The following is a 57,671-nucleotide window of genomic DNA, read 5'->3' on the forward strand; positions in this document are numbered from 1 at the left end:
ATTCAGACGGTGATGGTGCGTGCATATCACGAGGACGGTTCAATCGTCACCGACGCCGATCGTCCCACCAGTCAGGTGCTGGAGACCGGCAAATCCAGGCTCGGCATCACGATCGGTCTGGAACTGACGGACGGCGATGTCGTCTGGATTACTGAGAATGTCGTGCCGATCATCAAACCGGGCGACAGCGAACCCAGCTCCGTGCTGATCTCGTTCACCGACATCGGGCCGGTGCGCGAGGCGCAACGGCAGCTCAAGTTTCTGGCCACCCGTGATCCGCTCACAGGCCTTTACAACCGCGCCTACCTGGCCGAGCGGATGCGCGATCTGTTCACGCCGGGTGATGTGGCAGGCATGGGCGAGCTGGCGCGGGTCGCCGTGCTGTTCGTCGATCTTGACGGTTTCAAGAAGGTCAACGACACCGCCGGTCACGAGGCCGGTGATGCGCTTCTGTGCAGCGTGGCGGAGCGGCTGTCGGCGTGTGTCGCGCGCGACGATACGCTCGCGCGCGTGGGCGGCGACGAATTCGTAATCGTGGTCAGCGCTTACGAAAACACGGGTCGGCTGATCGCGCTTGCCCAGCGTATTCTCGATACGATCGCGGTACCGTTCGCGGTGGCGGACAACGAGTACTACATGGGGGCATCGATCGGCATCAGTCTCTTTCCCGAGGACGGCCAGGACGTGCCCACGTTGATGCGCAACGCCGACTCGGCGATGTATCACGCGAAACAATGCGGCCGCAACAATTTTCAGTTCTTCACCGCCGAGCTGAATCGGCATTTGCAGCGCCGCTTCATGATCGAGCAGGCGTTGCGGCGCGCGCTCGCCACGGATGAACTGAGCCTCGTGTATCAACCGATCGTCGACAGCCAGTGCGGCCGTACGATCGGCGCCGAGGCGCTGCTGCGCTGGTACAACAGCGAGCTGGGCAACGTCTCGCCGGTGGAGTTCATCCCGGTGGCCGAAGATGCCGGCCTGATCGTCGAGATCGGCTCATGGGTGCTGGCGCGGGCCTGCGAGCAGGTCGCGCAATGGCGGCGCACGCTGGCGCCGGATCTGATCGTCGCGGTGAATCTGTCACCGCGCCAGTTCAAAGGCGGACTGGTGGAGCGCATCGAGCGCTGTCTCGAGGAGTCCGGGCTCGAGCCGGCGGCGCTGGAGCTGGAGATTACCGAGCGGCTGTTGATGAGCGACAGCGAGGCCGTCCTGCCGATGCTCACCGCGTTGAGCGCGATGGGCGTGCGGATTTCCGTCGACGATTTTGGCACCGGTTATTCGTCGCTGTCGTATCTGAAGCGGTTTCCGCTGCATAACCTGAAGATCGACCGTTCCTTCGTCGCGGGCTTGCCGGATCATCGCGATTCGATCGCGATCACGCAGGCGGTCGTGGCAATGGCCCATTCGCTCGGCATGAATGTCACGGCGGAAGGTGTGGAAACCGCCGAGCAGGCGGCGTTTTTGCGCGGGATCGCTTGCGACAAGCAGCAGGGCTATTTTTATAGCAGGCCTGTGGGGGCGAGCGCTTATGCGCGTAGCCTGCATGACGCGCAGGTGGGGCTGGCCAGCGCTTCATAGCTGCCCTGACGTCTCGGGACACGGCTGTAGGCGCCGCAAACCCACTTCGCCCGAGGGGCTAATTCAGCTATCGGACCTCATTGCTCACTGCCTTGGGGATACAGATTCGATTGTTCAGATTCCCAAACAAGTGCCTTCGCGTTCCCGGTATTTATCCGCGGCCCCGGTCTCCCTAAAATCCTCCCATCGAATGTACATTCCGCGTCGTGCCAGAACGGCCCAGCGCGATGGGAGCCGTTATGCCAGCCTTAATTCAGAACCAGCTTTATCGACCCGCGGTGATCCTGCCGATGGTCGCGCTCATGCAGGTAATGGTCTCGCAGGATTTCAACCTCGGCCAGGTCGGCTGGGTGGTGGCCGCGCGCGGCGCGCAGGCCGCATTGCAACGCTCGCGCGAGTTGATCTGCGCCGTGCATTGCCACGCCTGAACACTGAACGCTAGCGGGCGCAATTTCCAGCAATCGGCCGGTCTGCCCATTGGCGGCGCGAAAACAGATCGGCAGCCAGCGCGCGAACGCCACCGCGCGTGCCAGAAACAACGAGAAGCAACCAGAAGGAGCGATAGCGGCAACGCGAAGCGCTGAGGGTAAGATGCTACGACCAGCACCCCAGCCTCGGGAGATCTGCCATGCCACAGCACTTCGACGCAGTCGTGATCGGTACGGGACAAGGCGGGGCGCCGCTCGCTGTCCGTCTCGGTCAAAGCGGCCGCAAAACCGCGGTGATCGAACGCGGGGCTTTCGGCGGGACTTGCGTGAATGTCGGCTGCACACCCACCAAATCGTATGTAGCTAGCGCCCGCGCGGCCCACGTGGCGCGCCACGCCGCGGACCTGGGCGTGCAGGTGAGTGGGGCGGTCAGCGTCGATCTGGCAGCGGTCAAGGCGCGTAAGGACAAGATCATTGGCCAATCGCGCGATGGCGTCGAGAAATGGCTGCGCGGCGCGGATAACGTCACCGTCTTCACCGGCCACGCGCGCTTCACCGGCGCGCATACGCTTGCCATCAGCGGCCCGGACGGCTCGGTGCGCGACGAACTCAGCGCCGACGAAATCTTCATCAATACCGGTACGCGCGCCGTCGTGCCGCCGCTCAAAGGGCTTGAGCGCGTTCGCTACTACACCAACTCCAACCTGCTTGAACTGACGGAATTGCCGGACCATCTGACGATTGTCGGCGGCAGCTATATCGCGCTCGAATTTGCGCAGATTTTTCGCCGCTTCGGCAGCCGGGTGACGGTGCTGGTGCGCGGCGAGCGCGTGCTGACGCGCGAAGATGCCGACTTCGCCAACTCCGTGCAGAAGGTGCTGGCGCGTGAAGGGATCGAGTTTGTCTTCGGCGTGCAGCCTGCGCAGGTCGAACCGCATCCACATCACGAGAACGAGGTGTGCATCGGCTTTGAGCAGAACGTTCCCGCGCTCGAAGCGTCGCACCTGTTATTCGCCACCGGCCGTGAACCGAATACCGACGACCTCGGCCTCGACGTGGCCGGCATCGCGACGGACAGGCACGGCATGATTCCCGTCGACGGCCAGTTGCGCACCAACGTGCCGGGCATCTGGGCGATTGGTGACATCAACGGACGCGGCGCCTTTACCCACACTTCCTACGATGATTTTCAGATCGTCGCCGCCAATCTGCTCGACGGCGGCGCGCGCAGCGTCGATACGCGAATCATGACGTATGCGGTGTTCGTTGATCCGCCGCTCGCGCGCGTCGGGCTTTCGGAGACCGACGTGCGCAAAGCCGGCCGCGAGGCGCTGATCGCCACCATGCCGATGACGCGGGTGGGCCGCGCGCGCGAACGCGGCGAGACGGATGGTTTCATGAAGGTGCTGGTCGACCCGCAAAGCAAGCAGATTCTTGGCGCGGCGATCCATGGCATTGAAGGCGACGAAGCGCTGCACACGTTCATCGACATCATGACGGCCGGCGCGCCGTATCCGACCTTGCAGTACGCCATGCACATTCATCCGACCATCAGCGAACTCGTGCCGACCTTGCTCGATGGCCTCAAGCCGATGAAATGAGCGGCGCACCGGTGGTATTCCGGGAGCAAGCGCGCTCGGCGAAAACGTGCAGCGAACTCAGGTAGCGAGCATAGCCGGAGCACAAGCAATGAAACGCACGATCAGCAGCGGCAACCTCTTCGATCCCGGCGCGCCAGCCGGCGCTGACGAACAGGTCGACGCGCTTGTGGAAGAGGCCGGGGTGAGCATCGAACGGATCGTCTCGCGGGGGCACGCAAGCCCGCCGGACTTCTGGTACGACAGTCCGCGCGCCGAGTGGGTCGTGCTGCTGAGCGGCGCGGCGGCGCTGGAATTCGAAGGCGAGCCTGAACTGCATCCGATGAAACCCGGCGACCACGTGCTGATCGACGCACATTGCCGGCATCGAGTGGCATGGACCAGCGACACGGAGCCGAGCGTGTGGCTGGCGGTGTACTACCCTGGCGTTTGCCAGTGACCGATAGCTGAGATCACGTCGCCATAACGGGATTAAACTCGAACTGGCACGTATCCTGGAGCGAGATCATGAATGATGCTGACCCCAAAAGCACTTTTCGCGGTCTTCCGTTGACCCCGGAACAGGACGCGGAAGTCAGACACTACATAAAAAAGCAGAAGCAGCAGGGCGCGGCGTGGGACACGCCGGAACTGGCGTCCATGCTTCGCGACATGCTGGAACCGCCGGGCGACGACGACGCAGAATTCGATCCCGACTTCGACGAAACGAAAGCCGCGGCGGAACGTGCAGCGGCCTCGATCGACGAGGCGATGGATCCGATCGAGGCGAGCGAAGAGCGCAACGCCGCGATGGAAATCGAGGCCATGAAGGGCTTGAGACGCTGAGCCTGGATTGCAGGACGCATTGCATTGCAGAACCACTGACGAGCGGCGTTGATCGACCCGACGGGAGAAGGTCGCGAGTCCACCACGGATCAGGAAAACAACATGAGCATCAGCATCGTTCAGCTTGGGTCTCCGAGAGCGGCTGACGAGGGGCTGCGTATCGGCACCGTTCGGCGGCCGCCGCGCGGCGTACCCCGGGCCGAATTCGCCACCCGTGACTATTACGACGTGTGGCTGCCCAATCTCTCGCCTGACGCGGAGCTGGTCAAGGAAGCAAAGGCAGTGACGAGCGACCGCGACTGGGCCGCGTTCGCGAAGAAATTCCGCGCGGAGATGAATGGCGGCGATGCCAGCAAGGTGTTGGACCTGCTTGCCGCCTTGTCGAAAACGACCAACTTTTCCGTCGGCTGCTATTGCGAGGACGAAAACCGCTGCCATCGCAGCATTCTTCGTCAGTTGTTGGACGAGCGGGGCGCGCTGATCAGGTGAGGCGCGCATGCGCCGCCGGCCGCATTCGACAAGTCCGGTTGTCATCACCGATAATCGGCGGCGTAGCGACTACACAATCAGGAAACCGACCGATGGGCAAGGGACGCGTCGAAGCCTTCAGCGATGGCGTGATCGCCATCATCATCACGATCATGGTGCTCGAATTGAAGGTGCCGGACGGCTTCGATCTCGCCGCGCTGCGCCCCGTGATCCCCGTGTTCTGCGCCTACGTGCTGAGTTTTATCTACGTCGGCATCTACTGGAACAATCACCACCACCTGTTCCATACCGTGCAGAAGGTCAACGGCGCGGTGCTCTGGGCCAATCTTCATCTATTGTTCTGGCTGTCGTTGCTGCCGGCCGTCACGCATTGGGTCGGTGAAAACCATCTCGCCGCCTGGCCGACCGCGATGTACGGCGCCGTGCTGTTCATGTCGGCGATTGCGTATTTCATTCTGACTCGCGTGCTGATCCGCGAGCACGGTACGGAGTCGACGCTCGCGAAGGCGGTCGGCAACGATTTCAAGGGCAAGGTGTCGGTCGTCATCTATCTGGTGGGCATGGCGCTGGCATTTGTTCAGCCGTGGCTCTCGGCCGCGCTCTACACGCTGGCCGCGGCGTGGTGGCTCATTCCCGATCGCCGAATCGAACATCTGATGGAAGCGTAAGCATGTTGCTTGCGCTCAAACTCACGCTGGTGCCCGCGTTTCTCGCCGCGCTGACTGTGGCGGGGCGGGTGTGGGGACCGTCGGTGGCGGGATGGCTCGCGGGGCTGCCGGTGGTGTCCGGCCCGATCGTGTTGCTGCTCGCGCTGGAGCGTGGGCCGGCATTCGCAGCGCTGGCGTCGGCGGCATCGATTGCGGCGATCGCCGCCTCCGAGGCGTTCAATTTTGCGTATGCGTGGACGTGTCGGCGTTCAGCATGGCCGCTTGCGCTTGTGGCCGGCATGCTCGGATGGGTTGGCGTGGCGATGTTACTCACGCATTTGCCGGGTGGACTGATGTGGGCGGTGGCCGCGAGTTGCGTGGCTGTCGCCATTTCGCAAAGCGGCTTGCCGCGCGTCACCGGCCATGTGCCGGCGACGCGTCTCGGGCTCGGCGATCTTGCGCTGCGCATGCTCGCCGGCGCGGTGCTGACGTTGGCGGTGACGACGCTGTCCGCGTCGATGGGCGCGACGTGGAGCGGGCTGCTGTCGGTGTTTCCGTTGCTCGGCATCGTGCTCGCGGTGTCTGCCCAGCGCGCGCATGGCTCGGACTTCGTTGCGTTGTTGATGCGCGGCATGGTGATCGGCCGCGGCTCGTTCGCGGCGTTCTTCGCCGTGACCGCGACGATGTTGCCGCACTACGGTGTGTGGGTCAGTTTTGCGTGCGCGGCGGTGGTGTCGATGGTGGTGCAAGGGGCGACCAGGCGATTGCTTCGCGCAAAACGGCCGGCGCAGGTTGTGACGCGTGAGCTTGCTGAACAGCAGTCAGCGGATTGAGGCCGTTTGGCCGATACTGAGATCATGACTTCGCGCACCCAAAGCTTTCCGGCCACCCGAATCGGTTTGATCTCCGACACGCATAACCTCGTGCGTCCTGAAGCCCTGCAGTACCTCGCAGGGTGCGACGCGATCATCCACGCGGGCGATATCTGCAATCAGGCGGTGCTCGATGCGCTCGCGCAGATCGCGCCGGTCACCGCCGTGCGCGGCAATAACGATATCGACGACCCGGTTGCCTCGCTGCCGACGCACGTCAAGCTGACCGTCCAACAGGTGACGATCCTCGTCGTGCATGACATTGCCGATGTGGGCGACGATCCGCGCAGCGAAGGCATCGACGTGGTCGTGACGGGGCACTCTCATAAGCCAGCGATCAGCGAGCGTGACGGTGTGCTGTTCGTCAATCCAGGCAGCGCAGGGCCGAGACGTTTCAAGTTGCCGATTTCCGCCGGTATGCTGATCGTTGAAGGTACGCACGTCAGCGCAACGTTCGATTCTCTGGTGACATAAAAAAGCGGGCCGACAAATATTTGCCGGCCCGCTTTCGAACATGTTCACGCTTATAGCTGTGGAACGCAGCCGCTAGTTATAGCGCTCGCGGACGATACGCGTACAACTTCGGCGGCTAGTTACTGAGCAACCTAGGCACAAGCCAGGATCACGCACGCGCCGTAGCAGCAGACGCGTAACCTTCATCCATCTCCGCCGCCTCACGCTCGCCGCGCAGCACCGCATGCGCTTCGGCACGCGTCGCGACACACGGACCGGAGCCGAGCAAGGGCTTGCGGGCCGTTTCACGCAGCGCGAACACCGACACGATACCGATCAGCGACGCGCCCATCAGGTAGTACGCGGGCATCATCAGATTGCCGGTGCTGTCGACGAGCCATGCCGTCACGAGCGGCGTCGTCCCGCCGAACAGCGACACCGAAATGTTGAAGCCGATCGCGAGCGCGCCGTAGCGGATCTTGGTCGGGAACAGCGCCGGCAGCGCCGACGGCATCACACCGGTAAAGCACGACAGCAGCACGCCGAGAATCATCAGGCCGCCGAACACCGGCAGCACCGTGCCCATGCGAATCAGCAGCAGCGCGGGAATCGAGAGCACGAACAGACCCACGCAGCCGAACAGCATCACCGGCTTGCGGCCGATCGTGTCGGACAGGTGGCCGGCTGCGAGCGTCATCGGCATCATCAGCACCATCACGAGCAGCACGAGGAAGAGACCGTGCGTTTCGTTGAAGTGCAGCGTGGCCGACAGGTAGCTCGGCAGATACGAGAGCGCCATGTAATCGGTGACGTTGAAGATCAGCACGAGGCCGACGCACAGCAGAAGCGGCTTCCATTGCTGCATCAGCAGCTCGCGGAACGATTGCTTCGGGAGCGCCTTGTCTTCGGCTTCGCGTTGTTCGGCCTGCTTCTTGAACGCGGGCGTTTCTTCGAGCTTCATCCGGATGTAGAGACCCACCAGACCCAGCGGGCCCGCGATCAGGAACGGCACACGCCAGCCCCACGAGAGCAGCGCCTCGTTCGAGAGCGTCGCCGTTAGAACCGCGACCGTACCCGCGCCGAGCACATAGCCGATCAGCGTGCCGAATTCGAGGAAGCTGCCCATGAAGCCGCGGCGCTTGTCCGTCGAGAATTCGGCGATGAAGGTCGCGGCGCCGCCGTATTCACCCCCCGTCGAGAAGCCTTGCACGAGGCGCGCAACCAGCAACAACGCGGGAGCCAAAATGCCGATCGTCGCGTAGCTCGGAATCAGGCCGATCGCGAAGGTGCCGAGCGCCATCATGATCATGGTCATGGCCAGCACCCGCTGACGGCCGATGCGGTCGCCCAGCGGCCCGAACACCATGCCACCGACCGGCCGCACGAGGAACGCCGCGGCGAACGTGCCGAAAGTGGCGATCAACTGGGCGGACGGGCTCGACGACGGGAAGAACACTTTGCCGAGCGTGACAGCGATATAGCTGTACACCCCGAAATCGAACCATTCCATTGCGTTGCCGAGCGCCATGGCGCCGACGGCCCGCTTGAGGAGAGATTTGTCGACGACGGTGATGTCGTCGAGTGAGAGGCGTTGTTCTTCTTTGTGATGTCGCCAGAAGCCGTTGCTGGAAGCGGTCAAGGTGAAAACTCCAATGACTGCGACGAAACTCATGAAAACGCGCATGAACGTTCCGCCACGGGTGCTGGGGAAGTGCAGTTTCGCGAGCAGAGCGATGGCGTCTCTCTCGCCCGAAGGCGATAGAAGGGGGCGTGAAAAAAGAAAACAGAACGCCCGTGCCTCGCGAATCATTCGCGAAAAAACACTCGTCTAGATTGTGCTGACTGTTGCATCTGCGTGGCCGTGGAAGGGGGGCAGATGCATGAGGACGCTGGGGTGGCTGAAAGCTGGCCCATGCGCCGCTGAAAGGCTCGAAACGAAAAAGGCCGGTGCTGGATCGCCGCTCATAGTGCGAGCTCAAGCGGGGAAACGACCGACAAGCCTTCTTGTATAAAAACTATTCAATCCGGCCCTTGGTACGCACTGCATGCCAAGTGTGAACTGAATGTGAATGAAGGTAAATTGCTGTTGGAACGGTGCACATGATAGCACGATGACGGACGATCGTGCAAACCTGGGATTCGGCCGACAGCCCGGGGAGGGCGCTCAATCCCTTGCGTGGCGGGGGATTCGGCGGATTGTGGCGGTATGGAAAAGAGGCTTAAAAGTGGCCGGAAATGGTCCGGTTAGTGAATTTTTCCAAGGCTTGAAAGTGGCGAAATGCGCGACGAAATTCGCGGCCAGACAGGCGAAAAAAATCCGCGCTCGCGGCGCGGATTTTTTGTCAGGCTGGTCGCCAATTCTGGCTTGTAGCTCAGAAAAGCGCTTACTCGGCTGCCGGCGGCACGTAGCCCTGCGCCGTATCCGCGCCTTCGCCAAAGAAGAACTTTTCGGTCTGCTTCATCAGATACTGGCGTGCGCGCGGATCGGCCATGTTCAGGCGGTTTTCGTTGATCAGCATGGTTTGCTGCTTCAACCAGGCCTGCCAGGCTTCCTTCGAAATGCTTTCGTAGATCCGCTTGCCAAGTTCGCCCGGCAGCGGCGGGAAATCGAGGCCTTCGGCTTCCTTGCCGAGCTTCGCGCATTGAACCGTACGAGTCATGCTGTGCTTCTCCTATATCGATGTGGGGCGGGCAGTCGCTTTATATGGGGACGCTCAGAGCTGTTTCATCAGCACGAGCGACTTGCGCTGCCAGTTATAGAGTCGGCGGCGGTCTTCCGGCAGGTCGTCGACCGTGACCTTGACGAAGCCGCGCTTGAGGAACCAGTGTTCGGTACGCGTAGTGAGCACGAAAATCCGCGTGAGGCCGCGTGCCCGGGCGCGTTGTTCGATGCGTTTGAGCAGGCGCTCGCCGTCGCCGGTGCCTTGCGCTTCAGGCGCGACCGTGAGGCAGGCCATTTCGCCGATGCGCTCCTGCGGGTACGGATACAGCGCCGCACAGCCGAACAGCACGCCATCGTGCTCAATCACCGAGAAATGGTCGATGTCGCGTTCGATCTGGTGGCGGCCGCGCCGCACCAGCGTGCCGTCGGATTCGAGCGGCTCGATCAGCGAGAGAATGCCGCCGACGTCGTCCGGCGTGGCTTCGCGCAGGCTTTCGAGGTTCTCGTACGAGATCATCGTGCCCACGCCATCGTGCAGGAACAGTTCGAGCAGCAGGCTGCCGTCGAGCGCGTAGGGGATGATGTGTGCCCGCGCCACGCCGCCGCGGCAGGCGCGGATCGAATGTTTCAGATAGAAGCCCGCGTCGCCGGTGACCTCGCCGCTTTCATGCAGCTTGTAGGCGTCGTCGAGCGACAGTTCGCGAACCAGCACCGGTCCGTCTTCGCCGGTCTCCATCAGGCCCGGGGTCTCGGTCAGGAACACGATCTTGTCGGCGCGCAGGGCGATCGCCGCCGCCGAGGCGACGTCTTCCATCGACAGATTGAATGCCTCGCCGGTGGGCGAGAAGCCGAGCGGCGAGAGCAGCACCAGCTTGCGGCTCGCGAGCGAATGGCGGATCGAATCCGCGTCGATCTTGCGCACTACGCCCGTGTGGGCGAAATCGACGCCGTCCAGAATGCCGACCGGGCGCGCCGTCACGAAGTTGCCCGACACCACGCTGATGTGCGCGTGCGCCATCGGCGTGTTCGGCAAGCCCTGGCTGATCGCCGCCTCGATATCCAGCCGCACTTCGCCGGCCGCTTCTTTCGCGGACTCCAACGCGCGTGCATCGGTAATGCGCATGCCGTGCGAAAACTCGGATTCCACGCCGTGCAGGCTCATCTGCTCTTCGACCTGCGGTCGCGAGCCATGCACCAGCACGATCTGGATGCCCATGGCCTGCAGCAGCGCGATGTCGGACACGAGAGCATTCAGGAGCCCCTGATGCACCACCTCGCCGCCGAAACCGACGACGAACGTCTTGTTACGGAACGCATGGATGTAAGGGGCGACTGAGCGCATCCAGTCGACGAATTGCGCGTGCTGTGCGAGGTCTTCCGTTGCTCCGGCGGGGGCCGGAACGCTCGCGGGCGCGGGGACGAGGTCGGTTTGGGAATTCATGCCGGGGATTATAATGCGCCCCCATGTCGAATGTACCCAAAAGTCCCGCTACGGCGAACGAGAATGTGGCGCCGGCCGCCGATCAGGTGAAGCCGGGCGACGCGCGCCGCCGCGATGCGCAGGACGCTAACCGCAACACGCCACCCGCCGCGCGTGAGTCCCTGCGCTCCGCGGATGACGCGCGCGTGTCCGCCCAGAAAAATAATCCGCCGCGTGAGGCGCGCCGCGAGGCGGGCGCGCAGGCGTCGAAAGCTGCGCATGAAGGGCGGAAGCACACCCCACAGGGCGACGCTGCGCGCAGCCACCCGACTTCCGGCGACGTGGAGAAGCCCGCGCGCCGCGACGATGGACGCGCGCAGAACGCGCCTCGCGGCCAACGCGAGCAGCAGGGCGCTGAACGGCGCGCGCAGTCCGAAAACACGCGAGCTCCAAATCAGCCGAAGCGTGGCGACGGACGTGCCAGTCAGCAAAGCGGTGCGCCCGCGCAAAAATCGCCGCAAGCAGGCAATGCGCAAAACGGGCAGCCGCGTCGCGAGCCCCGTCCTCCGCGCGTTCAGCGCGTCGTCGAGCCGAATCCGATTCCGCCGATTACGTTTCCCGAAGCGCTGCCAGTGTCCGGCCGCCGCGAGGAAATCGCCCGGGCCATCGCACAGAATCAGGTCGTGATCGTCTGCGGTGAGACCGGTTCGGGTAAGACAACACAGCTACCGAAAATCTGCCTCGAACTCGGGCGCGGCCTCGGCGCTGGTGGCTCCGGTCTGATCGGCCACACGCAGCCGCGCCGGATTGCGGCGTCGGCAACGGGCCGCCGCATCGCCGAAGAACTCGGCACGCCGTTTGGCGAAGTGGTCGGCTACAAAGTGCGGTTTACCGACAATCTGTCGCCGGGCGCGTCGGTCAAGTTGATGACCGACGGTATTCTGCTCGCCGAAACGCAGACCGATCCGCTGCTCAACGCCTACGACACGCTGATCATCGACGAAGCGCACGAGCGCAGCCTGAACATCGATTTTCTGCTCGGCTATCTGAAGGAAATCCTCGTCAAGCGGCCCGATCTGAAGCTGATCGTGACGTCGGCGACGATCGACGCGGACCGCTTCGCGCGCCATTTCGGTAGTGACGACGAGCCCGCGCCGGTGATCGAAGTGAGCGGGCGTCTGTATCCGGTCGAGGTGCGCTATCGGCCGGTCGCAGAGGACAGCCCGGCGGTGAAGGCGGCGGAGGGTTCTTCTTCGTCGTCGCGTGAATCGCGTGACAGGCCGAAGACGCAGCGCGAAACGGATCGCGATCTGATGGAAGCGATCGTCGATGCGGTCGACGAACTGTGCCGCGAGGGTCCCGGCGACGTGCTGGTGTTCCTGCCCGGCGAGCGCGAGATTCGCGATGCCGCCGAAGCGCTGCGCAAGCATCATCCACCGCACACGGAAATTCTGCCGCTGTTCGCGCGTTTGTCCGCCGCCGAGCAGGAACGCGTGTTCCGCACGTCGAACGCGCGTCGCATCGTTCTGGCCACTAACGTCGCCGAAACTTCGCTGACAGTGCCCGGCATTCGCTATGTGGTCGATACGGGACTCGCGCGTGTGAAGCGCTACTCGTATCGCAACAAGGTCGAGCAACTGCAGGTCGAGTCGATCTCGCAGGCCGCCGCGAATCAGCGGGCAGGGCGTTGCGGCCGCGTCGCGGATGGCATCTGTATTCGTCTGTACGAGGAAAGCGACTATCAGGGCCGCGTGCGTTTCACCGACCCGGAGATTTTGCGTTCGTCGCTGGCGTCGGTGATTTTGCGGATGAAGTCGCTGCATCTGACGGCGATCGAAACCTTCCCGTTCATCGAACCGCCGCCGGGCCGCGCGATCGCCGACGGCTATCAACTGCTCAACGAATTGGGCGCCGTCGACGACGACAACCAGCTCACGCCGCTCGGCCGCGAACTCGCGCGCTTGCCGCTCGACCCGCGCGTCGGCCGGATGATTCTCGCCGCGCGCGATCAGCAGGCATTGAAGGAAGTGCTGATCATCGCCAGCGCCTTGTCTGTGCAGGACCCGCGTGACCGGCCGATCGAGGCGCAGGAGCAAGCTGATCAGGCGCATCGCAGGTTTGCCGACGAGCGTTCCGAGTTCCTGCAATGGCTGAAGATCTGGAACTGGTTCGAAGAAGCGATCGCGCACAAGAAGTCGAACCGGCAATTGCAGGACGAGTGCCGCAAGAACTTCCTGTCGCAACTGCGCCTGCGTGAATGGCGCGACGTGCACTCGCAATTGCTGACCGTGGTGCGCGAGCACGGCTGGCGGCTGAACGAGGCCGAAGCGACTTTCGAGCAGATTCACCTCGCGTTGCTGACCGGCCTGCTCGGCAACATCGGTCTGAAAGCCGACGACGAGCCGTATTTCCTCGGCGCGCGCAGCATCAAGTTCTATCTCTGGCCGGGCTCGGCGCTGGTGAAGAAGGCCGGTAAGTGGGTGATGGCCGCGGAACTGGTCGAGACGAGCCGTCTGTACGCACGCTGCATCGCGAAGATCGAGCCGGAATGGATCGAAAAGATCGGCGAGCATTTGCTGAAGAAATCGTTGTCCGAGCCGCATTGGGAAAAGCGGGCGGCGCAGGTGTCGGCGTTCGAGCGCGCGGTGCTGTACGGTCTGCCGATCTACCACCGGCGGCGCGTGAGCTTCGGCAAACAGGACCCGGCGCGGGCGCGTGAGCTATTCATTCGCGGCGCGTTGGTGGAAGGCGAATTCGATACGAAGCTCGCGTTCTTCGCGCACAACCGCAAGCTGCTCGCCGATATCGAGCAGCTCGAACACAAGTCGCGTCGCCAGGACGTGCTGGTCGACGACGAGCTGATTTTCGGCTTCTACGATCAGGCGCTGCCGAAAGGCATCTATACGGGCGCGTCGTTCGAGCGCTGGTATCGCGACGAGGTGAAGAAGAGCGGTCAGCCGGAAGATAAGCTGCGTCTGCTGTACCTGTCGCGCGACGATCTGATGCGGCACGAAGCTGCCGGCGTCACGACCGATCTGTTCCCGAAGCGGATGACGATGGCGGGCGTCGAGATGGCGCTTACCTATCACTTCGAGCCGGGTTCGCCGCGCGATGGCGTGACGCTCGCCGTGCCGCTGTATGCGCTCAATCAGGTCGATGCGCGGCGCTGCGAATGGCTTGTGCCCGGCATGCTGAAAGAGAAGACGCAACTTCTGCTGAAATCGTTACCGCAGAAGCTGCGGCGCCATTGCGTGCCGCTGCCTGAGTTCGCGGCGGGTTTCGTCGAACGGCATAGTGGTCCGCGCTTCGGCGCGGGCGGTTTGCTTGAGACGCTGATCGCCGATGTTCGCGAGCAGACTCAGGTCGCGATGAAGCAATCGGACTTCAAGCTCGAGACGCTGACGCCGCATCTGTTCATGAACTTCAAGGTCGTCGACGAGCACGGGCGGCAGCTTGCGATGGGCCGGAATATGTCGCAACTGCGTGCTGAACTTGGTGGCCAGGCGCAGCAGCATTTTCAGAAGATTGCGTCGGGTGCGGCTGGGGTGGCGTTGGCGGATGCCGGAGGCGGTGGCGGCGTGGCTGTTGGCGCGCAAGCGGGCGGAGCAGCCGGTGCGGTAAGTGGTGGGGCTTCGCGAGGCAAAGGCACTGCTGCGTCAAGTCCGCAAACTGCGTCGCAAGACGGCGCAGCGGGCACCGCGTTGTACGAAAAGCTGACGACGTGGAATTTTGGCAAGCTCCCCGAGTTGCTGGAAATTCGCCGTGGCGGGCAGACCTTGTTCGGTTATCCGGCGTTGGTGGATCGCGGCACGCACTGTGACGTCGAAGTGTTCGATTCACCCGACGAAGCCGCGCGCATTCATCGTGCAGGGCTGCGGCGTTTGTTCGCGTTGCAACTGAAAGAGCCGATCAAGTATCTGGAGAAAAATCTCCCGGGTTTGCGCGAAATGGCGATGCAGTTCATGCCGCGTGGCACGCAGGAGGAACTGCGCGATCAACTGATCGACACCGCGCTTGATCGCGCGTGTCTGCAAGACCCGCTGCCAGCCGATGACGTCAGTTTCCATACACGCCGCGACGAAGGCCGCAGCCGGTTGACTTTGTTGGCTCAGGAAATCGCCCGGCTCGTCGGCCAGATACTGACCGAGTACGCGACCGTGACGAAGAAACTGGTGCAGGCGAAGTCGTTCACGGCCGCGCATGCGGATATGCAGAACCAGCTGGATGGGCTGATCGGCAAGCGTTTTGTGGTCGATACGCCGTACGCGCAGTTGGCGCACTTTCCGCGCTATCTGAAAGGCATTGCGTTGCGCATCGACAAGCTGAAGGCGGACTCCGCGCGCGACGCACGGCAGTTCGCCGAATTCCATCCGCTGTTGCAGAACTACCAGCGTGCGCTTGCACAACGCGGCGGTGTGCTGGATCCGCGCCTGTCGGAATTCCGCTGGCTGCTCGAAGAATTGCGGATTTCGCTGTTCGCGCAGGAGTTGCGGACGCCGATGCCGGTGTCGGTGAAGCGTCTCTATAAGGTGTGGGAGTCGATGCAGCGTTGAGCGATGGCTGGGGCGGGACCGATGCGGCGCCTGGCGGCACAGGAAGTGGGGCGGCGCAACTGTCCGCTTCGTTCGTCCAGCGTTAGCCGATGCGCTTCTACACGCGGTGTCGAGCAAAAAAACGCGCGACGCCACTCCTTTTGAGAATGTTGTCACGCGCAAAAGGCGCGAGTTCTTGCGGGCCCGCGCCTGCTCGCTAAGTACGGCAATGCTATCGGCGTCGGCGTGACTGATTCAGATCGAGCCAATCACGTTTTCCGCCGAGTTGTTACCAGTGCATGCCCGCGCCGACCGACGCACCGAACTGGCCACGCGAGTCGGTCGTCCCTTGCACCTTGTAGACCCACTTGCCGGTTTCCGACAGCTGCGAAACGCCGATGGCCATCGCCGACTGGCCGCCATACGTGCCACCCGCAATCGCCACCATCCCGCGACCCGGCAAGACCGCCTGCGGCAAACCTGCTGCGGCCAGCGCCGATGCCGTGCCACCGTACGAATCGCGACGGGCCGAGCGGATCTGGTCGTCGGTGTAGCTGTTTGCCTGGCCGACCGCGCCGCTTACGCTTTGCTGTAGTTGATTGACGTTGACCGCGTCCGTGCCTTGTACGCCGGCTGCGACGTTGGTGATCTGACGTTCCTGGCCCGCTGCGCCAACCGATACTGTGTTCGCCCGATCCGCGACTGAGCCCTGACCCAATGCCACTGAGTTGTCCGCGCTGGCGTTTGCTGCTGCGCCGAGTGCGGTGGCGTTGTTGCCGCTTGCGACCGAGTTCGCGCCGATGGCCACGGTATTGGCGCCTGCTGCTTGTGCGTTCGCGCCCGAAGCGACCGAGTGCGCGCCGCTTGCCAGCGCGCCTTCTGTCCCGCGGTCGCCTTCCGCGCTGTAGAACGGATTGGCCGTGTTGACCGTGATGTCGCTGACCGCGCCGTTGATGGCCGCGTTCAACTGGCCGAGGTTGACGGCGTCGTTTGTGTCCACGCCGTCGGCGACGTTATGGATCACTGTGCCACCGCTTGTTGCATCGCCGAGCGTGACGCTGTTCTTGTTGACGCTGCCGTCGGCGTTCCTGTCGTACATCACGGCGCCGTCGAGCCTGGCGTCGGTCTGGGACGTAACTTCCTTCAACTGGGCAACGTTGACGGCGTCGGTGTCGGCGGTACCGGCTGCGACGTTGGTGATTTGACGTTCTGCGCCGCTTGCACCGACGGAGACGGTGTTGGCACGATCGGCGATCGAGCCGTTGCCGAGGGCGACCGAGTTGGCAGAGCTGGCAATGGCCTGATAGCCGAGCGCCGTTGAATTGTCGCCGGCAGCCGTCGCGAGGGTGCCGACAGCCGTGCTGTTGCCTCCCTGTGCCCACGAGGAGGTGCCGGCTGCAAAAGAGGCGTCGCCGGAAGCGTTGGCGTAGGCGCCGATAGCGACCGAGTGGTCGCCGTTTGCGGTGGCGTCGTCCGAGCCGTCATTGGCACCGCCTGCCTTGAAATAGCGCGATGCGTCGGCGGCAGCGGCATTCAGCTGGCTCAGGTTGACGGCGTCTGTAGCTTCGGTGCCGGCTGCAACGTTGGTGATTTGACGTTCTGCGCCGCTTGCGCCGACCGAGACGGTGTTCGCACGATCGGCGATCGAGCCTTGGCCCAGTGCGACCGAGTTAGCCGCGACGGCGCTAGCGTTATAGCCGAGCGCCGTCGAGCCGTCGCCTGCTGCCGTGGTAAGCGTGCCGACAGCCGTGCTGTTGTCTCCCTGTGCCCAGGAGGACGTGCCGGCTGCAAAAGAGGCGTCGCCGGAAGCATTGGCGTAGGCGCCGATCGCGACTGAGTGGTCACCGCTTGCGGTGGCATCGTCCGAGCCGTCATTGGCGCCACCTGCCTTGAAATAGCGCGAGGCGTCAGCGGCAGCGGCATTCAGCTGGCTCAGGTTGACGGCGTCTGTAGCTTCGGTGCCGGCTGCAACGTTGGTGATTTGACGTTCTGCGCCGCTTGCACCAACGGAGACGGTGTTGGCACGATCGGCGACCGAACCGTTGCCCAACGCGACCGAGTTGGCGGAGCTGGCATTTGCCTGATAGCCGAGCGCCGTCGAATTGTCGCCCGCAGCCGTCGCGAGGGTGCCAACGGCGGTGCTGTTGTCTGCCTGTGCCCGCGAAGACGTGCCGAGCGCCAATGACTCAGCGCCGGAAGCGTTGGCGTAGGCGCCGATCGCAACCGAGTGGTCGCCGCTTGCGGTGGCGTCATCCGAGCGGTCATTGAGGCCGTCTGCCTTGAAATAGCGGGATGCGTCGGCGGCAACGGCATTCAACTGGCTCAGGTTGACGGCATCCGTTGCTTCGGTGCCGGCTGCGACGTTGGTGATTTGACGTTCCGCGCCGCTTGCGCCGACAGAGACGGTGTTAGCACGATCGGCGATCGAACCTTGGCCGAGCGCAACGCTGCCGTCGGCGAAGGCGCTAGCGTCAAGGCCAATGGCGACCGCGCCGCTTCTATTCGCGAGCGCGTTGGCGCCGAGCGCCGTTGCGCCCACGCCCGTCGCGCTAGCATAGTTGCCTATGCCGGTGCTGAAATCGGCGTCGGCCAGAGCTGTCATCCCGGCCGCGAATGCACCTTCGCCCCGGCTTTCCGCCTTGAACCCAATCGCGGTCGCGGCCGTGTTCGTTGCCGTTGCCCAGTTACCGATCGCGATGGACCCCGAACCCGATGCACTCGATCCAACGCCCGCCGCCACCGAGCCCGGTCCCGAGGCTGTCGCATCGGGATCCACGCCCGGAACGACCGAGCCGGCAGCGAAGTAAACCGTAGCCGCCTGCGCCACCGGCACACCGCCCAGCAAAGTTGCCGCAGCCAGCACAGCCTGCGCCATGACCAGCTTCCGCGATGCCGCGCGTTTCGTTTTCGAGCGAGCCGTCTCCGACGCGGCGACCCACGAGCCCGTCGTCTCACACCAAACCGATTTGTAGATTTTATTCATTTTTCAGAAAACTCCGCCGGAATTAGATCGTGGACGGCACACGAAAGCATTCTGAGTCGGAAAAGGCATCATCGCCCCAAGTGTGTCGCGCATAGGCAGAACACGTCGGCTACGGTTATTTATTCCGGCCGCTTTTTGTGTTCTGTTGATTTCCTCGCGCGTCCGAATTACCTGCATCACGCTTTCATGTCCACGGGGTTAAGTGCATGGGCGATGAACGGCGAGATTGTCAGTTCTGGTGGGGCGAAGCTGAAATAAGCCAATTCTTAAATCGTTGAAAATAAATGGCGGGATGTAATTGGGTTTGGAAAAGTGTTTTTTAATTGTATAAAGTAAAGAATAATCTTGTTTTGTCTTATGAAAAACGGAATGGCATAAGAATTTAATGAGCTGTTATTATGTGGGTTAAAATGGATTGATATGAATCGCCACGGATTTTTCTACGTAAAACCGTCGTCGGGTTGTCAGTGACTCGGAATTCACTGACAGATTTGCCGCCGGATGCGCCGCGTCCCTTCGTCTTTCCACGCGTCGCACCCGCATCCACGTCAACCGCTGGTCACAGCAAACGTTCTACAATGACGGTTGTTCTCCGAAGTGAGTTTTCATGCGTAAATTTTTTCTTCCCGGCGTGACTGCCACGTTCGCCGCAGGCGCAGCGCTGGTCGCCGCCGCAGGCTTTTTTTCTTCGGCGGCTCTCGCCAACAACGTGATCGTGCTCAATTCCGGCGAAGCCACGCTGAGCCTGATCGACGAGACCACCCGCCAGGTCATCGGCACGGTGCCGACGGGCAAGGAACCGCACCACCTGATGGCCACGCCGGACAACTCGTCGCTGATCGTCGCCAACTCGGTGTCGAACAACCTGATGTTCGTCGACCCGAAGTCGGGCCAGGTCCAGCGCTGGGTCGAGAACATCGAGGATCCGTACCAGATCGGCTTTTCGCCCGACCGCAAATGGCTCGTCACCACCGGGCTGCGTCTGGACCGCCTTGACATCTATCATTACGACAGCCAGAAGAACCAGATGACGCTGGCCTCGCGTCTGCCGCTCGCGGTGATGCCGAGCCACATGGCCTTCACCAATGACAGCAAGACGGTGTTCGTCACGCTGCAGGTTTCGGGCGAGCTAGCCGCTATCGATCTGGCTACGCAAACCGTCAAGTGGAAGATGAAGGTCGGCAAGGTGCCGGCCGGCCTGTGGATGACCCCGGGCGAGAAATATCTGCTGATCGGCATGACCGGGGCGGATTACGTCGCGGTGGTCGACTGGCGCAACCAGAAAATCGTCAAGACGATCCAGACCGGCAAGGGCGCGCACAACTTCCGCTCGCTGGTCGACGGCAAGCATGTGGCGGTATCGAACCGCGTCGCGAGCACGATCAGCATCATCGACGAAGACACGCTCACCAACGTCGGCGATATCACCGGTTTGATGCCGGGGCCGGACGACATGGAACTTTCCGCGGACAAACGCTATCTGTGGGTGACCTTCCGCTTTGCGAAACATGTCGGCATCATCGACCTGAACACGCGTAAGCTGATCCAGACGATAGCCGTCGGCCGTTCGCCGCACGGTATCTATTTCTTCAATCGCGCGCCGATTACGGCGCCGAACGGCGCGTGACGCTGTAACAGGCAGACCGCGAGGAATGAAGTAACAGGCCAGCACCATGTTCCATCTGATTTTTTCTTCTCTCGACAGCTTCGTCTCAGCCGTGCAGACGCTGCTGTACGTCGACGTGGTGCAGCCGCTGCTGTTCCACTTCAATCTGATGGACTATGACGAAGACACTTACGACAGCCTGTATTGGGTGATCGTCGGCGTCTTCGAGGTGCTGGCGATGTACGCGATCCTGCGCCCGCTCGAAATGCTCCGCCCGGTGGAGCGGTGGGAAAACCGCAAGGCCGTGCGTGTCGACGTGATTTACACGTGGATCGCCAAGCTCGGCATCCTGAACCTGTTCTTCTTTTTCGCGCTGCAGCCATTGTTCGACAACGTGCAGGCCTGGCTGCGGCTGCACAACATCGCGAATATCGAATTCGACAATCTGTGGCCGGGCGTCACCACGCAGCCGCTCGTCACATTCGTGATGTACCTGCTCGTGCTCGATTTCGCGGGCTACTGGTATCACCGCTGGGAACATCGGATCGGTGTGTGGTGGGAATTGCACGCCGTACATCACAGCCAGCAGCAAATGTCGCTGTGGTCCGATGACCGTAACCATTTGCTCGACAGTTTGTTGCAGGCTTCGTTTTTTGCAGCGATCGCGTTGGTGATCGGCGTGCCACCGTCGCAATTCGTCGTGCTGGTGGCAATCACGAACCTCGCGCAGAGCGTGCAGCACGCGAACATTAGTCTGTACTTCGGCTGGCTCGGCGAGCGCCTGTTGGTCAGCCCGACCTTCCATCGCCGGCATCATGCAATCGGCTATGGCCACGAAGGGCTGAAGTACGGTTGCAACTTCGGCGTGCTGTTCCCCTGGTGGGACATGCTGTTCCGCAGCGTGTCGTGGAGCCGCGAAATGGAGCCCACCGGCATCCGTGACCAACTCGAAGGCCGACGCTACGGCGACGGTTTCTGGGCGCAGCACTGGCTTGCCTTCGTGCGCATCGCCGGGAGGCTTGCGCCGAAGCGTCGCACCGAAGGCAGCGACGCCGCCCCGGTTTGAGCATTCTTCCTCTTGCGCCGTCGGTTTTCCCGGCGGCGCGTCACGTGGTTTATCCTGTTCACGTTTGTGCGCGCAGCCTTGGCCTCGTGGCCGGTGCGTTGCGGCATTCTCCTTATTCCATCGTTTCGTTCACCGGCACTGGCTCGCATGAATGATCTGTTGCGCTCGTTCGGACGTGCGCTCGCAAGCGCGCTCCACCCGCGCATGCTCTGGTTGACCTTCCTGCCGTTTCTGGCGGCAACGGTCGGGTGGGGCGTGATCCTGTGGTTTTCCTGGCAGACGCTGATCGGCGCCACCCGCACGTGGCTCGAAAGCTGGTCGTTCACCGTCACGCTCTATCATCTGTTCGACTGGCTCGGCTTTTCGGCGCTGCACACGGCAATCGCGCCGTTTATCGTGATTGCGATGGCGATTCCGCTGATCGTCGTCACGGTGTTGCTATTGATTGCCACGCTGTCGATGCCGGCCGTGATCCGCTTTCTGTCGGCGCGGCAATTCCCCGGCCTTGAAATGCGTCGCGGCGGAACGTGGTACGGTAGCTTGGGCCAGGCATTGTGGACCACGCTGGTTTGTCTGGTGCTGCTGATCGTCACGTTGCCGCTCTGGCTGGTGCCGCCGTTTTTTGCGCTGATTCCGCCGCTCCTGTGGGGCTGGCTGACGTATCGCGTGATGAGCTACGACGCGCTCGCGCTGCATGCCACGCGTGACGAGCGGCGCGCGCTGGTGAGACGCTTCCGTTTGCCGCTGCTGTTGATCGGCATCGCGAGCGGACTGCTGGGTTCACTGCCGACGCTGCTGTGGGCATCGTCGGTATGGCTGATCGTGCTGTTCCCGGTGATCACCGCGGTGACGATCTGGATCTACGCGTTCATCCTCGTGTTTTCGGCGCTGTGGTTCGGCTACTACTGTCTGCGCGCGCTGCAACGCATGCGTGCGGAAGAGCACGGCCCGCGGCACGCGGCGCCGGTTCCCTACTGATGAATTACTGACAAAGCGAAAGAGGCGGCAATGGCATTTGGCGTCATCATCATCGGCGACGAAATCCTGTCGGGCAGACGTATCGACAAGCATCTGCCGAAGGTCATCGAATTGCTGGGCGCGCGCGGGCTGTCGCTCGGCTGGGCGGAATATATCGGCGACGAGCCGGAGCGCATCACGGCGACGTTGCGACGCACGTTCGCCTCCGGCGACATCGTGTTTTCCACGGGCGGCATCGGCGCCACCCCGGACGACCACACCCGCCAGTGCGCGGCAGCCGCGCTCGGCGTGCCGCTCGAACTGCATCCGGAGGCCGCGAAGCTGATTCAGGAGCGTATCCGCGATATGTATCCGGCGAACGCCGCAGCGCCGCTCGATCTGAATTCGGCCGAGAACCGGCATCGTCTGAATATGGGCACGTATCCGCAGGGCGCGTCGATCATTCCCAACGGCTACAACAAGATTCCTGGCTTCTCGATCAAGCAGCATTACTTCGTGCCGGGCTTTCCGGTGATGGCGTGGCCGATGATCGAGTGGGTGCTGGATACGCAATACGCGCATCTGCATCATGCGATGCCGCACGCGGAAAAGTCATTGCTGGTGTTCGAGCTGCCGGAGTCACGCCTCACGCCGTTGATGGAAAAAATCGAACACGATTTTCCGGGTGTGCGGGTGTTCAGCCTGCCGAGCGTGGGCGATGCGGAGCGTGGCGGCGTGTATGCGCGGCATCACATCGATCTCGGTGTGAAGGGCGAACCGGAAGCGGTGGCAGCGGCGTTTGTGAAGCTGCGTGAAGGTGTGCACCTGCTGGGCGGCGATATCGTCGAGCCGGAAGCGGCTGGGGCTAAACCACGCGCTTGAGCGCTGGTCGTGCAGCGGTTAATCGCCACGCACACCATCCTTCCTTCGGGCGCGCTTGCGTCCGTACCTGACATAACACTCAACGCATCATCGGCCTGTCACATGCAGCGCCGACGATGCGTCTAATTGTCCCGCCCCATCTCCCGAAGGCCCCTGCGGATCAATAATCAGGCGCCGATCCACGGCAACCCGCGAAAGCACCAGCCCGACACTGTCTTCCGATGCCCCTGGCCGTCCTTGTCGCCTTCGAAGCCTTCCAGCAGGTCGTACGCCTTGGTAAAGCCGGCTTGGGTAGCGGCAATCGCGGCGAGCTTCGAGCGCGCGGCGCTGCGGCACAAGAACAGCACCGGCGTGTCGGGCGAAGCGAGATGACTCAGTTGCTGAAGGAATTCCTGGTTCGGCACGGCGCCTGGGTAGCGCGTCCATTCCACGTGGGCGTATTGTCCGTCGCCGATAACCGGCCGGCCAACCCAATCGAGTTCGGCACGGGTGCGCACGTCGACGAGACGCGTGCGCGAGTCGAGTTGCAGCAGTTCGAACGCCTCGGCGGGCGATACCGCGCCCGCGTAGGGCAACTGGTTCTCGGTGCGGCGCTTGTCCGCCTGGGCGTACAACTGTTCGAGCGTGCTCATGAGCGCAAATCTCCGTCGGACCAAATGAACATTCTAGCGCGCCGCGTGCGACGCGCATGCGGTTCAGCGCGGGCGTCCAGTCCGCACGAAGCAAGGAGATGTGCGCTCTGTAATGGTGCATATTCCGAAAAATGCACCAGAATAGAGATGTCACCCGTTGTCGATTTTGTGAATGCACTAACTCGGTGCGATGCGCAACGTGAAGATTTCGGGGCCGCATGCGGTTCGGTGCGCCCATTCCCCGCAAACGCGCGCGCAGTGTGGTTCTGCGCCGGGTTGGCGCACACATGGCACAGAAGCTGCTTTATTGGTGCCGATCGATTTGTTCCAGCAGGCTTTTATGTTCATCCTCAACGATAGAGGGGTGGACGCGCCGGGATGGGTCAGCTAGATTGGGCGGCGGCTGAATCCGCCGAATTCGTTAATCAGGAGATAGGTTATGAGTAAATCCGTGGCCGACGTCGTTCAACTCGTCAAAGACGAGGACGTCAAGTTTGTCGACTTCCGTTTCACCGACACGCGCGGCAAAGAGCAACACGTTTCGGTGCCGGTGTCGGCATTCGATGAAGACAAGTTCGAAAGCGGCCATGCGTTTGACGGTTCGTCGATTGCCGGCTGGAAGGGCATCGAAGCATCGGACATGCTGCTGGTCCCGGACGCGAACACTGCCTTCATCGACCCGTTCTATGAAGAGTCGACCCTCGTCCTGACCTGCGACGTCGTCGAACCGGCTGACGGCAAGGGCTATGAACGCGACCCGCGTTCGCTCGCAAAGCGCGCTGAAGCGTACCTGAAGAGCACGGGCCTCGGCGACACGGCCTTCTTCGGTCCGGAACCTGAATTCTTCATTTTCGACTCGGTCAAGTGGGGCACGGACCAGTCGGGCACGTTCGTCAAGATCGGTTCGGAAGAAGCACCGTGGTCGTCGGCGATGGACTTCGAAGGCGGCAACACCGGCCACCGTCCGGGCACGAAGGGCGGCTACTTCCCGGTCGCACCGGTCGACACGTTCCAGGACATCCGTTCGGAAATGTGTCTGTTGCTCGAACAGATCGGCATTCCGGTCGAAGTGCATCACCACGAAGTCGCGGGCCAGGGCCAGAACGAAATCGGCACGAAGTTTTCGACGCTGGTGCAACGCGCCGACTGGCTGCAGCAAATGAAGTACATCATCCAGAACGTCGCGCACACGTACGGCAAGACGGCAACGTTCATGCCGAAGCCGGTGGTCGGCGATAACGGTTCGGGCATGCACGTTCACCAGTCGATCTGGAAAGACGGCACGAACCTGTTCGCAGGCAACGGTTACGCAGGTCTGTCGGAATTCGCGCTGTTCTACATCGGCGGCATCATCAAGCATGCTCGCGCGCTGAACGCAATCACGAACCCGTCGACGAACTCGTACAAGCGCCTCGTGCCGCACTTCGAAGCACCGGTGAAGCTGGCTTACTCGGCGCGCAACCGTTCGGCATCGATCCGCATTCCGCACGTGTCGAACCCGAAGGGCCGCCGTATCGAAACGCGTTTCCCGGATCCGATGGCGAATCCGTACCTGTGCTTCTCCGCGCTGATGATGGCGGGTCTGGACGGCGTGCAGAACAAGATTCACCCGGGCGAAGCTGCCGACAAGAACCTGTACGACCTGCCGCCGGAAGAGGATGCAAAGATCCCGACCGTATGTGCCGGCCTCGACCAGGCGCTGGACGCACTCGACGCGGACCGCGAATTCCTGACGCGCGGTGGCGTGTTCACGGACTCGATGCTCGACGCGTACATCGAACTGAAGACGGGCGAGCTGCAACGCTATCGTCAGTCGGTGCACCCGATCGAATTCGAAATGTACTACTCGCTGTAAGCGGCAATGGCGCTTCGCCCTTCAAACGGCGAAGCGCTTTGCCCGACGCTCGCGATCGGTCACGAAGGGACGGCGGCGCCGTCCCTTTTTTGTTAGGCGCGAATGAGTCCATTCGCGGCGTTCGTGACGTACAGGGGCAAAGAAGTAGCGCATCAGGCAGGACAATAAGCGGTACACCTGATTGATCACCATCTCCTATCGGCCAGACTGCAAGATGGTTCTGAAGAATCTGATGAAGGCAAGGAAAGGGCACGAGCAGACGCTGTCGGACGACGCTCAGCTCGTGGGTTCCGGTTTGCTGCCGGGCTTCGAGGCATTGCCGACAGTCGCGTTGGTGCTCGAGAAGCGCACGTTGCGCGTGGTGTTTGCGAACCCGTCGGCGGAGTCGATGCTGGAGCTCTCGCGCAAGCAATTGACGCAGATGGCGTGGCCGGACATCTTCTCGAACGCGGACGAACTGCTCGCCACGATTTCGGCGATCGCCGCCCACCGTTTTCACGCGACGCATCTGGACGCCGTACTCGAGCGTCCGGGCCACGAGCCGCTGCATGTGCATGCGGTCGTCGGTCACCTGGAAAGCGCGCAAGACTATGTGCTGCTCGAACTGTTCGAGAACGAGCGGCATATCCGCACCGACCGCGAGGAGCGCATCAACGACCTCACGGCGGTCAACAAACAACTGATCCGCAACCTCGCGCACGAGATCAAGAATCCGCTCGGCGGGATTCGCGGCGCGGCGCAACTGCTCGAATTCGAACTCGGCGAGCGTCAGCGCGACGAGTTGCGCGAGTACACGCAAGTCATCATCAAGGAATCGGACCGGCTGCAAACGCTGGTCGATCGCCTGCTGGAGCCACACCGTCATCCGCATATCGTCGGTGACGTGAATATTCATGAAGTGTGCGAGCGCGTGCGTCAGGTGATTCTCGCGGAGTTTCCGCGCGGTCTCACGATCGAGCGCGACTACGACGTGAGCGTGCCGGACCTGCGCGGCGACAAGGAGCAACTGATCCAGGCGTTGCTGAACATCGTGCGCAACGCTGCCGAAGCATTGCGCGAACGCATCTCGCAAGGCGATGCGCGCATCGAATTGCGCACTCGCATTGCGCGCAAGATCACCGTGTCGAAACGTTTATGTAAGCTGGCACTGGACTTGCATATCACTGACAACGGGCCAGGCATTCCCGAAGAAATCCGTGACCGCATTTTCTATCCGCTCGTGTCGGGGCGCGAGGACGGCAGCGGTCTCGGCCTGACGCTCGCGCAGACTTTCGTGCAACAGCACGACGGGCTGATCGAAGTGGAAAGCCGGCCGGGCCACACCGAGTTTCAGATTCTGCTGCCGCTCGACTGCTAACACCACAAGCCTCTCAAGACTTCTGAACGACCTATATGAAGCCGATCTGGATAGTAGACGACGATCAATCGATTCGCTGGGTGCTCGAAAAAGCGCTCGCCCGCGAAAACTTCGCGACTCGCAGCTTCGCGAACGTGCGCGAGGCATCGGCCGCGCTCGATCACGACAGCCCTCAGGTGCTGGTGTCCGACATCAGGATGCCTGGCGGCTCCGGCCTCGAATTGCTGCAGACCGTCCGTGACAAGGTGCCGGGCCTGCCCGTCATCATCATGACGGCGTTCTCGGACTTGGACAGCGCGGTCGCCGCATTCCAGGGCGGTGCGTTCGAATACCTCGCCAAACCGTTCGACGTCGACAAGGCGGTCGAGTTGATCCGTCGCGCGGTCGACGAAAGCATGCGCGGCGAACAGACGTGGGACGACCGCGTCGCCGATGCACCGGAAATGCTCGGCCAGGCGCCGGCGATGCAGGACATGTTTCGTGCGATCGGCCGGCTGTCGCATTCCGCGGCCACCGTGCTCATTACCGGCGAATCAGGCACCGGGAAGGAACTCGTTGCGCGCGCGTTGCACCGACATAGCCCACGCGCGAATGGTCCCTTCATCGCGTTGAATACGGCGGCGATTCCGAAGGATCTGTTGGAATCCGAACTGTTCGGTCACGAGCGCGGAGCGTTTACCGGCGCGCAGGCTATGCGCCAGGGGCGCTTCGAGCAGGCTGAGAACGGTACGCTGTTTCTCGATGAAATCGGCGACATGCCGTTCGATCTCCAGACGCGCCTGTTGCGTGTGCTGTCGGACGGGCAGTTCTATCGCGTCGGCGGCCACAATCCGTTGCGCGCCAATGTGCGCGTGATCGCGGCGACCCACCAGAACCTCGAATCGCGCGTGCGTCAGGGCCTGTTCCGCGAGGACTTGTATCACCGGCTCAATGTGATCCGTTTGCGTTTGCCGGCCTTGCGCGAGCGTAGCGAAGACATTCCGCTGCTTACGCGCCACTTCCTGCAAAAGAGTGCGCGCGATCTGGGCGTGGAGCCTAAGCGCGTGTCGGAAGAGGCGCTCGCTTATCTGGCATCGCTGCCGTTTCCGGGCAACGTGCGTCAACTGGAGAATCTCGCCAACTGGCTCACGGTGATGGCGCCGGCGCAGACCATCGAGATCAAAGACCTGCCGCCCGATCTGGGCCCCGCGCAAGTCGGCGTGGCCGATCTCACGGGCGGTGGCACCGGCGTGATCGGCACCGGTGAAGTAGGGCTCGCCGGCGGCGCGCCGATCAACGGCATCAGCGCAGCCGCGCATCCGGCCAGTGCTGCCGGCATGCCCGTCGCGACCGCCGTCGCCGCCTGGGAAGGCGGCTTGCGCACCGAAGTCGCGCGGATGTTGCGCGAGAATGCGGCCGACGTGATGGACGAACTCGCGCGCCGTTTCGAAGCGGCGGTGATTCGCGAGGCGCTGGATTTCACGCGTGGCCGCAAGGTTGAAGCGGCGGAGCGGCTCGGCATTGGCCGCAACACGATTACGCGCAAGATTCAGGAACTCAATCTCGAGCCCTGAGGTTTGCGCGGTCAGCCGGGGCGGCTTGGCAGCCGCTCCGGCGCGCAGCGTCAAAGGCTCTCCGGCTCCCACAAGGCATAATCAACGCTGTTTTCATTCGACAGCTGACGATGCCCGCTTCTGCCGCTTTTTTCTCCTGGCCGCTTTCTCCCGATCCCTTTCTGTCGCTCGAAGCGCTCGACGACCCTGACGCACTCGCATGGGTCGAAGCGCAGAACGCCCGCACGCGTGCCGCGTGGTGCAGCAGCGCGGAATTCGAGTCGCTCAAACAGCGGCTTGCCGACGCTTATCTGCCGCGCGAGCGCCCGGTCATCCCCGATCGCTGGAAGGACTGGGCCTACGATCTGTGGCAGGACGAACGCAATCCCAAAGGCATCTGGCGGCGCACGACGTGGGCGGCCTGGCGCAGTGGCGCACCTGTCTGGCAGAACCTGCTCGACTTCGATGCGCTCGGTGCGGCCGAAGGCATGCCATGGGTCTGTGCCGAACTCGACATTCTTTATCCGGACGGCGATCGCGCGCTGGTCACGCTGTCGCCGGGCGGCTCGGATGCGCTGGTAGTACGCGAGTTCGACATCGACGCGCGACGGTTCGTGGACGATGGCTTCGTGATTGCAAAGGCCGGCAAGCACACGGCTTCGTGGATCGATCGGGACACGCTCTACGTCGGCTGGGACAACGGCCGCAAGACGCTGACGCGCTCCGGCTATCCGCGCGAAGTACGGCGCTGGACTCGGGGGAGTGCACTGGCCGACGCGCCGGTGGTCTTCAAGGGGGCGTTTGGCGACATCGGTGTGGAGGCCCACTACGATCCGATCGAGCAGCGCCACACGGTGGTGAGCAGCGTCGATTTCTTCGATTCGCAGACGTACTACATCGATATCGATAGCAACAATGGCGCTGCGGACGGTGCCGATGCATGGCACAAGTACGACGTGCCGTCGCACGTCGCGGTCGGCGGCTGGCAAGGCTGGCTGCTGCTTGAGCCGCGCCTCGATTGGGACTGCAATGGCGTGCGCTACCCGGGCGGCGCGTTGCTGGCGATCCGCGAAGCCGCGTTTTTGCGTGGCGAGCGTGACGTGGTGCCGCTTTTCACACCGACATCGCAAACCTCCGCCTGCGAGTGGACGCACACGCGCAACTACCTGATCGTGTCGTACCTGGAAGATGTGCAGAGCAGGACCTCGCTGTGGATCCCGTCGCAAGCGGCCGATCAAGGCTGGCACTGGCATCAACGTTTCTTTCCCTCACGTGACGATGTGCAGGCCGACGTCTCACCGATCGAGCCGACGCTGAACGACGAAGTGTTCGTCGATACCGACGACTATCTGCAGCCGCCTGCGTACTGGCTCACCGATCTTGCCCAGAACGACCTGACCGACTGGACGTTGCTCGACCGCTGGCCGACCCAGTTCGATGCGACGCCGTTCGCGGTGACGCATGGGCACGCGGTGTCCGCGGACGGCACGCGGGTGCCGTACACCGTGATCGGACCGCGGGTAGCGCAACACGCTGTGCAAGGGCAGACGGCGCAGACAGACGAGCAACCACGCCCATGCCTGCTCAACGGTTACGGCGGTTTCGCGATTCCGCTGCTGCCGGGTTATCTGACCGGGCCGGGGATCGGTTGGTTGGAGCGCGGCGGCGTGTACGTGGTGGCGCATATACGCGGTGGCGGCGAGTTCGGCACGCAGTGGCATACGGCGGCGCAGGGCGAGCATCGGCAGCGCTCGTTCGACGATTTCATCGCGGTGGCCGAGGCGCTCATCAGCACAGGCGTGACCAGCGCCGCGCAACTCGGTATTCAGGGCGGCAGCAATGGCGGCCTGCTGGTCGCGGTGTGCATGGTGCAGCGTCCCGAGTTGTTTGGCGCCGTAGTGTGCGAGGTGCCGCTGCTCGACATGAGCCGCTATCACCTGTTGCACGCAGGCGCATCATGGATCGATGAATACGGCGATCCGGACGAGCCAGACGAGGCACGCGTGCTGGCCGCTTACTCGCCCTATCATCGCGTGAGTGCGGACGTCGCGTATCCGCCGGTGCTGTTCACCACATCGACCGCTGACGATCGCGTGCACCCCGGACACGCGCGCAAGATGGCCGCGCGCATGCAGGCGCTGGGCGCAGAAAAGGTCTGGTATCGCGAGAACACGGAAGGGGGCCACGGCGGCTCCGATGAGCTGGAGCAGGCCGAGCACGATGCGATGGTGTTCGAATTCTTGTGGCGCTGTTTGAGCGGGGCGACGTAGGCCCCGCTCGCCGTGCGTTCAGCCGATCTGGGCGACGACCGGCGCGTGGTCCGACGGCTGCTCCCACTTGCGCGGCACCTTGTCGACATCGCAGGACGAGCACGCCTCGGCGAGCGCTTTCGATAGCAGAATGTGGTCGATACGCAGCCCCGCGTTGCGGCGGAACGCCATCATCCGGTAGTCCCACCACGAATAGATCTTCTCCGGCTGCTCGAACTGACGGAACGCATCGACGAGACCGAGTTCGACCAGCCGCACGAACTCGGCGCGCTCTTCGGGCGACACCAGATTCTGGCCTTCCCACGCTTTCGGATCGTGCACGTCGCGATCTTCCGGCGCGATGTTGTAGTCGCCGAGCAGCGCGAGTTTCGGATACAGCGCCATTTCGCTCGCGACCCAGTCGTGCAGGGCGGCGAGCCAGTTCAGCTTGTAGGCGAATTTGTCGGTGCCCGGCGCCTGGCCGTTCGGGAAGTAAGCGGAAATGATGCGCACGCCCTCGATGGTCGCGGCGATCACGCGTTGCTGCGGGTCTTCGAGGCCGGGGATATTGCGCACGATGCTGCTTTCGTCGACGTTCAGGCCGTCGCGCACCAGGATGCCGACACCGTTATACGTCTTCTGGCCCGCGAACCAGCTTCGGTAGCCTTTCGCTTCGAGTTCGGCGCGGGGGAATTTGTCGTCCGTCAGCTTCAATTCCTGCAGGCACAGCACGTCTGCGTGGCTGGTTTCGAGCCAATCGATGACGTGCTGCAGGCGCACTTTGAGGGAGTTGACGTTCCAGGTGGCGATTTTCATAAAGTTCTCACATTCTTGCTGGGCAAGGCTTTGTGGGGCGCTGGCCCCGCGTTCCGCTTTATTTTTGCTTCAGCGACGACCCGTCTGGCGACCCGGATCCGGATTGGCAGGATCGGGTCGATTCCGATAGTCCCGCATCTTATCGCGCGAGACGACCGACGGTGAAAATTGCCCCGGCGGCCGTCAAAAATAAAAGCCCGATGCCGTCATGCCACGGCGTATAGTGGGATCACATTTACGCGCATCGGGAACGCATCATGGCCCAACTATATCCAGCCCTTTATAAGGACTTCGAAGTGCATCCGCTGGTGTTTTCGCGGCAGTTCGACAAGTTCGACGGTCACAAGCGTCATGCCGAAGGTTACGACGTTGCAGTACGCGTGTGCCGGCCGGGCGCGATCAGCGGCTCGAAGGCAAGCCGCGTATTCCGTCTGGTGCTGGCGTCCACGTTCTCCGATTTCGGTGTCGCGAAACGCAGCGCGAGCCAGTATGGCGCGGACATCATCGACGGCAAAGTGGAAGGCGCGACGGTCGAGGATCTCTGAGTAGTCTGCTTATGTGCGGCGTTCACCAGCTGCATGAGCGCGACCCGCAACAGGCACCTCATTTGAAATTATTTCGTCCGATTGTTTGACGTCTCGCGAACCACCCTATATACTCTTTTTCTCTGACGCGGGGTGGAGCAGTCTGGCAGCTCGTCGGGCTCATAACCCGAAGGTCGTAGGTTCAAATCCTACCCCCGCAACCAAGCATTGTTGAAAGCCCGCTAGCGCAAGCTACGCGGGCTTTTTAACTTCTGGCGTTCGCTTTCACGCGTGCATGCGCCGCGTGCACTTGCATTCACTCCTCCGACTCGATCGCCCAGTCCACTGCCGCTTGCGCATGCAATTCGGTCGTGTCGAATACGGGTAACGCCGAATCTTCCGGCTTGATCAGCAAGGTGATTTCCGTGCAGCCGAGAATCACTGCCTGCGCACCGCGCGCGGCCAGTCCTTCGATCACACGTTGATAGACCGCACGCGAGGCGTCATTCACGTTGCCGTGGCACAGCTCGTCATAGATGATGCGGTGCACATCCGCGCGTTCGGCTTCTTCGGGAATCAGCGTCTCGAGGCCGTAGCGTTCGCTCAAGCGCCCCGTGTAAAACGTCTGCTCCATCGTGTAGCGTGTACCCAGCAAGCCCACCCGCGCGATTCCTGCGGCGCGCAGCGCCTTGCCGGTCGGATCGGCGATGTGCAGGAAGGGCACGCCGATCGCCCGTTCGATCGATTCGTACACGCGATGCATGGTGTTGGTCGCCAGTATCACCAGGTCGGCGCCGCCGCGTTCGAGTTGGCGCGCGGCGTCGGCCAGCTGATCGCCGAGCGCCGTCCAGTTGCCGGCGCGCTGGTTGGCCTCGATCGGCGCGAAGTCGACCGTCAGCATCAGGCTGCACGCGTTGTGGTGGCCGCCGAGACGCGCCTTGGCGTGGCGGTTCAGGAGCCTGTAGTACTCGGTGGACGACTCCCAACTCATTCCGCCGATCACGCCGATGGTTTTCATGGTCTTGCTCCGTTGGTGGATGATGCAGGCGGTTGCGTATCGAATGCCAGGCATCGAACGTGTGGAAAGTCGAGTATAGGCGGGCGTTGTCATTCGTAGCCGGTACGCATTCCTCTCCGCCTGCCGGTACGGCGTCCTGCTAAAACGCGGGCACACACTTTCTGACGCCGATAAAATCGCAATCAGTCAAAGAGCGGTCAACAGGAGCGAATCATGGATCTGATTATCCGCCGCGCGACGCTGCCGCCGAGCGCCACATCACAGCACAAGCAGCACAAAGAGCCGGTCGACATCGGCATCGAAGCGGGCCGCATCGTCGCCGTCGAACCGAATCTGGCCGCGAGCGCGCATGAAGAAATCGACGCCGCCGGTTCGCTCGTCACGCCACCATTCGTCGATCCGCATTTCCACATGGACGCGACGCTGTCGTACGGTCTGCCGCGCGTGAATGCGTCGGGCACCTTGCTGGAAGGCATCGCGCTGTGGGGCGAACTGAAGCCGGACCTCACGCAGGAGGCGCTGATCGAGCGCGCGCTGCAGTACTGCGATTGGGCTGTCGCGCGCGGTCTGCTGGCGATTCGCAGCCACGTTGATGTATGCGATCCGCGCTTGCTCGCCGTCGAAGCACTGCTCGAAGTGAAGCGCCGCGTCGCGCCTTATCTCGACTTGCAACTGGTCGCGTTTCCGCAGGACGGCGTCTTGCGCAGCGCAGGCGCATTCGAGAATCTCAAGCGAGCGATTGCAATGGGCGTCGACGTGGTTGGTGGGATTCCGCATTTCGAACGCACGATGGCCGACGGCGCGCAGTCCGTGCGCATGTTGTGCGAGTTCGCGGCGGAGCAGGGCTTGCGCGTCGACATGCATTGCGACGAATCGGACGATCCGATGTCGCGTCACATCGAAACGCTCGCCGCCGAAACGCACCGGCTCGGCTTGCATGGGCGCGTCACCGGTTCGCATCTGACCTCGATGCATTCAATGGACAACTATTACGTCAGCAAGCTCTTGCCGCTGATGCGCGAGTCGGGCGTCGCGGCGATCGCCAATCCGTTGATCAACATCACCCTGCAGGGCCGCAGCGATACGTATCCGAAACGGCGTGGCATGACACGCGTGCCGGAGATGATGGCGGCGGGCATCAACGTCGCGTTCGGCCACGACTGCGTGATGGATCCGTGGTACAGCCTCGGCTCGGGCGACATGCTCGAAGTCGCGCACATGGGTTTGCATGTTGCGCAGATGACGGGCGTCGACGGCATGCATGCGTGTTTCGACGCGGTCACGGTGAATGCCGCGCGTATTCTCGGGCTGGAAGACTACGGCGTCGCGCCGGGTTGTGCGGCGAATCTCGTGCTGCTCGATGCGCGCGATCCGGTCGAAGCGATCCGCTTGCGCGCCGCACGGCTTGCAGTGGTGAGCCGCGGCAAGGTGGTGAGCCGTGCGCCTGCTGCGCGCGCGGCGTTGTCGCTGGAAGGGCGTCCTGCCGAGGTGGATTTCAAACTGCATCGCGGTTAGCCGCAGCGCACCGCTCGCGGCGCGCGTTCATGAAAAAAGCCGGTGCCTGCTCTCGCAGGTCACCGGCTTTTTTGTCGACGTCGGCCCTTTCTACAAAGCCGACCGATGCTTCACCACAAGTTCAATGCGCCGCGCCAGGCGCCATGCCGTTGTGCCGCAACAAGGCGTCGATATTCGGCTCGCGGCCGCGGAACGCCTTGAACGATTCCATCGCGGGACGGCTGCCGCCCACTTCCAGAATCTCCTTGCGGTAGCGCATGCCGGTTGCCTGATCGAGCACGCTGCCGCTCGCGGCCTGTGCGGCTTCTTCGAACGCGGCGTACGCATCGGCGGACAGCACTTCAGCCCACTTGTAGCTGTAGTAGCCTGCTGCATAACCGCCCGCGAAAATATGGCTGAACGTATTCGGCCAACGCGAGAACGAAGCTTGCGGCACCACGTGGAAACGCTCGTTGATCTCGCTCGCGAGTTCGGTGGCGTTCTTCGTGCCGGACGCATCGAAACCGGTATGCAATTGCATGTCGAACATCGAGAACACGATCTGGCGCAGCGTGCCGAGACCGCTCTGGAAATTCTTCGCTGCGAGCATCTTGTCGAACAGATCGCGCGGCAGTGGCTTGGCCGTGTCGACGTGCGAGGTCATGTCGCTCAATACGTCCCATTCCCAGCAGAAGTTCTCCATGAATTGCGACGGCAGTTCAACCGCGTCCCACTCGACACCGTTGATACCCGACACGCCCAGTTCATCGACCCGCGTGAGCATGTGATGCAGACCGTGGCCGAACTCGTGGAACAGCGTGATCACTTCATCATGTGTGAAGCAGGCGGGTTTGCCGCCGACCGGCGCCGAGAAGTTACAGGTCAGATACGCCACCGGCGTCTGCACGCTACCCTGCGTGTGCTTGTGACGGCCGCGCGCATCGTCCATCCATGCGCCGCCGCGCTTGCCTTCGCGTGCATACAGGTCGAGATAGAACTGGGCGACGAGGCCGCCGTCCTGATTCTCGACGCGGAAAAAGCGCACGTCCGGGTGCCACACGGCTGCTTCGTCGCGACGGATGCGCACGCCGAACAGCGTTTCGGTGACCTTGAAGAGGCCCTTGAATACGACGTCTTCCGGGAAGTACTGTTTGACTTCGTTCTCGGAGAACGAATAGCGCTTCTGACGCAGGCGTTCAGCGGCAAACGTCATGTCCCACGGCTGCAGCTCGGCCATGCCGAGCTCGTTCGCAGCAAATTCGCGCAGTTCTTTCCAGTCCTGTTCAGCATGCGGGCGCGCGCGCGTAGCGAGGTCCTCGAGGAAGGCCATGACTTGCGCCGGCGACTCAGCCATCTTCGGCGCGAGCGAGACTTCGGCGAAGTTGTTGTAACCCAGCATGTGCGCTTCTTCGGCACGCAGCTTCAACTGATCGGCGAGCACGGCCGTGTTGTCCCATTCCGGCTTGCCGTTGCCATATTGCGGGCCGAGTTCCGATGCGCGCGTCACATACGCACGGTATATCGTTTCGCGCATCGCGCGATTTTCCGAGTACTGCATGATCGGGAAATACGACGGGAAGTGCAGCGTGAATTTGTAGCCGGTCTTGCCTTCGCGTTCGGCCGCTTCCTTCGCGGCTTCGATCACGTCTTCGGGCAGGCCGGCCAGTTGCGCTTCATCGCCGGCTTCGACGATGTAGGCATACGCGTTGGTCGCGTCGAGCACGTGATCCGAAAACGCTTTCGACAAGCCCGCCTGCTTTTCCTGCAATTCGGCGAAATGCGGCTTCTGGTCTTCCGGCAACTCCGCGCCCGACAGGCGGAAATCGCGCAGCGCATTGCCGAGGATCTTCTTGCGCTCGCCGGTCAGCGAGGAAAAATCGCTGCTGGCGTGGAGCGCCTTGTACTTCTCATAGAGCGCGAGATTCTGGCCGACGCTCGACCAGAATTCGGTGACGCGCGGCAGATTCTCGCCGTACACCGCGCGCAGCTCCGGCGTATCCGCCACGGCGTTCAGATGGCCGACCACGCCCCAGGCGCGCGACAGCGGTTCGGTGGCGCGTTCGACCGGCTCGACCACGTCGGCCCACGAAGCGGGCGTGATGGGCTGGGCGGCGCGCTCGACGGCGGCGGCCGCATCGGCGAGCAGGATATCGAGGGCGGGGGTGACGTGTTCGGGGCGGATTTCGCCAAAGCGCGGCAGGTCGGAGAAATCGAGGAGCGGATTGTCGTGCTTCGAGGGGGTATTGGACATAAGGCTTCCTGTCTGACGCGGGTGAACGGGTAATCGGTGCATCGACGGGCGCGCGATGGCGCCCCAATGACACTCCATATGGACATTATTGGGGCAGGGCGCGCCGATTCCAATCCGTCGGTAGACAAATTATCAGATGTCGCGTGACTGTGCGCGGAGGAGCCGGTGCCACACGCGGTTCCGGCGGCTGCAAGGCAATGCGCCAGCGGGTTGCCGCCGCCAGAACCGCTCTCGCAGTGCCGCGGCGCTCTGTGCGAAAGCGAACGGTGCAAATTGCTGCCATGCCACATTCTGGCGCGTCGGCACCCATTAGTGACGCTTTCTGTAAGAGGTATCGATGAACCCGCTTTCGCACGCCCTTTCGCGCAACGGCAACAATTTCGATCTCGTGCGGCTCCTTGCCGCCATCGCCGTGGTGTATGGCAATTCATATCTGATACAGGCCCCCGACGGCACGACGGATTGGGTCCGGAACGCGCTCGGTTTCGACGGTTTTGGCGCACTCGGCGTCTATGCGTTCTTTCTGCTGAGCGGCATGCTGGTGACCGCCAGTTTCGACCGGCAACGCTCGGTGCCGCGTTTCGCCGCGTTGCGCATCGCGCGCCTGTGGCCGGCGGTGGCGGGCGGCTCGCTGGTGACCGTGTTCATCGTCGGGCCGCTGTTCACGACACTGCCGCTGCGCGACTATTTTGCTTCCGGCATGACGTGGGCCAACCTCGACAACTTTTCCACCATCGTGCTGAAAACCGGCTGGGTGGTGCCCGGTGTATTCGAGCACAACCGCTTTCCAGTCGACGTCGCCGCGCCGCTGTGGACGTTGCCGCTCGAAGTGCGCTGCTATCTGATCGTGATGGCGACAGGCATGCTGGGCTTGTTGTCCAGCGCGCGGGGGGCGGCACTGGCGGCGGTGCTCGGGTGCGCCGCGTTCGTTCTGCGCGTGCATCTGCCGCATCTGCAGATCGGCCTGCGTGACTTCAGCGAAACGTCCGGCGGCTATTCGTTCTGGCCGGAACCGTTTTTCATGCTGGGGATGCTGCTGTATGGCTGGCGCGAACGGATCGACATCAACGGCCTGACGGCCGTCGCGCTGGTGATGGTGTTTCTGGTGTTCCGCGACACGGCCGGCGCTCAACCGCTTTTCTATCTGGCGTTTGTTTACGGCGTGCTATGGGTGGGCGCGACGCCGCTCTTGCGGCGCTTCGTGCCGCGCCACGATTACTCGTATGGGATTTATCTGTACGGTTTTATGGTGCAGCAATGCGTCGCGAATATCGCGCCGCAGTTGAGCCATGTGACGGCGGTGCTGATCGCGGCGCCGTTCATCCTGCTGTGCGCGGCGCTGTCGTGGCACTTCGTGGAGAGGCCGGTGCTGAGGTGGTGCCGCGGGCGTCTTGCGCGCCGGTCAACGACGCTTGGCGCTGGGGTAGTGACGCGGTGAGAGTCGTGTTTGACGCCGGAGTTTGACGGTTTGCATGCCGGCGAAATCACCTCGCCGGCATGAACCCTCAGCTTTACGCCTTTGCCGCCGCTTCGCGCTCGGCGGCTTCGATCGTGTTGACGAGCAGCATCGTGATGGTCATCGGACCGACGCCGCCCGGCACCGGCGTGATGTAGCCGGCCACTTCCTTGACACCCGCGAAATCGACGTCGCCGCACAGCTTGCCGGCTTCGTCGCGATTCATGCCGACGTCGATCACGGCCGCACCCGGTTTCACCATGTCCGCCGTGAGAATGTTGCGCAGGCCCGTGGCGGCGACCACCACGTCAGCGTTGCGGGTATGGGCAGCCAGATCGCGCGTCTTGCTATGGCAGATCGTCACGGTAGCGCCCGCTTCGAGCAGCAGCAGCGCCATCGGCTTGCCGACGATGTTCGAGCGGCCGATCACCACCGCGTTCGCGCCTTGCAGCGGAATCTCGTAGGCCGCTAGCATTTTCATCACGCCGTACGGCGTGCACGGGCGGAACAGCGGGCGGCCGGTCATCAGCGCGCCGGCATTGGCGACGTGAAAACCGTCGACGTCCTTTTCCGGGGCAATCGCCTCGATCACCTTGTGGCTGTCGATATGCGGCGGCAGCGGCAGTTGCACCAGAATGCCGTGAATGCGCGGATCGCGATTCAGCTCGTCGATGCGCGCCAGCAGCTCGGCTTCCGGCAGATCGGCCGGATAGCGGTCGAACGACGAACCGAGGCCGTTGTCATTGCACGCCTTGACCTTGTTGCGCACATAGACTTCGCTGGCTGGATTGTCGCCGACCAGCACCACGGCGAGGCCCGGCTGATGCCCGCGGGCGGTGAGGGCTGCGGCGCGCGTAGCGACGTCGGCGCGCAGGGTCTTGGAAAGGGCTAGGCCGTCGATCAGTTTGGCTGTCATGGTCGGTCGAGAAGGGCGGTTTGGAAAGCGGAGCAGGGCACAGGCGCGCGTGCGCGGCACGTGCGATGGCGCTTTTCACCGGAAACGGGTCGGCACATGAAAAGCGCGCGGCGCGAATCAGGGATAAGCAGCGCTGCAAAGTCCGTCATTATACCGGCCCGGCTTGCCGTGCCATGTACGGATTCCGGATGCGCCGGCGCGCCGGAATCCGCGATGCCTCCAATCGTCGAGCGACTTTTCCCGCTACTCCTGCACTGCCTGCCAGCTATCGTCCGGGTCGAACGATTTAATGGCGGCCGCGGCACGCGCGGATTGCGGCCCGAGGTTCTTCTGATAGACCTGACCGTCCTGATTGACGATAAAGCTCATCACGCCGGTCTTGCCGTATTCGGCCGGCGAGGCGAGCAGACCGAACCCTTTGGTCAGCACGCCGTTCTCAACGTAGTTCTGCGCGCCCCCCTTCGCGTGCGCACCTTGCGCCGTCAGGATCCGGTAGTGATAGCCGTGGTAGGCCTCTTTCGGCAGGGTGCCGTTGGGCATGGTGGCGGCGAGCGGTCCGAGCGGGCTTTCCGTTTCGCCGGGCGCCGTTGCCCAATACAGGCCGTCATGCTGGCCCTGCGTACTGACGAAGCGCTGTGCGTAGTGCTGGGTCAGGTTGTGATAATCGTTCTGCGCGTCGAGATAGGCGAGCGAGGTCAGGATCGCCGCGTGTTCGTTGCGGCCGATGCGGCGCGTCAGCATCTCGTCCTGCGCGGCGGGCGGATCGAAACGCCAACCCTTGCCGGCCTGCACGAGCGGAATCGGCAAGGTCCAGCCACTGTCGCCGACGGCCAGATGCGCGGTTGCGCGACCCTTGCTCTTCGCTGGATCTTCGATGATCTGATGTCCCTTCGACCATGCGCCAAGGAACTGGTAGATGTCGTCCTCGCCGATTCCTTCGGAAGGAATGTAGCGATGAAAATCGTTGCCGAGCACGTGTTTGAGCGCACCTTCGTCGTTGCGGGCCAAGGCGTCGACGAATGCATTGGCAGCGTCGTCGGCCGTGGGATAGACCGCCTGCGCGTGTGCCGCGGTCGTGCCGAGCAGCAGTACCGGCGCCACCAGCAGGGTGCCGGTCGTGCCGAGGGCGACGGCGAGTGTCAGAACGTGGGCGCGCAAGGCGCCGCGTGGGAATAAGCGAATCATCAGAGACTCCTCTTGATCGTTCAACGGTTGCGGCCGAGATGGCGCTCGCCGCCGCCACCGCCCAGTCTGCCGCCACCACCACCGCCGCCGAAATTGCCACCGCCGCCGCGCTGGACGCCGCCGCCGTTTGCACCGAGACCGCCGCCCGTGCGTTGCTGACCGCCGCCATTGGCGCCGAGCCCGCCGCCGGAACGGTTCGCGGCTGCGTTGCGGCTCGCCTCGCCACGCTGCGTATCCTGGCGCGCGGCATTGCCGTCGCCGGCGCCGCGTAGCGCGTTATCGCGATTGGCGTTCTGCGCACGGTTCTGCAAATCGGCGTTCTGCGTGCCACCCTGGTGAATCCCTTGCACGCGTTGGCTCGCATTGCCGCTCAGGTTCTGACCGGTTCGGTTCTGCAAGGTCTGCTGCGCCTGGGCACGCGCGGCGTCGTCACGGCCGCGATAGGCATCGCGCTGAGCGCCGCTGATATTGTTATTGACGTTGCGGTTGATGTTCGCGTTGTTGACGTTGCGATTGACGTTGGTGTTGCGGTTCCAGTTCGTCGTGTTGCTATTCACGTTGAGCCGGTTGTTCACATTGATGTTGTTGTAATGGTTCACGTTGATGTTGACATCGTGCGTGTTCCAGTTGAAGCCACCCCACAGCGAATTGGCAACCGCAACACCGGCGCCGAACGCGAGGCCGGCCGCCAAACCGCTTGCGATTGCATAGCCGGGTGGCGGTGGCACATACACGGGCGGGTAGGCGGGATAGGGCCATGTGCCGTAGACCACAGTCGGGTTATAGGTAGGCACGTAGACCACTTGTGGATTGGCCGGCACGATCTGAATCGTGCTTTGCTCGACCACAACCTTTTGTTGCGAGCTCGTCTTCAGATTGCCTGCTGCTTGCGCCTGTTTGCGCAGGCGTTGCACGGAGTCCATCACGTCATTCGACTGGCCAAGAAAGGCCGTGCCGAGTTGCGCGACCCAATCGGGTTTCGACGCCATCGTTGCGAGGACCTGCGGGAAGGCGACGAGTGACTGCACGCTCGGGTCCCAGGGCTCCGACGCGACCGCTTTGACGGCGTCGTCGCCTTGCAACTTCGAGTTTGCTTTCGACCACGCGGCTGCGGCCTGCACGTCTTGCGGGAAGGTGGCGGCCATCAGCACTTGCGCAAGCAGTGCATCGGGATAAAGCGCGATGGGCGCAGTCAGCGAATCGAGTTGCTGGTTCGACAGCTTCGCGGCGCTTTGCGCATAGACCGCGCTCGGCATGGTCAGACCGACGAAGAATGGTGCGCCCGCAAGTGCGGCGCACACAAGCAACACACGCGAACGGTGTGTTCCGGATCGTTTCACGATGAAATCCTCCCGGCTGCGTTAGACGCGCGAGATCGATGCGCAGCGCATGCTGCGTTGCTTTCGCGCGATGGAATGGAGAAGGCAGCGAATAAAGCGAGTAAAGGTCGGCTCAGCTTCGCTTGAACCGTTCGACAAGACTGATGCCTCAGCAATGCGGCCGAACCGCTTTAACCGATTTGCGTCGCAAGGCGACGCCGCATACGACAACGACAGCACATGTGTCCTGTGTTCATCGGGCATCAAAGATTCCTGCTAAGGAGTTCTTTATAAATTAAGGGGCGCAGTGAAGCTTGTCAATCTTGTCGGAGGAAAGAAGTTATTGCCGCGCAGCGTAAGCGTTTGCTGAGTAATGCGTAATGATTACGGGATAAAGATGCGGTGCGGATGCGCACGCGTCGAACTATGCCGCGCATCGCTGTAGCGAAGCGGGAGAAGGGGGAAGGAGAATGGAACAGACCGGACTTTTCGACAGTCCGGCCGTTGAAACTCAGTAACGAGCCGCGGGCCGCGCCGCGGTCGTTAAGTTTATTGCGCCGGTTGCGGCTTGTTCGACAGCGCCAGTCGCAGCAGATCGGCGACCGTGTTGACGTTGAGCTTTTCCATGATGTTCGCGCGGTGCGCTTCAACCGTCTTGATGCTGATGCCGAGGTCGTCGGCGATCTGCTTGTTCAGGCGGCCGGCGATGATGCGCTCAAGCACCTGGTGTTCACGCGCGGTCAGCTTGCCGAGACGTTCGGCCGCTGCGCGTTGCTGCTGCACGCTGGTGCTTTCGCTGCGTGCCTTGTCGAGCATGCGCTCGACCAGCTTGCGCAGTTCGGCTTCGTCGAAAGGTTTTTCGATGAAGTCCATGGCGCCTTTTTTCATCGTCGACACAGCCATCGGCACGTCGCCATGGCCCGTCACGAAGATGATCGGCAGCGACGCGTTGTCGGCGATCAGGCGTTCCTGCAACTCGAGCCCGCTCATGCCGGACATCCGCACATCGAGAATCAGACACGCGATCTGGCCCGGATGCGTATGCGGCTGCCATGCGTCGATGAACTGCTCGGCGCTGGAGAAGCATTGCACGCGGTAGCCGTTCGCCTCCAGCAGCCAGCGCAGCGAATCTCGCACGGCCTCGTCGTCGTCGACAACAAATACCGTTTCCTGTGTGGTGACTGGGCTGTTCATATCTCTCCCGTAACGGTTTGTGGTTTCGGCGCCTCTGACCCGCCGTTGCTCGGGCCGTCAGGCTCTCCAATGGGCAGACTGCAATGGAACGTGGCGCCTGTGATGTGGCCGTCAGATTCGACGTTGTTAACCACCCACAGACGGCCGCGGTGCGATTCGATAATCGAACGGCAAATGTTCAGCCCCATGCCCATACCATCGGACTTGGTGCTGTAAAACGGTTCAAACAGACGCTCGGCCGTCGCTTCGTCGACACCCGGTCCCTGGTCGACGACGCTGATGCAGACAAACCCGCTCTCCAGCCGCACGACGACGCGAATCACCGGGTCGACCGCATTCGGACGCGCATCGTGCATGGCCTCGACGCCGTTCTTCAGCAGGTTCACCAACACCTGCTCGATCAGCACCGGGTCGACGTAAATCACCGGCAGGCGCGAGCGCAGATCGGTCACGATGCGAATCTTGCGCTTGCGCGCTTCGAGTTCGGCGAGACCCACGGCATCGGCGACGATATCGGCCACGCGCGTAGCCTGGCGTTTCGGCTCGCTGCGTTTCACGAACTCGCGAATGCGCTTGATGATCATGCCAGCCCGCACCGCCTGTTGGGCGGTTTTCTCGAGCACGGGTAGAAGATTGTCAGGCGTCGTTCGACCGGATTTAACCAGTGCCACGGTTCCAGAGCAATAGTTATTGATCGCGGCGAGCGGCTGATTCAGTTCGTGCGCGAGCGACGAGGCCATTTCGCCCATCGTCATCAGGCGGCTGGTGAACTGCAGCTTCTCGTCTTGCTGACGCGAGAGTTCCTGAGCCTGCTTGCGGGTGGTGATGTCGGTCGCGATCTGCATCTGCGCGAGGTGGCCATCCACCCACTGGATGTACTGGCGGCGCACTTCGAACCATTTCTGAATGCTTTGCACGTAGACTTCCTGCGCGTCGGCGGTGCTTTCGGTCAATGCGGCGGCCGGCAGACCCGCGTATGCATCCACCATATCGATCGAATCAGACGACGCCTGTGCGCTATCGAACCCGCCACCCGCCAATTCTAGATGGCCGTCCGGGCGAATGCCGAAGAGATGCCGGTAGTAGCGGTTAGCGAACAGTAACTCGGCTTCGTCGGCGGCCAGCACGGAGACGGCGGCGTCAAGACTTTCGAGGACGGTTGTGAAGCGTTCGTGTGCTGCGGCGAGCTCCTCGCGCGCGCGCTTCGGTTCGGTAATGTCGGTCATCGACGACATCCAGCCGGTCTGGCGGCCCGAGCTGTCGATCAGCGGCGACACATAGAGGCGTGCATGGAAGAGCGATCCGTCCTTGCGGCGCACCCGTAATTCGAAGCCCGAAGAGGGCGCCTTGCCGCGCAGCGTCATGTCGAGCTGGCGTTGCATCTCAGGGTAGGCATCGCGCGGCCAGTAAGCGAATGGCGCGTTCTTGCCGACCAGATCGCTTTCGTCCCAACCGGTCATGCGGCAAAAGGCCGGATTGACGTGAGTGATGCGGCCGTGCATGTCGAGCACGCGCATACCGATCAGCACCGAGTTTTCCATTGCGCGGCGAAAGAACGCTTCGGCGTAGAGCGCCTGCTGCGCCTCGAAACGTTGCCGCGTGTGCTTCCACAAGCTCCACAGACTCCACAACACGAAGCACGACAGGCCGGCCACCAGCCAGACCAGCGTGTTGTTGGTGAAGTTGGTCATCTGCGGGAACGCGTAGACGCGTACCGAGACGCCCTGGCCCGGCGGGTCGAGCGGCAGATCGTAGAACATGTCGCGCGGCAGGCGCGGGCGGGTCGACGTGGTGGTCAACTCGCGGTTGTTCACGTCGATGATCGAGATTTTGTATTTCGCCGACAACTCGGGCGGAATGTCGTGCTTCAGGATGCCTTCCACCGAGAACACGGCGGCAATCGTGCCGAGGAAGTCACGGTCGCGGTAGACCGGCGTCTGCAGCGTGATGTAGCCGTTGCCGAGGTCGTCGTAGATCAGCGGTGAGTACACCTGGCGGCGCGTATTGCGCGCCTCGTTGAAGGCGGCTTTGACGGCCTCGTCCATCTGCGCGTCGTTCGGCTTGGCAAGACGCTGGCCGAACACGGGGAGTGCGGTATTGGGCCAGCGCGGTTGCTGCAGGCTCGTGTACCAGTTCATGTAGAGGATCTCGGGATGCCCCTGCATGATGTCCGTGGTGGACACCTGGAATGAATGCGGATCGGCGTGGCCGGCGACGAGATCGCGGGCGAGGGCCTGAATCTGTTCCTGCGCGCCCGTCATGGACAGGCGGATCTGCTGCTGCGCCCATGCGACGTTACGGTAGAGCGTGTCTTCCTGCTGCTGCTGTTCGCGCCGGTTCAGGCTCCACAGAATCAGGCTCATGACGACCAGGAAAACCAGGATCGACAGCAGCGGCGTGAGCAAATAGGAGTTCGACCACCACGGTCCGTGGTGCCAGCGGGAGGACGGCGTCGAATCCGCCGGCGAACCAGCGGTGCGCGCCGAGCGAGCGAAAAGCCGTTCGGTCAACATGCGTGGCATTGTAGCGCAGCGAGTCACTAGCAAATGGCGCAAAAAAGCGCTGAAAGAACCGTTATTCGGCGCAAACTAGCCGACGTATCGGTCGATCGGCAGTCAAATCAGGTTGCGCCGCAACAATTTTCCGCATTATGAGATTCGATCTCGTGATTCGAAATTTTTGTTGCGCAGACGTCGGGACCCCTTTTACAATCGGCCGAAGCTGCCGCGGCCGTGCTTCGTCCGCGTCGTCTGTTCAAAGAGCGTTCCTCTATATCCAGGAGACGAGCATGTCCGCTGTACCCGACGAAGTCATGAAATATGTCGCTGCCGAAAAAGACGACGATCCCCAGGAAACCGGCGAATGGCTGGAAGCGCTGGATGGCGTGATTTCTGCTGTGGGCCCCGATCGCGCTCACTACCTGATCGAGAAACAGATCGAATTCGCCCGCGTACATGGCGAACATCTCCCGTTCTCTGCAAACACCCCCTACATCAATACGATTCCCGTGTCGCGTCAGGCGCCGATTCCCGGCGACCAGGACCTCGAGCACCGGATTCGCTCGTACACGCGCTGGAACGCCATCGCCATGGTGCTGCGCGCGGGCAAGGATACGAACGTCGGTGGCCACATCGCCTCGTTCGCGTCGGCCGCCACGCTGTACGACGTTGGCTACAACCACTTCTGGCACGCACCGTCCGCTGAACATGGCGGTGACCTCGTGTTCGTGCAGGGTCATTCGTCGCCGGGTGTCTACTCGCGCGCGTTCCTGCTCGGCCGTCTGACCGAGAACCAGCTCGACAACTTCCGTCAGGAAGTGGGCGGCGAGGGCATCTCGTCGTACCCGCACCCGTGGCTGATGCCGGATTTCTGGCAATTCCCGACCGTCTCGATGGGCCTCGGCCCGATCATGGCGATCTATCAGGCGCGCTTCATGAAGTACCTGCAGGCGCGCGGCATTGCGAAGACCGAAGGCCGCAAGGTCTGGGCCTTCCTCGGCGACGGCGAAACGGATGAACCGGAATCGCTCGGCGCAATCGGCATGGCCGGTCGCGAACGCCTCGACAACCTCGTGTTCGTGATCAACTGCAACCTGCAGCGCCTCGACGGTCCGGTGCGCGGTAACGGCAAGATCATCCAGGAACTCGAAAGCGAATTCCGCGGCGCCGGCTGGAACGTCATCAAGGTCGTCTGGGGCAGCCGCTGGGATGCGCTGTTCCAACGCGACAAGTCGGGCGCGCTGATGCGCCGGATGATGGAAGTCGTCGACGGCGAATATCAGACGTACAAGTCGGAGTCGGGCGCGTATGTTCGCGAACACTTCTTCAATACGCCTGAACTGAAGGCGCTGGTTGCCGAGTGGTCCGACGAAGAAATCTGGAACCTGAACCGCGGCGGCCACGACCCGCACAAGATCTACGCAGCGTTCTCGGAAGCTTCGAACTCGCAGGGCCAGCCGACCGTCATCCTCGCGAAGACGATCAAGGGCTACGGCATGGGCGAAGCCGGCCAGGCGATGAACATCACCCACCAGCAGAAGAAGCTGCACGTCGATCAGCTGAAGAAATTCCGCGATCAGTTCCGTCTGCCGATTCCCGACGAAGACCTCGTCAACGTGCCGTACCTCAAGTTCGAAGAAGGTTCGAAGGAACTCGAGTACATGCGCGCTCGCCGTCAGGACCTCGGCGGCTATCTGCCGGCGCGTCGTCAGAAGGCCGAGTCGCTGCCGGTGCCGGCGCTCGACGCGTTCGAGCCGCTGCTGAAGGGCACGGGCGAAGGCCGCGAGATCTCCACGACGATGGCGTTCGTGCGGATCCTGAACATCCTGCTGAAAGACAAGGCGCTCGGTAAGCGCATCGTGCCGATCGTGCCGGACGAGTCGCGTACCTTCGGTATGGAAGGCCTGTTCCGTCAGATCGGTATCTGGAATCAGGAAGGCCAGAAGTACGTGCCGGAAGATTCCGACCAGCTGATGTTCTACCGCGAATCGGAAACCGGCCAGATCCTGCAGGAAGGGATCAACGAAGCCGGCGGTATGTGTGACTGGATCGCAGCCGCGACGTCGTACTCGACGCACGGCGAGATCATGATCCCGTTCTACATCTTCTACTCGATGTTCGGCTTCCAGCGTATCGGCGACCTGGCATGGGCGGCGGGCGACATGCGTTCGCGCGGCTTCCTGCTGGGCGGCACGGCCGGCCGCACGACGCTGAACGGCGAAGGTCTGCAACACGAAGACGGCCACTCGCTGCTGTGGGCGGCATCGGTGCCGAACTGCATCAGCTACGACCCGACGTTCGGTTACGAACTCGCGGTCATCATGCAGGACGGTCTGCGTCGCATGGTTGCTGACCAGGAAGACGTGTACTACTACATCACGGTGATGAACGAAAACTACGAGCACCCAGCGATTCCGCAGGGCGATGCTGTAGCGGCCGACATCATCAAGGGTATGTACTCGTTCAGGAAGGCCGATGCTGATAAGAAGGCACCGCGCGTTCAGCTGATGGGCGCAGGCACGATCTTCAACGAAGTGATTGCCGCTGCTGACCTGCTGAAGAACGACTGGGGCGTCGCTGCCGACCTGTGGAGCGTGCCGAGCTTCACCGAACTCGCTCGTGAAGGTCACGAAGTGCAGCGTTGGAACCTGCTGCATCCGACGGAAGAGAAGAAGGTCTCGCACGTCGAGAGGCTGCTGAAGGACGCACAAGGTCCGGTCATCGCTTCGACCGACTACGTGCGCGCGCTGACCGAGCAGATCCGCGCGTTCGTGCCGCAGAAGTTCGTCGTGCTGGGCACGGATGGCTACGGCCGTTCGGACACGCGCGAAAAGCTGCGTCACTTCTTCGAAGTCGACCGCTACTGGGTCACGGTTGCCGCGTTGAATGCACTGGCAGATGAAGGCACGATCGAACGCAAGGTCGTCGCCGAGGCGCTCAAGAAGTACAACCTTGATCCCGCCAAACCCAACCCGATGACCGTCTAAGGCATCATTCCCCGTGTGCCACGGCGTGCGCGCCTGCTCCTGATCGACAGGAGCGGGCGGCGTGCGCGGCCCAGGAGACACTAACAATGAGTCAAGCGATCGAAGTCAAGGTGCCGGACATCGGCGATTACAAGGACATTCCTGTAATCGAGGTGCTGGTGAAGGCGGGTGACACCGTCGAGAAAGAGCAATCGCTCGTTACGCTGGAGTCCGACAAGGCGACCATGGACGTGCCGAGCTCGGCTGCCGGCGTCGTCAAGGAAGTGAAGGTCAAGGTTGGCGATAACGTGTCGGAAGGCTCGCTGATCGTCGTGCTGGAAGGCGCGGGCGCGGCGGCTGCCGCACCGGCTCCGGCGCCTGCCGCTGCACCGGCTCCGGCTGCTGCGCCGGCACCGGCGCCCGCTGCGGCCGGCGGTGGCCTGCAGGAAGTCAAAGTGCCGGATATCGGCGACTACAAAGACATTCCCGTGATCGAAGTCTCGGTGAAGGTCGGCGATCGCGTCGAGAAAGAGCAGTCGCTGGTGACGCTCGAATCCGACAAGGCGACCATGGACGTGCCGAGCTCGGCCGCCGGTGTCGTCAAGGAACTGAAGGTCAAGGTCGGCGATACCGTGTCGGAAGGCTCGGTCATCGTCGTGCTGGAAGCGGATGGTGCTGCTGCGCCGGCTGCGGCTGCCGCACCTGCGGCGAAGCAGGAAGCGCTCGAGAAGCCGTCGGATGCGCCGGTTGCTCCTTCGCCTGCGCCGGCTTCGCCGTCTGCGCTTGCACAAGCGCCGCTGATCCAGGCTGGCGAGGGTGGTGCTCGCCGCGCGAGCCACGCTTCGCCGTCCGTGCGCAAGTTCGCGCGCGAACTCGGTGTCGACGTGACGCAGGTGCAGGGCACGGGTCCGAAGGGCCGTATTACGCAAGCGGACGTGACCGGCTTCATCAAGGGTGTGATGACGGGGCAACGCGCTGCACCGGCAGGCGGTGCTGCACCGGCTGCTGCGGGTGGCGGCGAATTGAATCTGCTGCCGTGGCCGAAGGTCGACTTCACCAAGTTCGGCCCGGTCGATCCGAAGCCGTTGTCGCGCATCAAGAAGATCTCGGGCGCGAACCTGCATCGCAACTGGGTCATGATTCCGCACGTCACGAATAACGACGAAGCGGACATCACCGATCTCGAAGCGCTGCGCGTGCAGTTGAACAAGGAAAACGAAAAGGCCGGCGTGAAGTTCACGATGCTGGCGTTCGTGATCAAGGCGGTGGTTGCTGCCTTGAAGCAGTTCCCGACGTTCAATGCGAGCCTCGACGGCGACAACCTGGTGTTCAAGCAGTACTACCACATTGGGTTTGCTGCCGATACGCCGAACGGCCTGGTCGTTCCGGTGATTCGCGACGCGGACAAGAAGGGCTTGATCGATATCGCGAAGGAAATGACCGAGCTGTCGAAGGCTGCGCGTGACGGCAAGCTGAAGCCGGATCAGATGCAAGGCGGCTGCTTCTCGATTTCTTCGCTGGGTGGGATTGGCGGGACTAACTTCACGCCGATTATCAATGCGCCGGAAGTTGCCATTCTCGGGTTGTCGCGTGGCGCGATGAAGCCGGTTTGGGATGGCAAGCAGTTTGTGCCGCGTCTGATTCTGCCGCTGTCGTTGTCGTATGACCATCGGGTGATTGATGGTGCTGCGGCGGCGCGGTTCAATGCGTATCTGGGTGCGATTCTTGCCGATTTTCGGCGTGTGATTCTTTGATGTGGTGATGGTTGCGCGGGGCGCGGTTTTTTTGTTTATCCGCGTCTCTCTGTAGAACCTGCTTTCTTAGTGGTCTATTAGCGTTGCCCCTGTGCGGGGCGGCACCTACTTTTCTTTGTCTTCCAAAGAAAAGTAGGCAAAAGAAAGGCGCGTCCTTGGGCGGACAGCAAAGGAAGTTGCTGTCCGCCGCGGTGCCTGCTTTTAGGCTGCTTTTTTTTGGTTCTTCCCTCATCACGATCAATAAGAGAAGGGGACACTATGAGTCTCGTCGAAGTAAAAGTGCCGGATATCGGTGACTTCAAGGACGTCGATGTCGTCGAAGTCAATATCAAACCGGGCGATGTCATCGAGAACGAGCAGGCGCTGATGACGCTCGAGTCCGATAAGGCCTCCATCGAAGTGCCAAGCGATACCGCCGGCACCGTCAAGGAAGTACGCATCAAGGCCGGCGACAAAGTCTCGCAAGGTACGGTCATCGCGCTAGTCGAAACGTCCGCAGACGCAGCACCGGCTAAGGCGCCTGAGAAAGCGCCCGCTCCGGCAGCAGCGCCTGCACCGGCGCCGGCGCCTGCGTCCAAAGCGGCAGCGCCCGCGCCGCAAGCCGGTAGCTTCTCCGGCAGCGCGGATATCGAGTGCGACATGCTCGTGCTTGGTTCGGGCCCCGGCGGTTACTCGGCTGCGTTCCGCTCGGCCGATCTCGGCATGAAGACGGTGCTCGTCGAACGTTATTCCACGCTCGGCGGCGTCTGTCTGAATGTCGGTTGTATCCCGTCGAAGGCGCTGTTGCACACGGCCCTTGTTATCGATGAAGCGGAAGCGCTCGGCTCGCATGGCATCACGTTCGGCAAGCCGCAAATCGATCTCGACAAGCTGCGCGACTTCAAGTCGGGCGTCGTCAAGAAGCTCACTGGCGGTCTCGCCGGCATGGCCAAGATGCGCAAGGTCGAAGTCGTGACGGGTACCGGCTCGTTCGTCGATCCGTATCACATGGAAGTCGTGACGGACGGCGGCAAGAAGGTCGTCAAGTTCAAGCAGGCGATCATCGCCGCGGGCTCGGAAGCGGTGAAGCTGCCGTTCATTCCGGAAGATCCGCGCGTGGTCGATTCGACCGGCGCGCTGGAGTTGCGTCAGATTCCGCAACGCATGCTGGTGATCGGTGGCGGCATCATCGGCCTGGAAATGGCGACGGTCTACGCCACGCTCGGCGCAAAGATCGATGTGGTCGAAATGCTCGACGGCCTGATGGCCGGCGCGGACCGCGATCTGGTCAAGGTCTGGGAGAAGTACAACAGCAAGCGTTTTGCCAACGTCATGCTGAAGACCAAAACCACCGCAGCGGAAGCGAAAGACGACGGCATCTACGTGTCGTTCGAAGGTGAAAAGGCCCCGGCCGAAGCGCAACGCTATGACCTCGTGCTGGTCGCTGTCGGCCGTACGCCGAATGGCAAGAAGATCGGCGCGGACAAGGCAGGCGTGGCCGTGACGGACCGAGGTTTCATCGACGTCGACAAGCAGATGCGCACCAACGTGCCGCATATCTTCGCGATCGGCGATATCGTCGGTCAGCCGATGCTCGCGCACAAAGCCGTGCATGAAGCTCACGTCGCTGCGGAAGTCGCTCATGGCGAGAAGGCGTACTTCGATGCACTGCAGATTCCGTCAGTGGCCTACACCGATCCTGAAGTGGCGTGGGCCGGCAAGACGGAAGATCAGCTGAAGGCCGAGGGCGTCAAGTACGGCAAGGCGGTGTTCCCGTGGGCAGCCTCGGGCCGCGCTATCGCCAACGGTCGCGACGAAGGCTTCACCAAGCTGTTGTTCGACGAAGAAACGCATCGCGTGATCGGCGGCGGGATTGTCGGTTTGAACGCCGGCGACCTGATCAGCGAAGTGTGTCTCGCAGTCGAGATGGGTGCGGACGCAACGGATATCGGTAAGACGATTCACCCGCACCCGACGCTCGGTGAATCGATCGGTATGGCCGCCGAGTTGTACGAAGGCGTCTGCACCGACTTGCCGCCGCAGAAAAAGAAATAATGCTGCTGCCCCCGCCTGCATGCAGACAGGCGGGGTCGAAAAAGCAGAGGCAAAAAAAACGGCGCGCCCCGCAAAGGGCGCGCCGTTTTTTATGCAGCAAGCAGCGTAGAGCGTTTGGCAACATGCGCCGCGCATCTCAGGCAGCGGGAAAAAAAATCCCGGCCTTTCGCCGGGCAAACGATACGTCATTCAACGTATCGGAGCGTTCGGCCAGATGAAACTGTGTGAGCGGCAACGGCACGACGCAGTTGCTTGCATGTTGTTGCTGCAATCGCGCCGGCCCTGCCATGAGGCGGGGCCGGCGTGATGTGCGGCTTGAAACTTAGACTGCCTTCTTTGCCGAGCGCGATGCTTGTGCAGCGGCTTGCGATGCTGCCTTCGATGCGGCCGTTGCGGCTGCATTGAAGTTGCTTTCAGCGATTTCGACAGCTTGCTTGGTTGCCTTGTGGACCGTTTCGTACGTGGTGTTGGCGGCGGTGATTGCCGACTTCAGCACGGCGACAGCGGTTTCCGAACCGGCCGGGGCATTCTTCGCAACGTTTTCGACGAGCGACTGGACCTTGCGGTTTTGCTCTTCGAATTGGGCTTCTGCGACGCGGGTGAACTCACCTTGCGTTGCCGAAACGATCTCATACACGTGACGGCCGTACGACAGCGCCTTTTCAGCCACCGGTTGTGCGAGGCTAGCTTGCAGTGCCAGCAGTTCCTGCGCGTCCTTCACCGACAGGGCGCGTTGGGCATTTTCCTGGCTTTCCGCGAGCGTCGATTTCACGACTTGCAGGTTCAGTTCAACCAGCTTTTCGACGCCTTCAAATGCTTTGGTCGTCAGGCCGAACAGCGTTTCAAAGTTGGCTTTCTGGGCTGCAGCGAATTGCTCAGGGGTCAGCAGAGTCATGGTTTACGCTCCTGGATCGCGGTCTGTCTGTGCGGACCGCATTGGGTTGGTGGCGAGACGCTCTCAGCTCGTCTCCCCGGACCGCGATGTTTTGTGCATCGCAGCAATGGTTCCCATTTTAGGATGGTGTTAACGAATGTCAAGTGTTTTTTGTGCGTCGCACAATATTAAGAAATTACTGATAAAACAATACCTTATGCGGTGGGCATGACATTCGTTTGACGCAGGTTGATTTGTCCTTCGCACCGCGCTGGTGCAGAACAAATCCGCATTTGTTACCGATTTCAGGAGGGATTTTGACCGCGCGATGCGACCCGGTGCGGGTGGAATGGCAAATCGGCGTTTGACAAAAAACCCGTCGATTGCTCTTCCCGATGTAAACCAGAAAGTGTCACGGAACGTTAATGCTCTATGCCGGTCGAATGCGCGTTGGCGGTCTCCAGCAGGTGTTTAACAGCCTGCGGCAGGACTCGCTCGACGTCCCGGCGTGCCGGCAAGGCTTTACGTGCCTGCGCTCTGACCGTATTTCCCCTGATCAAGGTTGTCTCGAAATTGCCGTTATGCTGAAAGAATCGGTACGATTCCGGCATTTGGCGGCAAAGGCGAGGCGAAGCGCGTTGGCGATCGTTTTTTTCGATCGGAACGTGGCACTTATTTGTGTTTTTGCGATCGGAGCTTACAAGCCGGTTTAAGGAGCGCGTATAAGTGCTTCAAATTGCTAATTTTTCGTTGTTTTACTACACTTGCGGAAACCTCTTGCCGCTCCCTACTGAACACCCATGAAAACCGACATGTTTTCGTCGCTAAAAGTGATCCACGGCGCGGCTCGCAGCACCGCTCTGTCGGTGGCCGTCTCCATGGTCATCGCAGCGGCGTTCGCCACGCCTGTCAGCACTTTTGCCGCCACGCCCGCCACCACGGCAAAAACCTCCAAACACGCGAAAGCGGCCAAAAAGCCCGCCGCGGCCCCGGCTGACAAAGTGTCGAGCAAGAAGGCCGCCAAAGGCGCCGCTGCGAAGACCGTGGCCGCTGCAGATGACGACGCGCCGCGCGCGAGCGTCAAGCGCAAGCGCGTGACGTACTCGTCGAACGGTCGTCACCACTCGGTGATGCGCCGCGTCGCGTACGAACCGCGTCCGCCTACCGTCGGCCAGGCTTTCGGTCTGCACGACACGCCGGACGCGCTGATGCTGCGTTCGAGCGTCGCCTATGTGATCGATCAGAACACCGGCGAATCGCTGTTCGACAAGAATTCGCGCGCCGTGGTGCCGATCGCGTCGATCACCAAGCTGATGACCTCGATGGTGGTGCTCGACTCGAAAGAGCCGATGACCGACCAGATCGAAGTCACCGACGAAGACCGCGATTACGAGAAGAACACCGGTTCGCGTCTGTCGGTGGGCTCGGTGCTCTCGCGTGAAGACATGCTGCACATCGCGCTGATGGCCTCGGAAAACCGTGCCGCCGCCGCGCTGTCGCGCTACTTCCCGGGCGGCCGTCCGGCGTTCCTCGCGGCAATGAACGCGAAGGCCAAGCAGCTCGGCATGACCGACACGCACTTTGAAAACCCCACGGGTTTGACGAGCCAGAACGTTTCGAGCGCGCGCGACCTCGTGAAGATGGTCAACGCGGCGTATCAGTATCCGATGATCCGCAAGTTCTCGACCGACCACAGCTACGAGGTGTACACCGGCAAGCGTTCGCTGGCGTACAACAGCACGAATGCACTGGTGCGTAATCCGACGTGGGACATCGGTCTGCAAAAGACCGGGTTCATCAACGAAGCGGGCGAGTGCCTCGTGATGCAGGCGACCATTCACGGCCGTCCGATGATCATCGTGCTGCTCGATTCGTCGGGTAAGTACTCGCGCTTTGCGGACGCGACGCGTCTGCGTACGTGGCTCGACAACGGTGGCGATCAGCCGCGCATCACCAGTGCGGATGCCGGCGGCTCGGGTACCTGAAGCGCGCTAGCGTGCTCTGGCGGCCGGTTTTGAACCGGCCAGAAAAAAAGCCTCGCAGAAGCGAGGCTTTTTTATTACGTCGGAGGAGGACGCGTGATCACCCGCTTATGCGTGCTGGGGATGCGTATGCTCCTGCGGCGTCTGAGGGCGATAACCCAGCGACGCGGAAATCAACAGCGCCGTTTGGCTGAGCTGCCCCAACCACGAGTCCTGCAAGCGATCCGCCGGGGCCGAAAGCGACAGGCCCGCGACCAGTTTGCCGGTGTCGTCGTAAATCCCCGCTGCGATGCAGCGCACGCCCAGTTCCAGTTCTTCGTTATCGCGCGCGCAGGCCTGCTGGCGCACGTGCGACAACTCACGTTCGAGCTTGGTCAGATCGGTGATGCTGTTCTGCGTGTGGCCGGAAAGCCCGGTCCGCGTGGCGTAGGCGCGCACGCGGGTCGATTCGTCCGCGGCGAGGAAGAGCTTGCCCACCGAGGTCAGATGCAGCGGCGCCCGCCCGCCAATCGCCCGCACGACCTGCATGCCGGAACGCTCGGAATAGGCGCGTTCTATATAGACGATCTCATCGCCCTGGCGCACCGACAGGTTCACGGTCTGCCCGGTTTGACGGTGCAGTTCGCGCATCGGCGTGAGTGCCGCGTCGCGTACCGAGAGCCGCGCCTTCACCAGATTGCCCAGTTCGAGCAGGCGCATACCGAGACGGTAAGTGCCGGGATCCGACCGGTCGACCAGCCGGCACATCACCATGTCGTTCAGGATGCGGTGCGCGGTGGACGGGTGCAGCTCCGTGCGGATGGCGAGTTCTTTCAGGCTGACCGGGTCGCTATGCGCAGCGAGTGCATCGAGCAAGCGCATCATGCGTTCGATCACCTGGATCGAAGTTTTGGGATCCGGGTTCGTATCGCTCATGGGGAGGAATCGGTTGACGCGTCAAACAGCGGAAATTGATTGTATCCCGTATTGTGAAAAGATGGAAAGCAGTTGGAACGTCTATTCCAATTTAACGTGGCATTCGTCTTATGCCTTCCGGCCGTTGGTATTGTGCGGCAAACAGCGGATAATCAGGGACGTTTTCCCGAAGGAGGGCTCATGCGAGTCGGATTGTTCGTTACCTGCCTGATCGACCTGATGCGCCCGGAGATCGGTTTTTCGGTCATCAAGCTGATCGAAGGCGCCGGTTTCGAGGTGGTGGTGCCGCCCGCGCAGACCTGTTGCGGGCAGCCCGCGTACAACTCGGGTGAGCGGCGCATCGCGCGCGATCTGGCCGAGAAAACCCTGCGTGAATTCGAACAGTTCGACTATGTCGTGGTGCCGTCCGGTTCGTGCGGCGGGATGATCCGCGCGCATTACGGCGACCTGTTTGCCGACGATCCGGAGTTGATGAACCGCTTCGGCCGCTTGCGCGCCAAAGTGTTCGAGTTGACTGATTTCCTTGTCAACGTGGCCAAGGTGCAATTGCAACCCGGTGAGTTCGCGGGCCAGGTGACGTACCACGATTCCTGTTCGGGGCTCCGCGAACTGGGTGTCAAAACGCAGCCGCGCGCGCTGCTGGCGCAGGTGGGCGTGGCGGTGACTGAAATGAAGGATTGCGAGCATTGCTGCGGCTTCGGCGGCACCTTCGCGATCAAGTACGGCGACATCTCCACGGCAATCGTCGATGAGAAATGCGCGAATATCGGCGCGAGCGGCGCCGGCACGGTGGTGCTCGGCGACCTCGGCTGCATGCTGAATATTGAAGGCCGCTTGCGACGCACCGGCGATACCGCTACACGCGTGCTGCACATCGCCCAGGTGCTGGCCGGCGACGCGTAACGATCGTCGCAGCATCCAGAACGCGCAGTTGATTCGGTACACGCCATTTCGCGCGCTTCACTCGTTCATTTGATTCGCTTTTCGCTCGCGCATTTCAACAGCGCATTTCACTTGCGCTTTTCATTCGCGCTTTCACTCGAATACGCTCAAGGCCGCCATGCAAGTCCAATCGATGCATTTCAAGGCCCGTGCGGGCCAGAAACTCGCCGACCAGCGTCTGCAGCAGAACCTGACCAAGCTGTCGACCAAGTTCGTGTCCGCCCGCGCCGCGGCCATGACCGCGATCGATTTCCCCGCCACCCGCGCAGCGCTGAAGGAGCGCCGCAATCGCGCGCTGGAAAATCTCGACGTCTGGCTTGAAACCTTCGAACGTGAAGCGACCCGGCGCGGCGTCACGGTCCTGTTCGCCGAGACGACGCAGGAGGCCGCGCGCCTTGTCGGCGATATTGCGCGCCGGCACGAGGTGAAGAAGGTGATCAAGACCAAGTCGATGGTCACCGAGGAAATGCGCCTGAACGAAGTGCTCGGGCAGATGGGCGTGCAATCGATCGAAACCGATCTGGGCGAATACATTCTCCAGATCAACGACAACGAGCCGCCCAGCCACATCATCGCGCCGGTCGTCCATAAGGATAAGGACGAGATCGCCGACCTGTTCGCGAAGACGCATGGCCGGCCGCGTCTGACCGAGATCACCGACATGACCCGCGAAGCGCGCGAGATGCTGCGTCCGCACTTCATGACCGCGGACATGGGCGTGACCGGCGGCAACTTCGTGGTGGCGGAGACGGGTTCGGTTGTGCTGGTCACGAACGAGGGCAACGAGGGCATGTGCACGGTGATGCCACGCGTGCATGTGGCGGTGACCGGCATCGAAAAGGTGTTGCCCACGCTGGAAGATCTCGCGACTGCAATGCGTTTGCTGCCGCGCTCGGCAACCGGTCAGGCG

The 57,671-nt window shown here is 62.2% G+C and carries 42 protein-coding genes and 1 tRNA gene (2 of these 43 cut by a window edge); 28 read left to right on the top strand and 15 right to left on the bottom strand.

Translation table 11 applies throughout. The features are described 5' to 3' along the window. The 9 genes from M0D68_RS06230 to M0D68_RS06270 all read left to right on the top strand — a co-directional run. Nucleotides 1–1,578 carry the 3' portion of a bifunctional diguanylate cyclase/phosphodiesterase gene (locus M0D68_RS06230; RefSeq protein ID WP_266224009.1) on the top strand. It extends 732 nt beyond the left edge of the window, so 1,578 of the gene's 2,310 nt are visible here — the last part of the coding sequence; its start codon lies beyond the left edge, outside the window; its stop codon occupies nt 1,576–1,578. A gap of 239 nt (nt 1,579–1,817) precedes the next feature. Next, the gene (locus M0D68_RS06235) at nt 1,818–2,006 is read left to right on the top strand and encodes a hypothetical protein (RefSeq protein ID WP_054043350.1); all 189 of its coding nucleotides are present in this window, start codon (nt 1,818–1,820) and stop codon (nt 2,004–2,006) included. A gap of 200 nt (nt 2,007–2,206) precedes the next feature. Further along, the gene (locus M0D68_RS06240) at nt 2,207–3,607 is read left to right on the top strand and encodes an FAD-containing oxidoreductase (protein WP_266224010.1); all 1,401 of its coding nucleotides are present in this window, start codon (nt 2,207–2,209) and stop codon (nt 3,605–3,607) included. Nucleotides 3,608–3,695: 88 nt separating this feature from the next. Then, nucleotides 3,696–4,043 (top strand): cupin domain-containing protein, encoded by a 348-nt coding sequence (locus M0D68_RS06245; RefSeq protein WP_266224011.1) that lies wholly within the window; start codon nt 3,696–3,698, stop codon nt 4,041–4,043. A gap of 68 nt (nt 4,044–4,111) precedes the next feature. Further along, nucleotides 4,112–4,429, top strand: a complete 318-nt coding sequence (locus tag M0D68_RS06250; RefSeq protein ID WP_266210894.1) for a hypothetical protein — start codon at nt 4,112–4,114, stop codon at nt 4,427–4,429. A 102-nt stretch (nt 4,430–4,531) separates the two neighbouring features. Beyond that, nucleotides 4,532–4,918 carry a DUF488 domain-containing protein gene (locus M0D68_RS06255; RefSeq protein ID WP_211701120.1) on the top strand — a complete coding sequence of 129 codons (387 nt, stop codon included), beginning with the start codon at nt 4,532–4,534 and terminating at the stop codon, nt 4,916–4,918. Between the two features lie 92 nt (nt 4,919–5,010). Beyond that, on the top strand, nt 5,011–5,586 hold the full coding sequence (locus M0D68_RS06260; protein WP_093633585.1) for a TMEM175 family protein: 576 nt from the start codon (nt 5,011–5,013) through the stop codon (nt 5,584–5,586). 2 nt (nt 5,587–5,588) lie between these two features. After that, entirely contained in the window at nt 5,589–6,398 is an 810-nt protein-coding gene (locus M0D68_RS06265) for a hypothetical protein (RefSeq protein WP_266224012.1), read from the top strand. 24 nt (nt 6,399–6,422) lie between these two features. Beyond that, nucleotides 6,423–6,911 (top strand): metallophosphoesterase family protein, encoded by a 489-nt coding sequence (locus M0D68_RS06270; protein WP_266224013.1) that lies wholly within the window; start codon nt 6,423–6,425, stop codon nt 6,909–6,911. A 148-nt stretch (nt 6,912–7,059) separates the two neighbouring features. Here the strand turns inward: M0D68_RS06270 and proP are convergent, their stop codons facing one another. The 3 genes from proP to argA all read right to left on the bottom strand — a co-directional run bounded on the left by proP (nt 7,060) and on the right by argA (nt 10,993). Continuing rightward, on the bottom strand, nt 7,060–8,562 hold the full coding sequence (gene proP, locus M0D68_RS06275; RefSeq protein WP_234487528.1) for a glycine betaine/L-proline transporter ProP: 1,503 nt from the start codon (nt 8,560–8,562) through the stop codon (nt 7,060–7,062). Between the two features lie 712 nt (nt 8,563–9,274). After that, nucleotides 9,275–9,550 (bottom strand): oxidative damage protection protein, encoded by a 276-nt coding sequence (locus M0D68_RS06280; RefSeq protein WP_054043359.1) that lies wholly within the window; start codon nt 9,548–9,550, stop codon nt 9,275–9,277. 54 nt (nt 9,551–9,604) lie between these two features. Beyond that, complete coding sequence (gene argA, locus M0D68_RS06285; RefSeq protein WP_054043361.1) at nt 9,605–10,993, bottom strand: amino-acid N-acetyltransferase; 1,389 nt, start codon at nt 10,991–10,993, stop codon at nt 9,605–9,607. Nucleotides 10,994–11,016: 23 nt separating this feature from the next. Between argA and hrpA the strand changes: the two genes are divergently transcribed. Then, a complete protein-coding gene (hrpA, locus tag M0D68_RS06290) occupies nt 11,017–15,525 on the top strand; it encodes an ATP-dependent RNA helicase HrpA (RefSeq protein ID WP_266224014.1) in 4,509 nt (1,502 codons plus the stop codon). A gap of 268 nt (nt 15,526–15,793) precedes the next feature. Here the strand turns inward: hrpA and M0D68_RS06295 are convergent, their stop codons facing one another. After that, entirely contained in the window at nt 15,794–18,487 is a 2,694-nt protein-coding gene (locus tag M0D68_RS06295; RefSeq protein WP_266224015.1) for a YadA-like family protein, read from the bottom strand. Between the two features lie 607 nt (nt 18,488–19,094). Between M0D68_RS06295 and M0D68_RS06300 the strand changes: the two genes are divergently transcribed. From M0D68_RS06300 to M0D68_RS06315, 4 genes are all read left to right on the top strand, one after another. Further along, on the top strand, nt 19,095–20,114 hold the full coding sequence (locus M0D68_RS06300; RefSeq protein ID WP_266224016.1) for a beta-propeller fold lactonase family protein: 1,020 nt from the start codon (nt 19,095–19,097) through the stop codon (nt 20,112–20,114). Nucleotides 20,115–20,160: 46 nt separating this feature from the next. After that, nucleotides 20,161–21,159, top strand: coding sequence for a sterol desaturase family protein (locus M0D68_RS06305; RefSeq protein WP_200650643.1), 999 nt, complete (start codon nt 20,161–20,163; stop codon nt 21,157–21,159). A gap of 147 nt (nt 21,160–21,306) precedes the next feature. Beyond that, on the top strand, nt 21,307–22,137 hold the full coding sequence (locus tag M0D68_RS06310; RefSeq protein WP_054037984.1) for an EI24 domain-containing protein: 831 nt from the start codon (nt 21,307–21,309) through the stop codon (nt 22,135–22,137). 30 nt (nt 22,138–22,167) lie between these two features. Continuing rightward, nucleotides 22,168–22,998, top strand: coding sequence for a molybdopterin-binding protein (locus tag M0D68_RS06315; protein ID WP_093633580.1), 831 nt, complete (start codon nt 22,168–22,170; stop codon nt 22,996–22,998). A 167-nt stretch (nt 22,999–23,165) separates the two neighbouring features. Here the strand turns inward: M0D68_RS06315 and M0D68_RS06320 are convergent, their stop codons facing one another. Continuing rightward, nucleotides 23,166–23,630 carry a rhodanese-like domain-containing protein gene (locus tag M0D68_RS06320; protein ID WP_266224017.1) on the bottom strand — a complete coding sequence of 155 codons (465 nt, stop codon included), beginning with the start codon at nt 23,628–23,630 and terminating at the stop codon, nt 23,166–23,168. A gap of 439 nt (nt 23,631–24,069) precedes the next feature. Here M0D68_RS06320 and glnA point away from each other — a divergent pair, with 439 nt between their 5' ends. From glnA to M0D68_RS06340, 4 genes are all read left to right on the top strand, one after another. Then, nucleotides 24,070–25,485, top strand: a complete 1,416-nt coding sequence (gene glnA, locus M0D68_RS06325) for a type I glutamate--ammonia ligase (RefSeq protein ID WP_063496656.1) — start codon at nt 24,070–24,072, stop codon at nt 25,483–25,485. A 214-nt stretch (nt 25,486–25,699) separates the two neighbouring features. Further along, entirely contained in the window at nt 25,700–26,842 is a 1,143-nt protein-coding gene (gene glnL, locus M0D68_RS06330; protein ID WP_093633579.1) for a nitrogen regulation protein NR(II), read from the top strand. Nucleotides 26,843–26,877: 35 nt separating this feature from the next. Further along, nucleotides 26,878–28,395, top strand: a complete 1,518-nt coding sequence (gene ntrC, locus M0D68_RS06335) for a nitrogen regulation protein NR(I) (RefSeq protein ID WP_093633578.1) — start codon at nt 26,878–26,880, stop codon at nt 28,393–28,395. A 110-nt stretch (nt 28,396–28,505) separates the two neighbouring features. Beyond that, complete coding sequence (locus M0D68_RS06340) at nt 28,506–30,644, top strand: prolyl oligopeptidase family protein (protein WP_266224018.1); 2,139 nt, start codon at nt 28,506–28,508, stop codon at nt 30,642–30,644. A gap of 18 nt (nt 30,645–30,662) precedes the next feature. Here M0D68_RS06340 and xth read toward each other — a convergent pair whose 3' ends face one another. Further along, the gene (gene xth, locus M0D68_RS06345; RefSeq protein WP_266210899.1) at nt 30,663–31,439 is read right to left on the bottom strand and encodes an exodeoxyribonuclease III; all 777 of its coding nucleotides are present in this window, start codon (nt 31,437–31,439) and stop codon (nt 30,663–30,665) included. A 257-nt stretch (nt 31,440–31,696) separates the two neighbouring features. Between xth and M0D68_RS06350 the strand changes: the two genes are divergently transcribed. Both M0D68_RS06350 and M0D68_RS06355 read left to right on the top strand, forming a co-directional pair. Beyond that, complete coding sequence (locus M0D68_RS06350) at nt 31,697–31,984, top strand: hypothetical protein (protein WP_054038000.1); 288 nt, start codon at nt 31,697–31,699, stop codon at nt 31,982–31,984. Between the two features lie 126 nt (nt 31,985–32,110). Further along, a tRNA-Met gene (locus M0D68_RS06355) sits at nt 32,111–32,187 on the top strand. Between the two features lie 92 nt (nt 32,188–32,279). Here the strand turns inward: M0D68_RS06355 and M0D68_RS06360 are convergent. After that, nucleotides 32,280–32,981: an aspartate/glutamate racemase family protein gene (locus M0D68_RS06360; protein WP_266210900.1), complete on the bottom strand. Its 702-nt coding sequence runs from the start codon at nt 32,979–32,981 to the stop codon at nt 32,280–32,282. 213 nt (nt 32,982–33,194) lie between these two features. Between M0D68_RS06360 and M0D68_RS06365 the strand changes: the two genes are divergently transcribed. Next, entirely contained in the window at nt 33,195–34,496 is a 1,302-nt protein-coding gene (locus M0D68_RS06365) for an amidohydrolase family protein (protein WP_093633574.1), read from the top strand. Nucleotides 34,497–34,617: 121 nt separating this feature from the next. On the opposite strand, the gene M0D68_RS06370 is transcribed toward M0D68_RS06365, so the two are convergent. Beyond that, nucleotides 34,618–36,726 carry a M3 family metallopeptidase gene (locus tag M0D68_RS06370; protein ID WP_211701128.1) on the bottom strand — a complete coding sequence of 703 codons (2,109 nt, stop codon included), beginning with the start codon at nt 36,724–36,726 and terminating at the stop codon, nt 34,618–34,620. A 337-nt stretch (nt 36,727–37,063) separates the two neighbouring features. On the opposite strand from M0D68_RS06370, the gene M0D68_RS06375 reads away from it, so the two are divergent. After that, nucleotides 37,064–38,164 carry an acyltransferase gene (locus M0D68_RS06375; RefSeq protein ID WP_266224019.1) on the top strand — a complete coding sequence of 367 codons (1,101 nt, stop codon included), beginning with the start codon at nt 37,064–37,066 and terminating at the stop codon, nt 38,162–38,164. Nucleotides 38,165–38,237: 73 nt separating this feature from the next. On the opposite strand, the gene folD is transcribed toward M0D68_RS06375, so the two are convergent. The 5 genes from folD to fixL all read right to left on the bottom strand — a co-directional run bounded on the left by folD (nt 38,238) and on the right by fixL (nt 45,309). Next, nucleotides 38,238–39,098: a bifunctional methylenetetrahydrofolate dehydrogenase/methenyltetrahydrofolate cyclohydrolase FolD gene (gene folD, locus M0D68_RS06380; RefSeq protein WP_200617819.1), complete on the bottom strand. Its 861-nt coding sequence runs from the start codon at nt 39,096–39,098 to the stop codon at nt 38,238–38,240. Nucleotides 39,099–39,341: 243 nt separating this feature from the next. Next, complete coding sequence (locus M0D68_RS06385; RefSeq protein ID WP_200617821.1) at nt 39,342–40,283, bottom strand: DUF2950 domain-containing protein; 942 nt, start codon at nt 40,281–40,283, stop codon at nt 39,342–39,344. Nucleotides 40,284–40,303: 20 nt separating this feature from the next. After that, nucleotides 40,304–41,623, bottom strand: a complete 1,320-nt coding sequence (locus M0D68_RS06390) for a DUF3300 domain-containing protein (RefSeq protein ID WP_266224020.1) — start codon at nt 41,621–41,623, stop codon at nt 40,304–40,306. Between the two features lie 528 nt (nt 41,624–42,151). Next, nucleotides 42,152–42,796, bottom strand: a complete 645-nt coding sequence (gene fixJ / locus M0D68_RS06395) for an oxygen response regulator transcription factor FixJ (RefSeq protein ID WP_011488992.1) — start codon at nt 42,794–42,796, stop codon at nt 42,152–42,154. Next, the gene (gene fixL / locus M0D68_RS06400) at nt 42,793–45,309 is read right to left on the bottom strand and encodes an oxygen sensor histidine kinase FixL (protein ID WP_054038009.1); all 2,517 of its coding nucleotides are present in this window, start codon (nt 45,307–45,309) and stop codon (nt 42,793–42,795) included. Before fixL ends, fixJ begins: the two co-directional genes overlap by 4 nt. 275 nt (nt 45,310–45,584) lie before the next feature. On the opposite strand from fixL, the gene aceE reads away from it, so the two are divergent. The 3 genes from aceE to lpdA all read left to right on the top strand — a co-directional run bounded on the left by aceE (nt 45,585) and on the right by lpdA (nt 52,048). Further along, a complete protein-coding gene (gene aceE, locus M0D68_RS06405; RefSeq protein WP_266224021.1) occupies nt 45,585–48,281 on the top strand; it encodes a pyruvate dehydrogenase (acetyl-transferring), homodimeric type in 2,697 nt (898 codons plus the stop codon). A gap of 86 nt (nt 48,282–48,367) precedes the next feature. Beyond that, nucleotides 48,368–50,014: a dihydrolipoyllysine-residue acetyltransferase gene (aceF, locus tag M0D68_RS06410; protein WP_266224022.1), complete on the top strand. Its 1,647-nt coding sequence runs from the start codon at nt 48,368–48,370 to the stop codon at nt 50,012–50,014. Between the two features lie 258 nt (nt 50,015–50,272). Next, nucleotides 50,273–52,048, top strand: coding sequence for a dihydrolipoyl dehydrogenase (gene lpdA, locus M0D68_RS06415; RefSeq protein WP_200617824.1), 1,776 nt, complete (start codon nt 50,273–50,275; stop codon nt 52,046–52,048). A 322-nt stretch (nt 52,049–52,370) separates the two neighbouring features. Here the strand turns inward: lpdA and M0D68_RS06420 are convergent, their stop codons facing one another. After that, complete coding sequence (locus M0D68_RS06420) at nt 52,371–52,943, bottom strand: phasin family protein (RefSeq protein ID WP_054038013.1); 573 nt, start codon at nt 52,941–52,943, stop codon at nt 52,371–52,373. A 779-nt stretch (nt 52,944–53,722) separates the two neighbouring features. Here M0D68_RS06420 and pbpG point away from each other — a divergent pair. Next, the gene (gene pbpG / locus M0D68_RS06425) at nt 53,723–54,907 is read left to right on the top strand and encodes a D-alanyl-D-alanine endopeptidase (protein WP_093633563.1); all 1,185 of its coding nucleotides are present in this window, start codon (nt 53,723–53,725) and stop codon (nt 54,905–54,907) included. 105 nt (nt 54,908–55,012) lie between these two features. Here pbpG and M0D68_RS06430 read toward each other — a convergent pair whose 3' ends face one another. After that, nucleotides 55,013–55,819, bottom strand: a complete 807-nt coding sequence (locus M0D68_RS06430; RefSeq protein WP_093633562.1) for an IclR family transcriptional regulator — start codon at nt 55,817–55,819, stop codon at nt 55,013–55,015. 180 nt (nt 55,820–55,999) lie between these two features. Between M0D68_RS06430 and M0D68_RS06435 the strand changes: the two genes are divergently transcribed. Together M0D68_RS06435 and M0D68_RS06440 are read left to right on the top strand one after the other, a co-directional pair. Continuing rightward, nucleotides 56,000–56,722 carry a (Fe-S)-binding protein gene (locus tag M0D68_RS06435; protein ID WP_054038014.1) on the top strand — a complete coding sequence of 241 codons (723 nt, stop codon included), beginning with the start codon at nt 56,000–56,002 and terminating at the stop codon, nt 56,720–56,722. A gap of 157 nt (nt 56,723–56,879) precedes the next feature. Continuing rightward, nucleotides 56,880–57,671 carry the 5' portion of a lactate utilization protein B gene (locus M0D68_RS06440; RefSeq protein WP_266224023.1) on the top strand. Its footprint extends 624 nt past the window's final position, so only the first 792 of its 1,416 coding nucleotides appear in the window; the start codon lies at nt 56,880–56,882; its stop codon lies off the right edge, out of view.

It is taken from the genome of Paraburkholderia sp. SEWSISQ10-3 4, assembly GCF_030464785.1.
Lineage (GTDB): Bacteria > Pseudomonadota > Gammaproteobacteria > Burkholderiales > Burkholderiaceae > Paraburkholderia > Paraburkholderia aspalathi.

Bases quoted from the DNA above. Each gene is read 5' to 3' on its own strand.
- M0D68_RS06235 (WP_054043350.1), top strand. From the start codon at position 1,818: ATGCCAGCCTTAATTCAGAACCAGCTTTATCGACCCGCGGTGATCCTG.
- M0D68_RS06240 (WP_266224010.1), top strand. From the start codon at position 2,207: ATGCCACAGCACTTCGACGCAGTCGTGATCGGTACGGGACAAGGCGGG.
- M0D68_RS06245 (WP_266224011.1), top strand. From the start codon at position 3,696: ATGAAACGCACGATCAGCAGCGGCAACCTCTTCGATCCCGGCGCGCCA.
- M0D68_RS06250 (WP_266210894.1), top strand. From the start codon at position 4,112: ATGAATGATGCTGACCCCAAAAGCACTTTTCGCGGTCTTCCGTTGACC.
- M0D68_RS06255 (WP_211701120.1), top strand. From the start codon at position 4,532: ATGAGCATCAGCATCGTTCAGCTTGGGTCTCCGAGAGCGGCTGACGAG.
- M0D68_RS06260 (WP_093633585.1), top strand. From the start codon at position 5,011: ATGGGCAAGGGACGCGTCGAAGCCTTCAGCGATGGCGTGATCGCCATC.
- M0D68_RS06265 (WP_266224012.1), top strand. From the start codon at position 5,589: ATGTTGCTTGCGCTCAAACTCACGCTGGTGCCCGCGTTTCTCGCCGCG.
- M0D68_RS06270 (WP_266224013.1), top strand. From the start codon at position 6,423: ATGACTTCGCGCACCCAAAGCTTTCCGGCCACCCGAATCGGTTTGATC.
- proP (WP_234487528.1), bottom strand. From the start codon at position 8,562: ATGAGTTTCGTCGCAGTCATTGGAGTTTTCACCTTGACCGCTTCCAGC.
- M0D68_RS06280 (WP_054043359.1), bottom strand. From the start codon at position 9,550: ATGACTCGTACGGTTCAATGCGCGAAGCTCGGCAAGGAAGCCGAAGGC.
- argA (WP_054043361.1), bottom strand. From the start codon at position 10,993: ATGAATTCCCAAACCGACCTCGTCCCCGCGCCCGCGAGCGTTCCGGCC.
- hrpA (WP_266224014.1), top strand. From the start codon at position 11,017: ATGTCGAATGTACCCAAAAGTCCCGCTACGGCGAACGAGAATGTGGCG.
- M0D68_RS06295 (WP_266224015.1), bottom strand. From the start codon at position 18,487: ATGAATAAAATCTACAAATCGGTTTGGTGTGAGACGACGGGCTCGTGG.
- M0D68_RS06300 (WP_266224016.1), top strand. From the start codon at position 19,095: ATGCGTAAATTTTTTCTTCCCGGCGTGACTGCCACGTTCGCCGCAGGC.
- M0D68_RS06305 (WP_200650643.1), top strand. From the start codon at position 20,161: ATGTTCCATCTGATTTTTTCTTCTCTCGACAGCTTCGTCTCAGCCGTG.
- M0D68_RS06310 (WP_054037984.1), top strand. From the start codon at position 21,307: ATGAATGATCTGTTGCGCTCGTTCGGACGTGCGCTCGCAAGCGCGCTC.
- M0D68_RS06315 (WP_093633580.1), top strand. From the start codon at position 22,168: ATGGCATTTGGCGTCATCATCATCGGCGACGAAATCCTGTCGGGCAGA.
- M0D68_RS06320 (WP_266224017.1), bottom strand. From the start codon at position 23,630: ATGAGCACGCTCGAACAGTTGTACGCCCAGGCGGACAAGCGCCGCACC.
- glnA (WP_063496656.1), top strand. From the start codon at position 24,070: ATGAGTAAATCCGTGGCCGACGTCGTTCAACTCGTCAAAGACGAGGAC.
- glnL (WP_093633579.1), top strand. From the start codon at position 25,700: ATGGTTCTGAAGAATCTGATGAAGGCAAGGAAAGGGCACGAGCAGACG.
- ntrC (WP_093633578.1), top strand. From the start codon at position 26,878: ATGAAGCCGATCTGGATAGTAGACGACGATCAATCGATTCGCTGGGTG.
- M0D68_RS06340 (WP_266224018.1), top strand. From the start codon at position 28,506: ATGCCCGCTTCTGCCGCTTTTTTCTCCTGGCCGCTTTCTCCCGATCCC.
- xth (WP_266210899.1), bottom strand. From the start codon at position 31,439: ATGAAAATCGCCACCTGGAACGTCAACTCCCTCAAAGTGCGCCTGCAG.
- M0D68_RS06350 (WP_054038000.1), top strand. From the start codon at position 31,697: ATGGCCCAACTATATCCAGCCCTTTATAAGGACTTCGAAGTGCATCCG.
- M0D68_RS06360 (WP_266210900.1), bottom strand. From the start codon at position 32,981: ATGAAAACCATCGGCGTGATCGGCGGAATGAGTTGGGAGTCGTCCACC.
- M0D68_RS06365 (WP_093633574.1), top strand. From the start codon at position 33,195: ATGGATCTGATTATCCGCCGCGCGACGCTGCCGCCGAGCGCCACATCA.
- M0D68_RS06370 (WP_211701128.1), bottom strand. From the start codon at position 36,726: ATGTCCAATACCCCCTCGAAGCACGACAATCCGCTCCTCGATTTCTCC.
- M0D68_RS06375 (WP_266224019.1), top strand. From the start codon at position 37,064: ATGAACCCGCTTTCGCACGCCCTTTCGCGCAACGGCAACAATTTCGAT.
- folD (WP_200617819.1), bottom strand. From the start codon at position 39,098: ATGACAGCCAAACTGATCGACGGCCTAGCCCTTTCCAAGACCCTGCGC.
- M0D68_RS06385 (WP_200617821.1), bottom strand. From the start codon at position 40,283: ATGATTCGCTTATTCCCACGCGGCGCCTTGCGCGCCCACGTTCTGACA.
- fixJ (WP_011488992.1), bottom strand. From the start codon at position 42,796: ATGAACAGCCCAGTCACCACACAGGAAACGGTATTTGTTGTCGACGAC.
- fixL (WP_054038009.1), bottom strand. From the start codon at position 45,309: ATGTTGACCGAACGGCTTTTCGCTCGCTCGGCGCGCACCGCTGGTTCG.
- aceE (WP_266224021.1), top strand. From the start codon at position 45,585: ATGTCCGCTGTACCCGACGAAGTCATGAAATATGTCGCTGCCGAAAAA.
- aceF (WP_266224022.1), top strand. From the start codon at position 48,368: ATGAGTCAAGCGATCGAAGTCAAGGTGCCGGACATCGGCGATTACAAG.
- lpdA (WP_200617824.1), top strand. From the start codon at position 50,273: ATGAGTCTCGTCGAAGTAAAAGTGCCGGATATCGGTGACTTCAAGGAC.
- M0D68_RS06420 (WP_054038013.1), bottom strand. From the start codon at position 52,943: ATGACTCTGCTGACCCCTGAGCAATTCGCTGCAGCCCAGAAAGCCAAC.
- pbpG (WP_093633563.1), top strand. From the start codon at position 53,723: ATGAAAACCGACATGTTTTCGTCGCTAAAAGTGATCCACGGCGCGGCT.
- M0D68_RS06430 (WP_093633562.1), bottom strand. From the start codon at position 55,819: ATGAGCGATACGAACCCGGATCCCAAAACTTCGATCCAGGTGATCGAA.
- M0D68_RS06435 (WP_054038014.1), top strand. From the start codon at position 56,000: ATGCGAGTCGGATTGTTCGTTACCTGCCTGATCGACCTGATGCGCCCG.